Here is a 56,452-nt window from a genome sequence, read left to right on the forward strand (position 1 = left end):
CTTCTGCCGATGGCGGCCAAGGCTGCCCCCGCGCCATCGGCAGAAGCGGCGGAATCCGTCACCAATGTGCAGACGGCGGGCGTGGACGAAGGCGGCATCGTCAAGCTGCATGGCAAGCACCTGGTGATGCTCCGGCGTGGCAAGCTGTTCACCGTGCAGGTGGGAGGCAATGCCTTGCAGCCAGTGTCCTCGCTCGACGCGTTCGCGCCGGGCAGCGATCCTTCCGGCAGCTGGTATGACGAAATGCTGATCGATGGCGACACGGTCGTGGTGATCGGCTACAGCTACAGCCGTGGCGGCACGGAGATCGGCCTGTTCGACGTCAATGGGGACGGCAAGCTGGCCTACCGTTCCACCTATCACTTGCGCTCCAACGATTATTACTCGTCGCGCAATTACGCGAGCCGCCTGGTCGGCGGCAAGCTGGTGTTCTATTCGCCCCTGTCGCTGAACTTGCGCCGGGGCGACCCGTTCGGCGGCTTCCCCGCGCTGCGCCGCTGGCGCCCTGACGTCGTGCCGTCCGACTTCAAGCGCATCGCCCCGGCCACGCGCATCTACCGTACCGATGAAGAACCTGAAACGGGCTTCGGCCTGACCCTGCATACGGTCACCGTGTGCGACCTGGCGCAGCGCGACATGCGCTGCGAAGCGACGGCCGTGATGGGGCCGCAGGGCCGCGTATTTTATGTGTCGGGCGAATCCGTTTTCGTGTGGACGACGCGGCGCGGCAGTGACTCGCGTGTGTTCCGCATTCCCCTCGACGGCAGCGCGCCCAGCGCCCTGAAGGTGGCCGGTGCGCCCGTCGACCAGTTCTCGTTCCTGGAAAGTAGCGATGGCCACCTGAACGTGCTGCTGCGCGCCGAGGGCCAGGGCGACGCCATGTGGGATGGCGCGCGTGGCCGTGGCGACATGGCCCTGCTGCGCGTGCCATTGGCGTCGTTTTCCGATGGCCGCGACAGCGCGCCCGCCAGCAGCTACAAGGCGCTGCCCGGTGGTGGCGGCTACGGCTTGCAGAACCGCTATGTGGGGTCCTATCTGTTGTACGGCAATCCGGGCAATCCGGGACGCCGCAAGGCGGACCAGGCCTGGCCGCGCCAGCCCCTGTACGCCGTGCGCTGGGCCGATGCGGGCAGCGTGCAAGCCTTGTCCCTGCCGCATGGCGTCGAGCGCATCGAGGCGCTGGGCAATGACGCCGTGGTGATCGGCGCGCAGGGCAGGGATCTGCACTTCAGCACCATCGGCCTGGGGGCGCAGGCGGCGATTGCCACGCGCTACATCCGCGCCGACGCGGCGCAGGGCGAGTCGCGCAGCCACGGCTTTTTCTACAAGCCGCAAGCAGCCGGTGAGGGCGTGATCGGCTTGCCCATCCTGGGCGCGGATGAGCGGCCTGGCCTTAACAAGTCATCCGCCTCCGTGCTCTACTTGCGCAACAGCGGTTTGACATTGACGGAACTGGGTGCGCTGGCCGCGCGGCCGGGCCAGGCGCCGGACGACGGCTGCCGCGCGTCCTGCGTGGACTGGTATGGCAATGCGCGGCCCCTGTTCCTGCAGGGCCGGGTCTTCGCTTTGCTCGGCTATGAATTGGTGGAAGGGGCACTCAAGGAAGGACAGATCCGTGAAGTGCGCCGCATCAGCTATGCGCCCATTGCGTCCCCTGTTCGCTGACGGCGCAGGGAAATTGCCGCTGCCGCGTAGTTCGGCTACACTGGTCCGCATGCCCGACACCCTGATGACCGCGACGGATGAAGACCTGATGCTGCGCTACAGCGCCGGCGACCTGCCGTCGTTTCGCGAACTGTACCGACGCCACAGCCAGGGCCTGTACCGCTTCGTGGCCTGGCGTTCGCCGCGTCGCGCGTGGGTGGACGAGATCGTGCAGGATGCGTGGGCCAGCCTGCATGCGGCGCGCGCCGGCTACCAGCCGCAGGCGGCGTTCCGCACCTATCTGTACCAGATCGCGCGCAACCGCCTGATCGACCTGCTGCGCCAGCGGGAAGGACAGGAAATCGACGCTGCGGGCGAACTGGCGGACGAGGGCGCATCGCCGCCGCAATCGCTGGAGCAGAAACAGCAGCATGCGCTGCTGCATGCGGCCATCGCCGCGTTGCCGGCCGAGCAGAAGGAAACGCTGGTGCTGCAGCAGTTCAGCGGCATGAGCATTCTCGAGATTGCCGTCGTGACGGGGGCGGAAGCGGAAACCGTCAAGAGCCGGCTGCGCTACGCCATGCAGAAATTGCGCGCGGGCTTGGACAGCGCCGCTGGCGCGGGAGGACAGGCATGAATACGCACGATCAAGATAACGACAAACCGAACGACGCACCGATTGACGAGGAGTTGAACGCGCTGCTGGCCAGCCTGCCGCAGCCCGCGCCTTCCAGCGCGCTCGATGCGGCTATCCTGGCGGACGCGGAAAAAGCCTTGCAGCAGTCGGCAGCCGCGAACGACAGCGCCGATGGCGTGCTGCGCACCTTGCCCGCCAAAAAGTCACCGGACTACCTGCAGCGCTGGCGCGTTCCGCTGGGACTGGCCGCAGCCGTGCTGCTGACCGTGAACCTGATCGGCGTGGACTGGTTCGGCTCGAAGCCGGCGCAATTTCCTGTGGTGGGGGAGCCGGTCACGCAGGAGGTGATGTCCGCGCCTGCCACCGCACCTGTTGCCGCACCGGCCGCTGCGCCCGCGCCACCGCCGCCGCCGCGCGCCATGGCCAAAATGGCAGCCAAGCCAGCGCCGCCGCCCCCACCGGCGCCGCCAGCACCGCCGCCCCCACCGGCGCCTGCCACGGCGATGAGCCAGGCGATGGAGCAGCAAGCGGCCATGCAGGCCGAGTCCAGTATGCAGCGCCAGGCGCCCGTGCCCGTCGCGGCCCGCGCCGCGCCGATGCCGCCGCCCGCAAAACTCGACGCTGGCGTGTGGCTGGTGAAGATCGACGCCCTCTTGAAGGCGGGCGAAGGCGCGCTGGCGCAGGAAGAGTGGACGGCGTTCCGGCAGGCCTATCCCGACTATCCGGTGGCCGACGAGCTGCGGCAGCGGCTGGAAAAGCAGAAGCAATAGCGAGTTGATGCGCTGCCTTAACCCGCAGGCAAAGAGCTGGGGTCAGACCCGGCGGGTCTGACCCCGGAATTGAAGGCTCGATCTGCTGGGCTACACGATCCCCTTCCTGCGTTCCCACACGGCGCTGCCGACGAAAATGGCGGCGCATACCCACATCACGGCCGGCAGGGCGTTCACGCCCACCGATTGCATCAGGACGCCCGTCAGCAGGGGGCCGCCGCCACTTGTCACGCCCCAGGTGGCGTTGACGATGGCGCTGGCGCTGGTCAGCGACAGGCCCGTAAACCGTTCGCCGCAGGCCACCAGCGCCAGCATGTAGATGCCGCCCGCCGCCGCGCCCAGCAACAGCAGCAAGGTCCACCACAGCCACGGCGTGCCGACGGCAAACGGCAGCAGCGGCAGCAGCAGGCAGACGGCCACGCCGCAGCCCGCGTGGACTTTGGCGCGGCCGTAGCGGTCGGCCATCCATCCCAGCGCGAATTGCAGGCCCGTGTCGCCCACCAGCACCACGGTGGCCGACAGCAGGGCCAGGTCGGTGCCGATGCCGTGCTCCATCGCGTACAGCGGCAGCAGGCTCAATGCCAGGGTATCGAACAGGGCGAAGAAGGCGGCGCCCAGCACGATCATCGGCATGCGCGGCAGGATCAGGGTCCACTTCACGCCATGTTCTTCCGGCTCCCTTTCCGGGCCGCTGTTCGAGATCAGCATCAGGCCCGGCACGGCCAGCAAGAACAGCAGACCGCAGGCGGCGAAGCTCCAGGAAATCTTGTCGTTGAAGAGCGCCACGAGGGCCGGGCCGATCAGCTGGAAAAACGTAAAACTGGTGGTGTACATGGCCACCACGCGACCCCGGGAATTGTCGGGCGCCAGCCGGTTCACCCACGCTTCGCCGATGGTAAACAGCACGCCCATGGCCCCGCCGAACAGGAAGCGCAGCACGCTCCACGCCAGCAAGTGGTCGGTACACTGCATGGCGACCGTCACCAGCGAGGCCACCCAGACGGCGCCCAGCATGGTGGCGCGCGCGCCGAAACGTCCTACCCAGGCCGAGACGAATGGCGAGGCGGCCAGGATGCCCAGGGCGCTGACGGCCGTGATCATGCCGATGATGTCCGTGCCCACGCCGCGCTGGTGCAGGGTCAATGCGGTGAGCGGCATGGTGGCACCCAGGCCCAGGCCCACCACGCCGATGCTGACGACGAGGGCGAAGAAGTCGCGCCATGGCATGTGCTTCATGGCCGCCCCCTCGGGGTGGAAAAGGTGTTCGGGAAGGCTGGAATACGGTGTGGATGCATGGGAAAGTGAGGGACTTTGCCTGCGGCGCTGGTGTTTGGCGCCGGACGGGCATATGATGATTTTACTAAGTGCAATATTGCAAAGCCGTAGTGTAGGCGATGTGTGCCATCGCTGGCCATGCCCATCGGTGTGGCCGCTGCCTGCGGCTCTGCTGTACAGTGAAGCGAGCGGCAGCGCTGTCATGGCGTTGTCATTGGATCGTCACGCCAGCGAGGTAGCTCTATGCGCCGTCCCATCGTTCTCGTTCCCGCCTGCCAGCGCCAGCTTGGCAGCCACGCCTGGCACATGGCGCAGGACAAATACCTGCACGCCGTGCTGCACGGCGCAGGCTGCATGCCGCTGCTCTTGCCCGCCCTGGGCGCGGACGCGGACCTGGAAGCGGCGCTGCACATCGCCGATGGCGTCATGCTGACCGGTTCCGCTTCGAACGTCGATGCGCGCCTGTATGGCGAAGACATCCTGCATCCCGACCTGCCGCAAGACCCCGCGCGCGACGCCACCACCTTGCCCCTGATCCGCGCCGCGCTGGCGCGCCAGCTGCCCTTGCTCGCCATTTGCCGCGGCTTCCAGGAAGTCAATGTGGCCCTGGGCGGTAGCCTGCACCAGGCCGTGCATGCGGTGCCGGGCATGCAGGACCACCGCGAGAACGTGCTCGATCCTTTGGAGCGCCAGTACGGGCCCGCGCACCGCATCAAGCTGATGCCCGACGGCCTGCTGTCACGCCTCTTGGGTGGCGAGAGCGAAATGATGGTCAATTCCCTGCATGGCCAGGGCGTGGCGCGGCTGGCCGATGGCTTGCTGGTGGAAGCCCTGGCCGACGATGGCCTGGTGGAAGCGTATAGCGTGGCCAAGGCCGCCGGTTTCACGCTGGCCGTGCAATGGCACCCCGAGTGGCAGGTGGAAGACAACCCGCAGTCGATGCGCCTGTTTGGCGCCTTCGGCCAGGCATGCCGCGATTACCAGGAACAGCAGCACCGAAAGAAAGAATGACCGGCGCGCCGCACGCGTAGCACGCGGCGTTTGATCAAGACCAGCGAGAGGGAAACATGGCAATACGCGAAAATTTCACTTATACGGACATGGATTTGTGGCTCAATGAAAAGCGCGTCACGGAAATCGAATGCCTGGTCCCCGACTTGACGGGCGTGGCGCGGGGGAAGATCCTGCCGCGCGGGAAATTCACCCAGGAGCGCGGCATGCGCATCCCGGAAGCGGTACTGGGCATGACGGTGACGGGCAATTACCCGGTCGACGATGGCGGCTACGACCGCGCCATTTCCAGCACCGACCGCGACATGATTTTGAAGGCCGATCCCACCACCATCACCATGGTGCCGTGGGCCACGGACCCCACCGCGCAAGTCATCCACGACTGCTATTTTGCCGACGGCGCGCTGGTCGATTTCGCCCCACGCTCCGTGCTGCGGCGCGTGCTGAAACTGTATGCGGACAAGGGCTGGAAACCTGTCGTGGCGCCCGAGCTGGAGTTCTACCTGACGGCGAAAAACACGGACCCGGACTTGCCATTGAAACCGCCCATCGGGCGCAGCGGCCGGGCCGAGACGAGCCGCCAGGTGTACAGCATCGATGCCGTCAACGAGTTCGATCCCCTGTTCGAGGATATCTACGATTACTGCGAACTGATGAACCTTGACGTCGACACCCTGATCCACGAAATCGGCGCGGGGCAGATGGAAATCAACTTCCTGCACGGCGATCCTCTGGGCCTGGCAGACAAGGTCTTCTTCTTCAAGCGCACCCTGCGCGAAGCGGCCCTGAAACACGATATGTATGCCACCTTCATGGCCAAGCCCATGGCGGGCGAGCCGGGGTCCGCCATGCACGTGCATCAGAGCGTCGTCGACGCGAAGACGGGCCTGAATATCTTCAGCAATGAGGACGGCTCGGCCGCGCCCATTTTCAAGCATTACATCGCGGGCTTGCAGCGCTACATGCCGTCGGCCATGGCTATCGTCGCGCCCTATGTGAATTCCTACCGCCGCATCGTGCGCCACACGGCCGCGCCGATCAACATCCAGTGGGGCCTGGACAACCGCACGGTGGGCTTCCGCGTGCCCGAATCGGGCGTGCAGGACCGCCGCGTGGAAAACCGCATCATCGGCGCCGATGCGAATCCCTACCTGGCCCTGGCCGTCACTTTGGCCTGCGGCTACCTGGGCATGACGGAGCAGCTGGAAGCGACGCCGATGATGGTGGGCAGCGCCTACGACATGAAGTTCGAATTGCCGCAAGGCTTGCCCGAGGCTCTGCAACTGCTGCGCGCGGAAGACAAGCTGCGCACGGTGCTGGGCGAGCGCTTCATCGACGTGTATGCGGCCATCAAGGACCTCGAGCACCAGGAGTTCATGACCGTCATCAGCCCGTGGGAGCGCGAACATCTTCTGCTCCACGTTTAAGAAAGGATCTCAATGAGCACATCCAATAATCCGCTGGCGCCAAGCGCCGCCCTGGTTGCCTCCGTGGCGCAGAAAAACGCGGCGCCGCAGGTGTACGACACGGCCGCCATCCAGCAGATGGACGCGGCCCACTACCTGCATCCGTTCACCGATTTCCAGGACCTGGCGTCGAAAGGCGCGCGTGTGATGGTGCGCGGCGACGGCGTCTACCTGTGGGATAGCCAGGGCAAGAAGATCGTCGATGGCATGTCGGGCTTGTGGTGCGTGAACGTGGGCTATGGCCGCACGTCGATCTCGCAAGCCGTGTACAAACAGATGGAGACGCTGCCCTTCTATAACAGTTTCTTTGGCACGACGAACGTGCCGGCCGCGCAGCTGGCGGCCAAGCTGGCGCAGATATCGCCGCCGCAGTTCCAGCACGTGTTCTTCACCAGTTCCGGTTCCGAAGGCAACGACACGAATTTGCGCATGGTGCGCCGCTACTGGGACATCCTCGGCCACAAGGAACGCCACACCATCATCAGCCGCCACAACGCGTATCACGGCAGCACGGTGGCGGGAGCGTCGCTGGGCGGCATGGATGGCATGCATGCGCAGGGCGGCATGCCGATACCGGGCATCGCGCATATCGGCCAGCCCAATTATCTGGAGTCGGGCCACGGCTTGAGCCCGGAAGCGTTCGGCCTGAAGGCGGCCGGCTGGCTGGAAGACAAAATCCTGGAAATCGGCGCCGACAAGGTGGCCGCCTTCATCGGCGAGCCGGTGCAGGGCGCGGGCGGCGTGATCATTCCGCCCTCGACCTACTGGCCCGAAATCCAGCGCATCTGCGACAAGTACGGCATCTTGCTGATCGCCGATGAAGTCATCTGCGGCTTCGGCCGCCTGGGGCGCTGGTTCGGCTCCGAACTGTTCGGCATCAAGCCCGACCTGATCACGTTTGCCAAGGGCGTCACCTCGGGCTATGTGCCGCTGGGCGGCGTGCTGGTGGGAGACCGTGTCGCCAAGGTGCTGATCGAGCAGGGTGGCGAATTCACCCACGGCTTTACGTATTCGGGCCACCCCGTCGCCTGCGCGGCGGCGCTGGAAAACATCCGCATCATCGAGGAAGAGCAGCTGGTGGCCAAGGTGGCCGAGGATACGGGACCGTACCTGCAGCAGTGCTTCGCCAGCCTGGGCGAACACCCGCTGGTCGGCTATGCGGACAGCTGTGGCCTGGTCGCGGGCCTGAACCTGGTGCGCAAGAAGGGCGCCACCGTGCACGAGAACGAGCTGTTCGACGAGAGCCAGGGCGTGGGCATGATCTGCCGCGGCCACATGTTCGACAACGGCGTCATCATGCGCGCCGTGGGCGAACGCATGATCGTCGCCCCGCCGCTGGTCATGACGCGCGCGCAGATCGATGAAATGGTGGGCCTGATACGGCTGTGTCTGGACAAGACGTATGCGGATGTGAAAGCGAAGGGCTGGGTTTAAGCGTTCGCTGGACAGCAGCCGAATGCTGGGGTCTGACCCGCCGGGTCTGACCCCGGATTTCTGCTGAATGTGCCACAGAAATCACAATTTTCGCAGCACATACGGGTGAGTTCCGCTAAACTTCCATCCTGGCCGCTCTTTGTAGCGGCCAGTTTTTCATTTGACACCCCCTTACCCAGAAGCCATCCACACATGACGATAGCAACACCAGCCGCGTCGGCCAGCGACGCCCCAGCGCCTTTCTTGCTGATTGATCAACTAGTCAAGGAATTCGATGGCGTGCGCGCCGTCAATGATATTTCCGTGACGATCAACAAGGGCGAGATTTTCGCTCTGCTTGGCAGTTCAGGTTGCGGCAAGTCGACCCTGCTGCGCATGCTGGCCGGTTTCGAGACGCCGACGTCGGGGCGCATTGCCCTGGCGGGCGACAGCATCGTCGATGTGCCGCCGCACCAGCGCCCCATCAACATGATGTTCCAGTCGTACGCGCTGTTCCCGCATTTGTCCGTGTGGGACAACATCGCCTTCGGCCTGCGCCGCGACGGTTTGCCGAAAGCGGAAGTGGCGGCGCGGGTCGAGCAGATGCTGGCGCTGGTGCAGCTGGGCCAATACGCGAAGCGCAAGCCGCATCAGCTGTCGGGCGGGCAGCAGCAGCGCGTTGCGCTGGCGCGCAGCCTGGCCAAGCGGCCGCAATTGCTGCTGCTCGACGAGCCGCTGGGTGCACTCGACAAGAAACTGCGCGAGCGCACGCAGATGGAGCTGGTCAACATCATCGAGCAAGTGGGCGTCACCTGCGTGATGGTCACGCACGACCAGGACGAGGCCATGAGCATGGCCACGCGCATCGCCGTCATGAGCGAAGGGCGCATCCTGCAGGTGGGCGCTCCCGGCGAAATCTACGAGACGCCGAATTGCCGTTTCGTGGCCGATTTCATCGGCAGCGTCAACCTGTTCGACGGCCGCATCACACAGGATGAACCCGATCACGTGGTGATCGCCACGCCCGATGGCGAGCACTATGTTTCGCACGGCATCACGGGCAACCTGGGCATGGATGTCTCGGTGGCCGTGCGCCCCGAAAAAATCGGCATCCAGATCGCGCCACCCACCCTGGAAGAGCGCGCGTCACCAAAGGAACACGGCTACAACTGCGCTCAGGGCGTGATCGTCGCCATGGCGTATTTTGGCAATGAAACCAGCTACCACGTGCGCCTCGACAGCGGCACCGTGGTGAAGGTGTCGCGCACCAACGCGGCCCGCCACGACGCCGTGCGCCTCGAGCGCGAACAGCGCGTATGGGTGTGGTGGGATGGCGCCGACATCGTCGTGCTGACCAGCTGAGGCCATCATGACGTCCCTCCTGCAATCGCTGCGTAGCCTGGTCACCCTGCGTTGGGTCACAGGGCGTAACGCCGTCATCGCCGTGCCTTCGCTGTTCTTGGCGGCCGCCTTCCTCGTGCCCTTCCTGATCGTGCTGCGCATCAGCCTGTCCGACATGGACACGGCGGGCAGCCCATTCGGCGGCTTGCTGTCGTACGTCGACGGCATCGTTGTGCTGAAGGTGAAAATCGCCAACTACCTGTTCATCGCCGCCGATGAACTGTATCTGCTCACCTACCTCAGCTCCATCAAATACGCGGCGATTACCACGGCCATTTGCCTCTTCATCGGCTACCCGTTCGCCTACTTCATGGCGCGCGCCAAACCGTCGATCCGCCCCGTGCTGATGATGCTGGTGATGCTGCCGTTCTGGACCTCGTTCCTGCTGCGCGTGTATGCGTGGAAGGGCATCCTGGCCAACCACGGCTTGCTCAACGATCTCTTGATCGCGCTGGGCGTCGTGAGCGAACCGCTGCACATGATGAATACCTCGTTCTCGCTGGTCGTCGGCATGGTGTACGCCTATCTGCCCTTCATGATCCTGCCCTTGTACGCCAACCTGGTGAAAATGGACATGCGCTACCTGGAAGCGGCGGCCGACCTGGGCGCCACGCCCTTGCAGGCGTTCTGGCGCATCACCGTGCCCCTGTCGAAGTCGGGCATCATCGCCGGCGCCATGCTGGTGTTCATTCCGTCCGTGGGCGAATACGTGATTCCCGAGCTGCTGGGCGGCCCGGAAACCCTGATGATCGGCCGCGTGCTGTGGGATGAATATTTCACCAATAACGACTGGGCCATGGCGTCGTCGGTGACGGTGCTGGTGGTCTTGCTGATCCTCGTGCCTATGGCCATTTTTAACAAATACAAGACGGAGCAGGACGCGGAGGAGCGCACATGAACGGACGTACTTTCCTGCAGCGCTGGTTCGGCCGCGGCTGGCTCTCGCTCGGCTATCTGTTCCTTTACCTGCCCATCATCGTGCTGATCGTCTTTTCGTTCAACAGCTCGCGCCAGGACATGGTGTGGAGCGGCTTTTCGCTGCGCTGGTACAGCGAGTTGATGAGCGATACGGAAATCATTTCGGGCTTCGGTTTGTCACTGAAGATCGCTTTCATGTCGGCTACATCATCCGTCATCCTCGGCACGTTTGCCGCCTTTGCCTTGACGAGCTACCAGTGCTTCCGTGGCCGTACCTTGTTCTCGTCCATGGTCAGCGCGCCCTTGGTGATGCCGGAAGTGATCATCGGCCTGTCCCTGCTGCTGATGCTCGTGTCCATGCAAAAGGTCTTCGGTTTTCCCGAACGGGGCGTGCTGACCATCTGGCTCGGCCACACCCTGCTGGGCATGGCGTATGCGGCCGTGGTGGTGCAATCGCGCCTGCAGGAGATGAGTAAATCGCTGGCCGAAGCGGCCATGGACCTGGGCTGCCGCGCGCTCCAGGTGTTCTTCCTCGTGACCCTGCCGAACATCACGCAAGCGCTGGCGTCGGCCTGGCTGCTGACGTTTACCTTGTCGCTCGACGACGTGGTGCTCTCGGCTTTCCTGTCCGGCCCCGGTTCGACGACGATGCCGCTGGTGATCTTCTCGCGCGCGCGCCTGGGGCTCGATCCGCGCGTGAACGCCATCGCTGCGCTGACGATCCTCGTCGTGACGCTCGCCGTGATCGCGTACGCCGTGATGCTGGCGCGCGCCGACCGCAGACGCCGCAAGCAACTGTCCGCGGCGTATTTGGAAGACTAAGTAGGTCGTGGGAAATTATTGTGAAGTTATGACGAACAGAACCGGATGCTCTGCAAGGCGCCCGCTGCGACGCAGTGCGAGCACTGCTAGCAGCGGGCAACGCCGCAGAGCGCCGGGTATGGAAGTCAGAAATAACAATAATCTATTACGCCCTACTTAGGAGTAAGCTGGCGTTTTCACCTTGCAGGAGACGACCATGACGGAAAACACCAGCTGGCATGCGCGGGCCGCAGCGCTCACGATCGATGGCCGCGCCTTCATCAACGGCGAGCGTGCCTGGGCCACATCCGGCCAGACTTTCGACAATCTGTCGCCCATCGACGGGCGCTTGCTGGGGCAGGTGGCCCGCTGCGATGGTGCGGATGTGGATGCGGCTGTGCAGGCCGCGCGCGCCGCTTTTGACGACCGTCGCTGGGCAGGCAAGTCGCCCGCGCAGCGCAAGCGCGTGTTGATCAAGTTCGCCGACCTGGTGCAGAAATACGGTCCCGAGCTGGCCCTGCTGGAAACCCTGGACATGGGCAAACCGATCAAGTACAGCCAGAGCGTGGACGTGGGCGCCACAGCCAACTGCCTGCGCTGGTATGGCGAGGCGATCGATAAAGTCTACGATGAAATCGCACCGACCCCCGCCAACAGCCTGGCTTTGATCACGCGCGAACCGGTAGGCGTCGTTGCCGCCATCGTGCCGTGGAACTATCCGATGATCATGGCCGCCTGGAAGATCGCGCCCGCCCTCGCGGCCGGCAACAGCGTGATCCTGAAACCGTCCGAAAAATCGCCGCTGACGGCCTTGCGCCTGGCCGACATCGCGCTGGAAGCGGGCGTGCCGGCGGGCGTCTTCAACGTGCTGCCCGGTTATGGCAACGAGGCCGGCGCCGCGCTGGCGCTGCACATGGACGTCGATTGCATCGGCTTTACGGGTTCCACGCGCACGGGGAAATTGATAGTGCAGATGGCGGGCCAGTCGAACCTGAAACGGGCATGGACGGAACTGGGCGGCAAGTCCGCCAACATCGTCTGCGCCGATTGCCCTGACCTGGACAAGGCCGTGGCGGCCGCCGTCGGTTCCATCTTCTTCAACCAGGGCGAAAGCTGCAACGCGCCCTCGCGCCTGTTCGTGGAAGAATCGATCAGGGAAGAATTTATCGCCAAGGCGCAGGCCATGCTGCCCCGCTTCCAGCCGGGCGATCCGCTTGACGAAGCCACCGTCATGGGCGCGATTGTCGACGCCACGCAGATGAAGACCGTGATGGGCTACATCGCGTCCGGCAAGCAGGAGGGTGCGCAGCTGCTGGGCGGCGGCGACGCCGTGCGCGCGGAGACGGGCGGCTACTATGTGCAGCCGACCATCTTCGGCGTGGATACGAGCATGACGATCGCGCGCGAAGAAATCTTCGGCCCTGTCCTTTCCGTGCTGGGCTTTACGGATATCGCCGAAGCCATCAAACAGGCCAATGCCACGCCGTACGGCTTGCAGGCGGCCGTGTGGACGTCCGACATCACCAAGGCCATCCAGACGGCGCGCGCCCTGCGTGCGGGCACCGTGCACGTCAACCAGTACGACGGCGACGACATCACCGTGCCGTTCGGCGGCTACAAACAGTCGGGCAACGGGCGTGACAAGTCATTGCACGCGCTGGACAAGTACACGGAATTGAAGACGACCTGGATACAGGTGGGATAATTTTTAAAATAGAACTTAAAAGGACTAATTTATGGTGTTAATGGCTTAAAATAGTTCTTTTAGGATCTATTAAAATTTTCATGGCGATGTATTTTTTAAAAATTTGGATCGTATAAGTGCTAATTTAAGGATAAACTGAACACAATTAGCTACTATAAGATCCAATTGGAGCCGTCATGCACTGCCATTTTCAAATTTTTCATGATGATGCGTGGCACGATTGCGCATCGCTGACTTTGCTTGATCCTGCAGGCGGCAATCCACGCACCGGTACCCTGTTCGAGTATGACCTCGATTATGCCTTCTTCAAGCTTGAGAGTGGACCTGTCTCGCTGCGGTTCCCCGTCACGGCAGAAATGCAGAAGCTGGCGCAATGGCCAGCTTTTATCTTTGACCTGATTCCCCAGGGAAGCGGCCGGACATATCTGCTTGGGCAGCTTCAACTGGCCGATGGTCCGGCTGCCGATTTTCCGCTTGCGTGTGCCGGTGCATTCAATCCAGTCGGGCGCGTGCGCATCGCCGAGGCCGTGCAGTACTACGCACACCATATGAATCGCCACGACAAGGGCAAGCCGCAGACCGGCTTTTCACTGGAGGAGATTATAGGTCGCGGCGATGCCTTCAATGAGCGCATGCTGATGCATAGCATGTTGGCCGCTGGCAGTCTGGGGGTACAAGGAGCGGCACCGAAATATCTGCTGACCACGGACCATGCTGGTTTCTGGCATGCCGATGGCGCTCTGGCGGACAAGTATGCGGCTGCACATTTCATCGTCAAGCGTCCGCGCGGAAAGACCGCCAGCGACGCCAAGGTATTGAGAAATGAAGCCGCATACATGACTGTGGCGCGCGCGATGGGCTTGCGCACCGAAGGCCAACTGCGCTACCAGGACGATACCTTGTTCATTCCCCGTTTTGACCGCCGCATCCGCGATGGAAAAGTGCTGCGACTGCATCAGGAAAGCGCCGCTTCGCTGGCAGGTATCGTTGGCTTTGAAGCCACGCCCAGCCAGTTTGTATTATTGCAGGCGCTGCGCGCCGTCGTCAGTGACAAGACTGCGGAAACCATTGAATTTCTCAAACGCGATATCTTGAACCTAGCCATGCGCAATACCGATAATCACGCACGCAATACGGCGGTACAGCAAGTGGGTGCCGAGGTGCGCCTCACGCCGCTGTTCGATTTTGCGCCGATGTACCTGGACCCGGATGGCATACCACGCGCGGCGCGCTGGTATCACCCGGATACCAAAAACGAGCTGCATGACTGGACGACGATACTGGCTACGATCGGCATGCCGGACGTCGAGCGCCAGCAGGTTCGCCTCGCGCTATACGGATTTGCCCAGCAACTGGCTGCGCTGGAACAGCATATGCAGGAGGCAGGCGTGGATGATGACATCATTGCTTTCCTTCGGCCACATATCGCCGGGCAGCTCGAACAGCTCAAGACATTGGGGGAGCACTGACATGGCGCGTACCAAAAAGACCGTTGACAAGGAGGAGCTGCGGCAGCGCAGGGCGGTGCTTTACGAAGCCATTGAAGCAGGAGCCATCACGCTACAGCACGCCGTCAAGGAAATGCGCGCTATCTCGCGCATGACGCAGGCAGAGTTTGCGACGCACCGGGGCGTGAGCACGAAGGTCATCAAGGAAATCGAGAGCGGCAAGGGCAATCCGACCATCCAGACGCTGAATCGCATCGGACAGTTTTTTGGACTGGAGGTGGCGTTTGTACGGACAGAAACGCTGCGCGAAAAAAAAATCGCCCCGGCAAGTACCGGGGCGATATCGCCTCAATAGGCTAAGTAATCCTCAGGAAATTATTGTGAAATTATGACGAACATAGCCGGATGCTATGCAAGGCGTCCGCCGCGACGCAGTGCGAGCACTGCGAGCGGTGGGCAACGCCGCAGCGTGCCGGTTATGGAGGTCAGAAATCACAATAATTTATGGGGGGTACTTGGATCAGAAGCAGTGTTCCAGCGCCGGGAAGCTGCCATCCTTGACGGCTTTGACATAGCCGGTGACGGCGTCGTCGATGCTGGCCGCGCCTTCCATGAAGTTGCGCACGAAGCGCGCCTTGCGGCCTGGGAACACGCCCAGCATGTCGTGCATGACGAGGACTTGGCCCGAGCAGTCGGGACCTGCGCCGATGCCGATCGTCGGTATCGTCAGCATGTCCGTCACTTCCTTGCCCAGCTGCGTCGGCATCGCTTCCATCAGCACGATGGCGGCGCCCGCATTTTGCAGCGCCAGCGCATCGTTCTTCAGTTCGGCCGCGCTTTCCGTGCTCTTGCCCTGTACTTTATAGCCGCCCAGCTGGTGCACGGATTGCGGCGTCAGGCCGATGTGGGCGCAGATGGGGATGCCGCGCTCGGTGAGGAAACGCACGGTCTCGGCCAGCCAGGCGCCGCCTTCGATCTTGATCATGTGCGCGCCAGCCTGCATCAGGATGACGGCGTTCGCATAGGCTGTTTCAGGCGTGCCGTACGCGCCGAACGGCAGGTCGGACATGATCATGGCCGACTTGCTGCCGCGCGCGACGGACGCCGTGTGGTAGGCCAGTTCGGCCACGGTGACGGGCAGGGTGGAATTGTGGCCGTTGCAGACCATGCCGAGCGAATCGCCGATCAGCAGGATCTCCACGCCGCAGCGGTCCATCAGGGACGCGAAGCTGGCGTCATAGCAGGTCAGCATGGTGATCTTTTCGCCGGCGGCGCGCAGCGTGGCCAGGGTGTGGATGGTCACGGCCTTGTTGGCGACAGGCTTGGCTGGCGCCGGCACCGGTGTGGCGGCCTTGTCTTTTGCGGCCAGATCTGTTCCTTGCAAATAAGCGGACATAGGTATTCTCTAGAGTGAAAGGGGGTGATGCGATTGCGACGCCGCTAGTGTAGTACTTTATGCGGCGTGCTGCAGGGGCGGCATTGTAGTGTATGTCCGGCGCCTTGGCTCAGAGCTGGCTGATGGCCTGGTCGGCCACCGTGGCCAGGTAGTCCTGCGCCGGCCCGAGTCCGGGCACGACGATGGCGGGCGCAAGTTCCAGCAGCGGCACCAGCACGAAGGCGCGCTCGGTGAGGCGCGGATGGGGCACCGTCAGGGTGGCGCTGGCGATCCGTTCATCGCCGTACAGCAGCAAGTCCAGGTCCAGGGTGCGCGGGGCGTTGCGATAGGGCCGCTCGCGCCCGTGCGCCGCCTCGATGGCGTGCAGCGCCAGCAGCAGTTCCTCTGCCGGCAGGGTGGTTGTGATGCGCGCCACGGCGTTGATGTAGTCGTCGCCGCTCGAATCGATGGGCGCCGTGCGGTAGCTGGCCGAGGCGTCAACGAGGGATGCGCCAGGCAGGCGCGCCAGGCGCGCGATCGCATCCTGCACATTCGCACGCGCATCGCCCAGGTTGGCCCCGATGCCGATGTAGGCGGTGACCGTCATTATTCGCCGCTGGTGCTGCCGGTGGTCGAGCCGCCGCCCGTGCCGGTCTTGCTGCGCGTGCTGCGGCGTGGCGGGCGCTTCTTCTTGACGGCGCCCGGTGCGGCATTGGCGCTGACGAGCAGCGCTTCGCGCGTTTCCTCGTCGCCTTCATAAAAGGCCGTCCACCATTCGCCGATGTCCATGTCGATCTCGCCCGAGGCGCAGCGCAGCAGCAGGAAGTCGTAGCCGGCGCGGAAGCGCAGGTGTTCGAGCAGCTTGTACGGCGCCTTGCCGACGCGGCGCTCGAAGCGCGGCTGCATCGACCAGATGTCGCGCATGTCGGAACCGATCTTGCGCTGCAAGGCCAGTTTTTCCGTTTGCGAGTCGAGCACATCGTCGGCCGCCAGGTGCAGCGCGGGGATCGTCGATTCGCCGGCGGCGCGGTAGGCCGTCCATTTTTCCAGCACCTGGTGCCACAGCAGCGAGGCGAACAAAAAGCCTGGCGAGACGGTCTTGCCGGCGGCGATGCGCTGGTCCGTCGCGTCCAGCGCCAGAGTGACGAATTTCGCGCCCAGCGGCTGCTCCAGCACCACGTCGAGCAGCGGCAGCAGGCCGTGATGCAAGCCTTCCTTGCGCAGCTGCTGCAGGCAAGCCAGCGCGTGACCGCTCATCAGGAGTTTGAGCATTTCGTCGAACACGCGCGGCGCGGGCACATTGTTGATCAGCGGCGCCATGACGGGAATCGGCGCGGCCGTGTGCGGCTCGATGGTGAATTTCAGCTTGGCGGCGAAGCGCACGACGCGCAGCATGCGCACGGGATCTTCGCGATAGCGTTCTTCCGGTTTGCCGATCATGCGCAAGGTCTTGGCGCGGATGTCTTCCACTCCGCCGTGGTAGTCGAGTACTTCCTGCGTGGCCGGGTTGTAATACATGGCGTTGATCGTGAAGTCGCGGCGCAGCGCGTCTTCGTGCTGCAAGCCGAAGGTGTTGTCGCGCAGGACGCGGCCATGTTCATCCTTGGGCGCAGAGTCGGCGCCGGCGCCGCGGAAGGTCGTCACTTCCAGCAAATCCTGGCCGAACATCACGTGCACGATCTGGAAGCGCTTGCCGATGATGAAGGCGCGGCGGAACAAACGCTTGACCTGTTCCGGCGTGGCGTTGGTGGCGATGTCGAAGTCTTTCGGTTTCACGCCCAGCAGCAGGTCGCGCACGGCGCCGCCGACGACAAAGGCCTCGAAGCCCGCCTCCTGCAGGCTGCTGGTGACGCGGATGGCATTCGACGACACCAGTTTCGGGTCGATTCCGTGTTGCGCAGGACCGAGCACGATGGGTGCAGTGGTGTCGCGCGCTGCCTCTTTTTTAACGCCGAGGATCTTGCGGATGAATTTTTTAATCATTGAATAAGTGGAGTGATGGCCAGCCGTGGAGGGATGCGTGTGCGCTCAAAGCGGTGTTGGGGTTGGTCGCGACAGGGTGGGTCACGACCGACAGCAGGGGAATGTCGTTGTGCGAATCGCTGTAGAAATAGCTGCGCTCGAACTGCCCCAGTTCCTTGCCCATCTTTTCCAGCCAGGCGTGGGTGTGGGTCAGCTTGCCCGCGCCCAGGGTCGGCGTGCCGACCAGCTTGCCCGTGACGTTGCCTGCGTCGTCATATTCGGGCATGGCCGCCAGCAGGTGCTCGACGCCAAGCGCGTCGGCGATGGGTTTGGTGATGAAATGGTTGGTGGCCGTGACGATGGCCAGCAGGTCGCCCGCGTCCTGGTGCTGTTTCAGCAGGGCCACGACTTCCGGACGGATGGCCGGCATGACCACTTCGGCCATGAATTGCCGGTGCAGCGCTTCCAGGCGCTCGCGCGGGAATTGCGCCAGTGTGCCGAGCGAGAATTCCAGGTATTCCACCGGATCGAGCGTGCCGGCCTGGTATTGCGCGAAAAATTCGTCGTTGCGGCGGGTGAATTCGGCGGCGTCCACGGCACCGATGCGTACCAGGAATTCGCCCCACTCGTGATCCGAGTCGATGGGCAGCAGGGTGTGGTCGAGGTCAAACAGGGCCAGATTCATCATTCTTTCGCTTCCGCCTGCAGCAACTCGCGCAACAATGGCAAGGTGATCGGGCGTTGGGTTTCAAGGGAGTAGAGGTCGAGAGAGTCCAGCATCGTCGACAGCGAACGCATGTCGCGCCGGAAATGGGACAGCAGATAGGGTAACACGCCGGGCGACAAGGTCAAGCCGCGGGTGGTGGCCGCCTGGGTCAGGGCGGCGATTTTTTCATCGTCGGTCAAGCCGTGGATTTGATAGATCAGGCCCCAGCCCATGCGCGTGCGCAAGTCTTCGCGCACGGGCAGCACGGCGGGCGGCACGGCGCCGCTGCAGACCATGAATGCCTTGTTGGCGCGGATTTCATTGAACAGGGCAAAAGCATCGATCTGCGCCAGCGGCGACAGCTTTTCGCAGTCGTCGAGCAGGTACAGGTCGACGTCAGGCGAATACACGAATTCGGACTCGATCGAGAATGGCGAAATGTAGCGCGCGCGCTCGGTGCTGGCCAGGGCCTTGAGCAGGTGGCTCTTGCCGGCGGCCAGTTCGCCCCACAGGTAGGCAAAATGTTCGCGCGACGTGCGCGCGGCGAACTGGCGCATCAGCTGCGCCACTTCGGCATTCTGTCCCACCTCGAAGGTATCGAGGCTGTGCGCCTGGTCTGTGCCTAAATCGAGCACCAGTTGTTTCATGGCGTACGCCTTGTCCTGTTTTTCATTACTGCATGTGCATCGTGGTATTGCTAGGTTGATATGATATCCGCTTTTACTAGGTATTATAGAAGCTGCTGGAGAGGTAGTGGCGTCTTAGATGCTTAAAAGCGACCATCAGGACGGCAGAAGCGGGTAAAGCAAGCAAAACGCCGACGAAACCGAACAATTGTCCGAAAGCCAGCAAGGCAAAGATCACGGCCAGCGGATTTAAACCGATGCGCTCGCCCACCAGACGCGGCGTGAGGAAAAAGCCTTCGATGACCTGGCCGCAGCCGTAGATGACGGCCACGGCGATGACGCCGCTCCAGTCTGCAAACTGCAGCAGGGCGGCGATCAGCGCCAGCATCAGGCCCAGTCCGAAGCCCAGGTAGGGGATGAACACCAGCAAGCCCGTGATGATGCCCACAGGCAATGCCACTTCAAAACCGGCGATGGCCAGCGCCACCGAGTAATACGTGGCCAGCACCAGCATGACGAGCAACTGGCCGCGCAGGTATTGCGCCAGCAGGGTATCGACTTCCTGCGCCATGCCCACCGTGCGGCCGACCCAGCGGCGCGGCACGGCGGCGGCGATGCGCGCCAGCATCGGATGCCAGTCCAGCAACAAATAAAACAGCACCACGGGAATCAGCACGACGGTGGCCAGCCAGCCCAGCACGGCCGTGCCGCCGATACGGGCCGAGGCGAGCACCGTGCTCCAGATTTCATCGCCGCTGGTGGCCATCTGCTGGCTCAGCATGCGCTTGATGCCCGTGCCGTCCAGGCGCACGCGGATGCCGAGGTCGCGCAGTTTCGGCGCCAGGAACTCGTTCGCCTTGCTGAGGAATTGCGGGATTTGCGCCTGCAGCAGCGGGATTTCCTTCTGCAACACGGGCACGACGATCAGCACCAGCGCCGTGATGGCGAGGAAAAACAACACTACGACGACCAGCACGGCCAGCGGACGGGGCACGTAAAAGCGCTTGTAATGGAGGCGCTGCAAGCGGTCGACGCCGGGATTGAGCACGTAAGCGAGGATGGCGGCGGCCAGGAAGGGCGTCAGGATGGGGCCGAGGCTGACGAGCAGCAGCAAAAATGCCAGCCAGACCGCGATCCAAAATGCTGTTTGCTTCTGTTCGGCGGTGATGGCGAATGGCATGTAGTTTGTACTGTTGCGTTAAAAAAAGGCAGTTAATTACGAAATAGCGGGGCAGTTTGATAAAATAGCGACTTGATCGACCGAATTCACCCGCTGGCGCCCTGCCGCACGATGTTGAAAAACATGCTTGCGCGCGCGTGCTGGCGGGTATCCGCCTTCTATTTTACCGCCTCCGCTGCCACCACACCATGAACCAGACTTCTAATGTTTCCCTTTCCTACCGTGACGCTGGCGTCGATATCGACGCAGGCGACGCTTTAGTCGAAGCAATCAAGCCGTTTGCCAAGCGCACCCTGCGCGAAGGCGTGATGGGCGGCCTGGGCGGTTTTGGCGCCATGTTTGAAATCAGCAAGAAGTACAAGGAACCGGTGCTGGTCTCGGGTACCGACGGCGTCGGCACTAAATTGCGCCTGGCGTTCGAACTGAACCGCCATGACACGGTCGGCATCGACCTGGTCGCCATGAGCGTCAACGACATCCTGGTGCAAGGCGCCGAGCCGCTGTTCTTCCTCGACTACTTCGCTTGCGGCAAGCTGGACGTGGCCATTGCCACCGACGTCATCAAGGGCATCGCCCAGGGTTGCGAACAAGCCGGTTGCGCGCTGATCGGCGGCGAAACGGCGGAAATGCCGAGCATGTACCCGGCCGGCGAATACGATCTGGCAGGTTTTGCCGTCGGCGCCGTGGAAAAATCGAAAATCATCGACGGCACCAAGATCGCCCCGGGCGACGTGGTGCTGGGCCTGGCCTCGTCGGGCGTGCACTCGAACGGTTACTCGCTGGTGCGCAAGATCATCGAAGTGGCGAAACCTGACCTGGAAGGCGACTTCCACGGCCGCAAGCTGGCCGACGTGCTGATGCAGCCGACGCGCATCTACGTCAAGCCGCTGCTGGCGCTGATGGATGCCATGGAAGTCAAGGGCATGGTGCACATCACCGGTGGCGGCCTGGTGGAAAACATCCCGCGCGTGCTGCAGCCTGGCCTGGTGGCCGAGCTGGACTCGAAGGCATGGACCATGCCGCCGCTGTTCACGTGGCTGCAACAGCACGGCGGCGTGGCTGACGCCGAAATGCACCGCGTCTTCAACTGCGGCATCGGCATGACCGTCATCGTCTCGCAAGAGAATGCGGACGCCGCCATCGCCCAGCTGCAAGCGGCCGGCGAAACCGTGTCGCGCATCGGCACGATCCGCGCGCGTAACGGCGACGAGCACCAGACTATCGTCATCTAAGCTGTAGCTTGAATGGAAAAGGCAGGCACTCGCGAGAGGCCTGCTTTTTTTACGTCCGGATGTCTACCGCGCGTGCGCCGTCTTCATGCGGCCATCCGGCTGCGAGCCTCCTTTTCCGATCATGGCCACGCTGACGGCCGAGACGAGCGAGGCGAACAGGATGTAGCCGACGATGTGCCACGGCTCGCCATTGCCCGTCTTGAGCAGGTAGGTGGCGATGATGGGCGTCAGGCCGCTGGCGAAGATGCCCGAGAATTGGTAGACGAAGGAGATGCCCGTGTAGCGTACCTTGGCGTCGAACAGGTCGCAGAACAGGGCCGCTTCCGGGCCGTACACGGCCGAATACAGCACGCCCAGCGGGATGATCACGGAACACCACAGCAGCAGCGGATTGTCGGCGTGGTTGAGCATGATCCAGAAGGCGGGAATCGACGACACGCCCGTGATCAACGAGCCCCAGAAAAACACCTTGGTGCGGCCGATGCGGTCCGACAGCCTGCCGAAGAACGGAATGCAGAAGCACATCACGACGGCCGACGCCATCACGCCCATCAGCGCTTCCGTGCGGTCGATCTTGATGGTGTTGGTCAGGTAGGTGATGGAAAACACGCCAAAGATATTGAAGAACACGCCGTCGATATAGCGCGCGCCCATACCCTTCAAGACATTGCCCGGATAGCGTTTCAGCAGGTCGAAGAATGGAATCTGCGTCTCCGCGTTCTTCTCCTTGACGGCCTGGAATTCGGGCGTTTCCATCACGTTCAGGCGTATCCACATGCCGATGAAGACGAGGGCCGCCGACAGGATGAAGGCGACGCGCCAGCCCCAGGACAGGAATTGCGTATCCGTCAAGGTATACGACAGGATCGCCACCACGCCCGAAGCGAGGCACAGGCCGATGGCCAGGCCGATCTGCGGCAGGCTGGCATAGAAGCCGCGCTCCTTTGGGGGCGCATATTCATACGCCATCAGCACGGCGCCGCCCCATTCGCCACCGAGGCCGATACCCTGCAGCACGCGCAGGAACAGCAGCAGGCCAGGGGCCCAGTAGCCGATGTGGTCGTAGGTCGGCAGCACGCCGATCAGGAAAGTGGAGATCCCCATGATCATCAGGGTCATCACCAGCATGCTCTTGCGGCCGATCTTGTCGCCGAAGTGGCCGAAGATCACGCCGCCGATGGGGCGCGACAGAAAACCTACGGCAAAGGTGCCGTAGGCCAGCATGGTCGAGACGAGCGGATCGCCGCCCGGGAAATACAGCTTGCTGAACACGATGCCGGCCACGACGCCGTATAAAAAGAAGTCATACCATTCGATGGTGGCGCCGATCACGCTGGCCATCACGACTTTCCGTAGCTCTTTGGCCTTTTTCGGATTGCTCGTATTGTTATCCATAATATCTAGTCTCCTATCGATATCGATTATGTGTTTTTTTCTGATGCCTGGCTGATTGCCAAGTCATTGAGGGGCGGGCCACTCTGCCCGCCGCTGGCATCCTCCTTTGGGAACGGAATGGGGTAGAGTCAGGCCGCCTTGGGCAGGCGCACGGCGTCCGCCAAAATCATGTCGGCCGCTTTTTCGGCGATCATGATGGTGGGCGCGTTCGTATTGCCCGAGACGATTTCCGGCATGATCGACGCGTCGACCACGCGCAGGTTCTGCATGCCGTGCACGCGCAGACGCTCGTCGACGACGGCCATGGCGTCATGCCCCATCTTGCAGGTGCCGCTCGGGTGGTAGATCGACTGGCTGAAGCGCCGCGCCGCGTCCAGCAGTTCCTCATCGTTCTGGAACTGCGGGCCGGGCACGAACTCGGAAATGATGTGCGGCGCCAGCGACGGGGCGGCAGCGATTTTTCGGGCCACGCGCAGGGCGGCAACCGCCGTCTGCTGGTCGCGCGGGTCGGACAGATAATTCGGGTAGATGCCAGGATAAGCGAGTGGATCGGCGGACTTGATCGACACGTGGCCGCGGCTGTGCGGGCGCAGCTGGCACACGGACGACGTGAACGCGGAAAACGGATGCGCGCCTTCGCCCGGCTTGTCGGCGCTCAGCGGCTGCATGTGGAACTGGATGTCGGGCCGTTCCACGTCGGGCGACGACTTGGTAAACACTGTCACCTGGCTGGCCGCCAGGGTCAACGGTCCCGAGCGGGAAAACACATATTGCATGCCCACCCACAGCTTGCCCCACAGGCTGTTGACTTCATCGTTCAGGGTTTTCAGCCGCGTCTTGAAGACGAGGCGGATTTGCAGATGGTCTTGCAGGTTCTGTCCCACGCCGGGCAAGTCGTGCACGAGCGGCACGCCCACTTCATCGAGCAGGGCGCGCGGGCCCACGCCCGAGCATTGCAGGATTTGCGGCGAACCGATGGCGCCCGCGCAGAGTATCACTTCGCCGCTGGCATGCGCCTGGCGCAGCTGGCCATCCTGCCGGAATTCGATGCCGACGGCACGCTTGCCATCGAACAGTACGCGCGTGATTTGCGCGCGCACTTCCACGCGCAGGTTGGCGCGCTTGCGGGCGGGCCGAAGGAAGGCTTTCGCCGTACTCCAGCGCAAGCCCTTGCTGGCTGTCTGCTGGAAATAGCCGACACCTTCCTGCGTGGCGCCGTTGTAATCGGCATTGAAGGGGATGCCGCTTTCCGTGGCGCCCGCAATAAAATGCTCGGCGATGGGGCGGCGCAGCCGCAGGTCCGACACTTTCAATGGACCGCCCACGCCATGGTAATCGCTGGCGCCGCGTTCCTGGTCCTCCGATTTCTTGAAATAGGGCAGCACCTCGGCATAGCTCCAGCCTGCATTGCCGAGTTCGGCCCAGCGGTCGTAGTCTTCCTTCTGGCCCCGCACGTACAGCAAGCCGTTGAGCGAGCTGGAACCGCCCAGCACCTTGCCGCGCGGCCATTGCAGCTGGCGCCCCGCGATGCCGGCGTCCGCTTCCGTGCGGTAGCACCAGTCGAGCTTGGGATCGTGCATGGTCTTGAAATAGCCGACCGGCACGTGTATCCAGGGATTGTTGTCCTTGCCGCCCGCTTCCAGCAGCAATACCTGATTGTTGCTGTCGTGCGACAGGCGGTTGGCCAGCACGCAGCCGGCGGAACCGGCGCCGACAACGATGTAATCGTAGTGTATTTGCAACATTGTTCTTGTCTCCTGCGTTGCGGTATCGCACCGCCTCAGCGGGCGTTTTTTGCGATACACTGGTCTTTATTGGTTATTTTTGGAACTTCTGGTTCCATTTATAAAAGACGTGCGGCACCGGGACAAGCGGAAACAGCCGCATACGCGAGAGGTGAAACAGAACATGCATGATGCGTTTCAAAAACGGCCGGGCGAGGCCGAAGAAGGTGGCCAAGTGGAGACCGGCACAACGGCGAGCCATGGCGACGAGGCGCGGGGATTGCGCGTGCTGCGTTTGATCGAGCACCTGGCCAGCGCCAGCCAGCCCTTGACCCTGTCGCAGCTGGCCGCGCGCATGCAAGTGCCCAAGGCCAGCATGATGCGCTTGCTCGATACCTTGGAGCAGCATGGCTATGTGCTGCGCACGCCCGTGGGGCGCGGCTATGTGCCCGGTGCCGCCTCGACCAACCTGGCGCTGGCGACCCTGCGCAACAATGCCCTGATCCGCGTCAGTCGCAGCATCCTGGGCAGCCTGGTGGCCATCACGGGCGAGACGTGCAACCTGGCCATTCCCGAAGGCAATGCGATCGTCTACGTGGACCGCGTGGAAACGCAGGAACCGCTGCGCCTGCATCTGGTGCTGGGCAGCCGGGCGCCCATGCATTGCACGGCCAGCGGAAAGTTATTCCTTGCGCACATGAGTTTGCTGGAGCGGCGCGAGCTGCTGGCCATGCTGACCTTGGAAGCGCGCACGCCGAAAAGCATTACCGACCCCGTGTTGCTCGAGCGCGAGATCGTGCGCATCGCCAGGCTGGGCATCGGCATCGACGACGAGGAATTCGTGCACGGCATGGTGGCCGTGGCCGTGCCCATCTGCGCGGCCGACGGGCGCATCGTGGCGGCTGTCGCCTGCCACGCGCCCGTGGCACGCAAATCCGTGGAGCAATTGATGCAGCACGTGCCGCAGCTCAAGGAGGCGGCCGTGAAACTACGGCCGCTGTTGCTGGCGGAAAACAGCTAGGGTTTGAGCACCTTCGCCACTTTCGCCGCGCGCAGGCGGAACGCATCGGGCATGCCTGAACCCAGCAGCGGACGCAAGTACAGGCGGAAAGCATCGGTGACGTCCGTGCCGCTGGCGCTGATGAACTCGTCTTCCATGGTGCGCGTCTTGCCTGCCACTTCTGTCAGGGGCAGCAACTCGTAATCCACGGAATAAAAGCCCGTGCGCTTGATGGCCACCGAACCGTCGCGGTCGCCCCACATGGCGAATTGCACCGCTTTTTCGCCCACTTCGCGGGCTTCGCGCTGGTCGACGTCGGAAACGCAGCCGATGAAGGAGCGCTGAAGATAGCCGAAGGTGTCGCCGCGCACGCGTTTGATGCCGAGCTTGGCCTTGATTTCGTCGCACAGCAGGTCGGCCAGCGCGCCCGTGCCCGACAATTGCACATTGCCGTGCGCATCGCGTTCGACTTCTTTCGCCAACAGGCTGGCGATCGGTTCGCCCGAGGCGTCGTGGATGCCTTCCGAGACAGCGATCACGCAGCGGCCATATTTTTCATACGTCGCCTTCACGTCGGCAAGAAACTGTTCCAGCACGAAGACGCGCTCGGGCAGGTAGATCAGGTGCGGGCCATCGTCGGGGAACTTCTTGCCCAGCGCCGAGGCAGCCGTCAAGAAGCCCGCGTGGCGGCCCATCACCACGCCCACGTACACGCCGGGCAAGGCCGCGTTGTCGAGGTTGGCGCCGGCGAACGCTTGCGCGACGAAGCGCGCGGCCGAGGGAAAGCCCGGTGTATGGTCGCTGCCCACCAGGTCGTTGTCGATGGTTTTCGGGATGTGGATGCAGCGCAGCGGATAGCCGGCCTTGTGGGCTTCTTCGCTGACGATGCGCACGGTGTCGGACGAGTCGTTGCCGCCGATATAAAAGAAATGTTCGATCTCGTGCGCGCGCAGCACTTCGAAGATTTGCTGGCAGTAGGCGATGTCTGGCTTGTCGCGCGTGGAGCCGAGGGCCGAGGACGGCGTGGCGGCCACCAGTTCCAGGTTGTGGCTGGTTTCCTGCGTCAGATCGACGAATTCTTCATTGACGATGCCGCGCACGCCGTGCAGCGCGCCATACACGCGCGTGACATGCTGAAAGCGCCGTGATTCGAGCACCACGCCCACCAGCGACTGGTTGATGACGGCGGTGGGACCGCCTCCCTGGGCGACAAGAATTTTTCCAGACGGCATAGGATTTCCTCGTAAATGGAACGGCCCTCCAGCCTACTCCTTTTTTGCCGGGGCGCTGTCTTTTCCGATAGTCCTGTCGAGGAATTTCTCCACCCGGCCCCAGAAGTCGATGCGGTTCTTCGGCAATGTCCATCCATGGCCTTCCTCGTCGTAGACCACCCATTCGACATCGCGGTTGTGCTGTTTGACGGCCGCGTAAAACTGCTTGCCGTGATACAGCGGCACCCGCTGATCGGCGGCGCCGTACGCCAGCAGCAGGGGCTGGGTGATGCGCGCCGCCTGGGCGATGGGCGAGGTGGACTGGAACTGGGCCGCGTTGGCCGTCCGGTCGCCAATCAGCTCGGGCATGCCGTACTGTTTCCAGTCATCGCCGAGGTCGGATTTGAAACTCCAGTGGCCGCTATACAGCAGGTTGATGTCGGTCACGCCCACCCAGTCGATGGCGCAGCGGAACAGGTCGGGATCGTTGACCAGGCCCATCAAAGCGGCATAACCGCCATAGCTGGCGCCGGCGATGCAGATGCGGCGCGGATCGGCGATTCCTTCGGCGATGGCCCAGCGCGCGCCATCGGCGAGATCGTCCTGCATCTTCAAGCCCCATTGTTTCCAGCCGGCGCGAAAATGCTTGGCGCCAAAGCCTGTGCTGCCGCGAAATTCCGGTTGCAGCACGGCATAGCCACGCGAGGCAAGAAATTGCACTTCGGCATTCCATTGCCAGGAGCTGCCGCGCACATACGGGCCGCCATGCACGAGCACGACCAGCGGCAGCTGCTTGCCGGAAGTCGTGGCGGGCACGGTGAGCCAGGCGGGAATGGACAGGCCATCGCGCGCCTTGTAGCGCACCAGCTGCTGCTCGCTCATCTGCGCCGGCTTGATGAGCGGCTGCGCTTCGCCGATGATGCTCAGCTTGCCCGTGTCGCTGTTGAACAGCGAGAATTTGCCCGGCTGCCGGTCGGAATACGAGGTCACCAGCATGAAGGGTGTGGCGGGGCGGGCCGCCAGCGAGACCAGGTTGATGGTCGCTGGCAGCAGGGCGTCGATACGTGCCTGGGGCGCCGTCATGGCCGGGTCGAACCAGCGCGTGGCGCGCGCATCGCTCAGGTGGCGCACGCCCAGCAGCTTGCCTTGCCCGACGATCAGATTGCCGCTGAAGTCATAGCCGTCGAGCGAGATGATGGGCGTGGGCACGATGCGGCTGCTGGCCAGGTCGTAGGCATGCACGGACAGCGTATCGCTGCCCATGCGGGCGCTCACGTACAGGGTGCCGTCCGTGCCGAAGGAGAGCGGGGTGAAGGCGTCGGGGCCGCCGAGGTAGGCGTCGAACTGCGCCAGCGTGCGCCAGGCGCCGCTGGCCGGATCAAGGTACTGCACGCTTTCGATATTGCGCTCCCGGGTCACGGCCAGGCGCGGTTCGCCATGCTGGTCGAGCAGCCAGCGGCGCACCTTGCCTGGCGGCTTGACGGCCGTGCTGCGGCCCGTGAGCGTATCGAGCTGCCGCAAGCCTTCGTAGTCGACTTCGCCCGTCGAGGCGTACACGGTGCTGCGCACATACACGGCCTGGGTATCCTGCGCACCGCGCTGGCCCGTCAGGTAGGTATGCCAGGGCAGCAGTTTATAGATCGAGGTGGAGGCATCGGGCATGGCGCTGCGGGCGGCCAGCTGGCGAAAGTTGCCGCCGTCGCGGTTGACGGCAAACAGGCCCGGCCCGAAACGCATGTCGCCGGGCGCCGTCTGGCGGTCGCGCGTGTTCAGGATCAGGCGCTCGTTGTTGACCCATTCGACGTCACCCACGTCGACATCGCTGAATTGCGCCACGACCTTGATGCTGTTATCGAGCAGGTTGACGATGGCCAGCCGTTCGCGATTGTTCGCGCCGCTCACCTTCACGGCCAGATGGCGCGCATCGGGCGACAACTGGGGGCCGCTGAATTCGGGATTGGCGAAGAAGGCCGACAGTGGTGGCGGCGCGATGGCCGTGTGCGCCTGTGCGGAAAGGGCGAACAGGCTGGCGCAGGCGGCCAGGATATGTAGCAGACGCAAGAAAGCCTGGGGCATGGTGTGTTGTAACCTGGAATAAAAAATTGACCTATGGACGCTCACTCCGGCGCCCGGATATGCTCAACCAGCCCCGTGCTGCGGCGTCCCGGCGCCGGCGTCAGCCAGCTGACGAGGATGGCGGCGGCCAGGCCGGCCGGCACGCCGAAGATGCCGGCCGAGATGGGCGCGATGTGGAACCATTGACCGCTGGCATTGCCGCCCAGCATGGTGCTCGTGTGCAGCATGTAATACAGGCATACGCCAAAGCCCGTCAGCATGCCGGCCAGTGCGCCCTGGAAGTTGGCGCGTTGCCAGAAGACGCCCAGCACCAGCGGCGGGAACAGGGTCGAGGCGGCCAGGGAAAAGGCTACGCCCACCAGCGACAAAATGTCCGCCGGCTTTTGCGAGGCCGCATAGGCGGCGATGAAGGCCACGGCCAGCAGCAGCAATTTTGAAATCGTCACGCGCTTTTGCGTCGAAGCCGTGGGATCGACCACCTTGTAATAGACGTCGTGCGACAGGGCGTTCGAGATGGCCAGCAGCAAGCCATCGGCCGTCGACAGGGCGGCGGCCAGGCCGCCTGCCGCCACCAGGCCGGAAATCACGTAGGGCAGGCCGGCGATCTCGGGCGTGGCCAGCACCAGCACGTCGGCGTCGATGGAAATTTCCGCCAGTTGCACGATGCCGTCGCGGTTGACGTCGACGATGCTGATCAGGGGACTGAGCTTGTCCACATTGGCCCAGTACGACACCCAGGTGGGCAGGTTCGCGTATTGCGTGCCCACGAGCGCCGAGTAAATATCGTACTTGACCAGCACGGCCAGCGCGGGAATCGTGAGATAGATCAACAAGATGAAGAACAGGGTCCAGAACACGGAGACGCGCGTTTCGTGCACGGAAGGCGTGGTGTACGATCGCATGAGGATATGCGGCAGGGCGGCCGTGCCCAGCATCATGCAAAACACGAGGGCCAGGAAATTGTTGCGCTTGATGTCGGATTGCTCGCGGTCCGCGGCGGGAAACGGCTGCGCGTGCGGAATGATCGGCTCGGCGCGTTTCTGGTTCTGCGCCTGCGCTGCCTGCCACAGCACGCGTGCCTCGTCCGGACTTTTCGGATAGGCGATCAGGTAGCGCTCCGCGTTGCGGATGTCGAACAGCGAGGTATTGCGCTGGCGCAAACTATCGAGCTGGCGCTGGGCCGCCAGGCGGCCTTGTTCCCAGGAACCGGGCAAGCCGTCGATGCGCGCCTGGTAGCTTTGCGCGCGCTGGCGGAAGATGGCGCGCACTTCGTTTTCTTTCGGGTCCGTTTCCAGCACGTGTTCGCGCGCACTCAGTTGCGTCAGCACCTTGCCGTAGGCGATCTGCGGCACGGGATTGTCCGCATGCTTGACCGACAGCCACATGGCGGGAATCAGAAAGGCGACGAGGATGATGATGTACTGCGCCACCTGCGTCCAGGTGATGGCGCGCATGCCGCCCAGAAAGGAGCAGACGAGAATGCTGGCCAGGCCCAGGAAGATGCCGACGGAAAAATCCACGCCCGTGAAGCGCGAGGCGATCAGGCCGACGGCGTAGATCTGCGCCACCACATAGGTAAACGACACGATGATGGTGGCGGCCACGGCCACCACGCGCACGCTGGCGCCCCGCTTGTCGGTGCCGCTGCCGTAGCGGGCGGCGAGGAAATCGGGAATCGTGTACTGGCTGAACTTGCGCAGGTAGGGTGCGATCAGGAGCGCCACCAGGCAATAGCCGCCCGTCCAGCCCATGATGAAGGCCAGGCCGTCGAAGCCGTTCAGGTACAGGCCGCCGGCCAGGCTGATGAAGCTGGCGGCCGAGATCCAGTCGGCGGCCGTGGCCATGCCGTTGAACATGGCTGGCACCCGGCGCCCCGCCACATAGTATTCGGTGACGTTCGAGGTGCGGCTGATGACGCCGATGGTGGCGTACAGGGTGATGGTGACGAGCATGAACAGGTAGCCGATCCACGCGCGCGGCATGCCTTCCTGTTCCAGCACGGACAAGGCAAGCAGGAAAGCGGCGAAACCGGCCGTAAACAGCAGGTAGTAGCGGCTCAGCCGCGCAAAGAAACTGCGCTGGCCGCTCATGCTTGCTCCTCGGTATGGAAATCCCGGTCGAGGCGCCGCATGCGCCAGGCATAGAAGGCGATGATGGCCAGGTACACGAGCGAGGCGCCCTGGGCCGCCATATAGAAGGGCAGCGGCCAGCCGAACAGGTTCAGGTGCAGCAGCTCGCGCGCATAGAACACGGTCAGGAAGCCCGTCAGCAGCCACACCAGCAGCAGGATGGCCGTCAGGCGCCGCGTCTTGCGCCAGTGGATGTCGCGGCGCGCCTGCAGCTCGGGGCTGGGCGCGTGCGATGGCCGCGCCGGGGCAACGGGTGGGCTCGGCTTATCCATACGTGATGTCATCCTCTTCTGGCGCGTCCGGCAACAGCAGGGCGATGCTCAGGCGCAGCAGGGTGCCCGGCAGCTTCGGCGACTGCGCGCGCGGATTGTTAAAAATATCGACTTCGGCGCCATGCTGCTGCGCAATTTCTCGCACGATGGCCAGGCCCAGGCCGCTACCGTCGACATTGCTGCCGAGAATGCGGTAAAAGCGTTCGAACACGTGGGCCCGCTCGGCCGGCGCAATGCCGGGACCCGTATCTTCCACTTCCAGGATGGCCAGTTCCAGGGTGCTGCGCACGCGCACCGTGACGCTGCCGCCCGACGGCGTGTAGCGCAGGGCGTTGTCGATCAGGTTGCTCAGCAGCTCGCGCAGCATCATGGCATTGCCGGAAATCATGATCGAATACGCGGGCTGCTCGAAGCCCAGGTCGATATGCTGGGCAAACGAAGCTTGAACCCAGTCCTGCACCACGCCGCGCGCCAGTTCGCTCAGCTCGATCGGCTCGAACGCCGTGCCCGCCTGCGGCTGGTTTTCCGCGCGCGCCAGGGCCAGCAACTGGTTGACGAGGCGCGTGGCCGCTTCCGAACTTTTCGCCAGTTGCAGCAGCGAGCGGTGGATCTCGTCGTGATCGGTCTGGCGCAGGGCCAGTTCCGACTGCATGCGCATGCCGGCCAGCGGCGTTTTCATCTGGTGCGCGGCATCGGCGATGAAGCGTTTCTGCATGTCGATCGACAGCGATAGCCGCGCCAGCATCTCGTTGAGCGAACCGACCAGCGGCGTGATTTCCTCGGGTACCTGGCCCGATTCGATCGGCGATAAATCGTCGGGTGGCCGGGCGCGTATGCGCTCCTGCAATTGCGCCAGCGGCGACAGGCCGCGCGCCAGGGCAAACCAGACGAGAGCCAGGATCACGGGCAGGATGATGAACTGCGGCAAAATCACGCCCTTGATGATTTCATTGGCCAGCTGGGCGCGTTTCTCCAGGGTTTCGGCAACTTGTACCAGCGCGCGGTGCGGCTCATCGTCGTTGTCGGCAGGAATGTCGAGATAGCTGAACGCCACGCGCACGGGCGTGCCGTGGATGGTGTCGTTGCGAAATAGCACCATGCCGCTGCGGTATTTGTCGGGATCCTGCGGCGGCGGCAAATCGCGGTCGCCGGCCAGGTATTCGCCGCGCGGACCCACCACCAGGTAATATAGGGTGTCGACATCGTCGCCGCGCAGCAAGTCGCGGCCATTATTATTGCTGCTGTTCTTGTCCGGCGCGCGGCGCAACATGGCGCCATCGGCCTGCTTGACTTGCTGCGTGAGCACGGTCACGCTGTCTTCCAGCGCATGGTCGAACGGCTGATTGGCGATGCCCTTGGCCACCAGATAGGTGATGGCGATGCTCATCGGCCACAGCAGCAGCAGGGGCGCCAGCATCCAGTCGAGGATTTCGCCGAACAGCGAGTGCTCGATCGTGTCATCCTGCTCCGTGGTGGGCGGCTCGAACCAGTCGTCGTCGTCCGGCTCGTCCGCTGGCGCCTCGCGCGCCTTCACTTGCTGGCGGGTCCGCTGGCCGGGCTTGCCGACTCGCCCGCTTCAGCGTTCAGGCGCGCCGCTTCCGAATATTTTTCCAGGCAATAGCCGAGGCCGCGCACGGTGGCGATGCGCACGCCGCCTACTTCGATCTTCTTGCGCAGGCGGTGCACATACACTTCGATGGCGTTGTTCGACACTTCCTCGCCCCATTCGCACAGGTGGTCGACCAGCTGCTCTTTCGAGACGAGGCGGCCGGTGCGACCCAGCAGGATTTCCAGCAAGCCCAGTTCGCGCGCCGACAGGTCGAGCATCTGGTCGTTGATGTAGGCGCTGCGCCCCACCTGGTCGTAGCTGAGGGGGCCGTGCTTGATGATGGTGGCGCCGCCGCCGGCGCCGCGGCGCGTCAGGGCGCGCACTCTTGCCTCGAGTTCCGACAAGGCGAACGGCTTGGCCATATAATCATCGGCACCGAGGTCGAGGCCATTCACGCGTTGTTCGATGGAATCGGCGGCCGTCAGGATCAGCACAGGCAGCAGCGAAGCGCGTGCGCGCAGGCGGCGCAGCACTTCCAGGCCGGACATTTTCGGCAGGCCCAGGTCGAGGATCAGCAAGTCGAATTCCTGGGTGGACAGGGCCGTATCGGCCTCTTGCCCCGTCTTGACGTAGTCGATCGCATAACCGGACTGGCGCAGCGAGCGGGTCAGGCCATCGGCCAGCACGCTGTCATCTTCGGCAAGTAAAATACGCATGGTGCACTTCCTATGCTTTGCGGCGGTAGAAGCTTGTATTGTGTTTCATTTTCCGCAAGGTGGCGAATTTTTGTGAAAATCCACGCTTGTATTGATCTGTTTCAAAACAAATCCACGTTCCGCTTGCATTGATCACTGTTTTTTTATACAGTACTGTCTGTGTAAAGAATTTAACCCACTGGCGCTATCGCAGGCTGCACGGTTCACGTAGATGCGTCACGTGAATCCGCAACTGTAGAACGGCTGAAAGAACATATGGACGATAAAAAAGCTGTAGTACCCGCATCGGAAAAAGCCAAGGCGCTCGCCGCCGCACTGGCGCAGATCGAGAAGCAGTTTGGCAAAGGTTCGGTCATGCGCATGGATGCCAGCGCACCGATCGAAGAAGTGCAAGTCGTGTCGACCGGTTCGCTCGGCCTCGATATCGCGCTGGGCGTGGGCGGCTTGCCGCGCGGCCGCGTGGTGGAAATCTACGGTCCGGAATCGTCGGGTAAAACCACCTTGACCCTGCAAACCATCGCCGAAATGCAAAAACTGGGCGGCACGTGCGCCTTTATCGATGCCGAGCACGCGCTCGACGTCGGCTACGCGCAAAAGCTGGGCGTGAACCTGCACGAATTGCTGATCTCGCAACCGGACACGGGCGAGCAGGCGCTGGAAATCTGCGACGCCCTCGTCCGTTCGGGCAGTGTCGACCTCGTCGTCATCGACTCCGTGGCCGCACTGACGCCACGCGCCGAGATCGAAGGCGACATGGGTGATTCCCTGCCAGGCCTGCAAGCGCGTCTGATGTCGCAAGCCCTGCGCAAGCTGACCGGTTCCATCAACCGCACCAATACCCTGGTCATCTTCATCAACCAGATCCGCATGAAGATCGGCGTGATGTTCGGCAGCCCGGAAACAACCACGGGCGGCAATGCGCTGAAATTCTACGCCTCCGTGCGTCTGGACATCCGCCGCACCGGTTCGATCAAGTCCGGCGATGAAGTGATCGGCAACGAAACCAAGGTCAAGGTCGTCAAGAACAAGATCGCGCCACCGTTCAAGGAAGCGCACTTCGACATCCTGTACGGCGCAGGTACTTCGCGCGAAGGCGAAATCCTGGACCTGGGCTCGGATGCCAAGATCGTGGAAAAATCCGGTTCGTGGTACAGCTACAACGGCGAACGCATCGGCCAGGGCAAGGACAACGCCCGCGCCTTCCTGCAAGAGCGTCCGGCGCTGGCCCGCGAAATCGAAAACAAGGTCCGCGCTTCGCTGGGCGTGCGCGAACTGCCGCCGCTGGCTGCTGAAAAGCCGGAAAAAGCGGACAAAGCCGCCGACAAGGCTGCCAAGGCTGCGGAAGCCAAGCCAGAGTAGGTCGGATTAGCGCGGCAAAGCCGCGCGTAATCTGACAACACCACAGACGTCAACAATGTTGTCGGATTACGGCCCAAGGGGCCTAATCCGACCTACGCATGGCTTGCCGCAAGGTAGGACCATGATCGCCGTCCCGCGCTGTTGCGCCGGGCGGCGATTGTGTTTGGGTGATGTGATTGTGGAATGAAAGACAAGGTGGGTGTATGGCCGCAGTACAACTAAGCCTGAAGGGCAGGGCGCTACGCTTTTTGTCGATGCGTGAACACAGCCGCATGGAATTGCGGCGCAAGCTGCAGCGCCATGCGCAAGAGGGCGATGACGTGGAAGCCTTGCTTGACAGCCTAGAGCAAGCGAACTGGCTGTCGCAGGAGCGCTTTTCCGAGTCGCTGATCCACCGCCGCTCGGCCCGCTTCGGCAATAGCCGCATCATGGCCGAGCTGCAAAGCCATGGCATCGGCGGCGAGGCGCTGCAGGAACTCAAGGCGGGCCTGGCCGAAGGGGAAGTTGCGCGCGCCTGCGAAGTCTGGCGCCGCAAGTTTGGCGAAGTGGCGCAGGACGCGGAGCAGCGCAACAAGCAGATGCGCTTCCTGATGCAGCGCGGCTTTTCCCAGCGCGCCGTGCAAGCGGCCTTGAAGGGGCTGGATCCCGACGAGGAATGAGGCTGGTCATGGCGCGCCGGCCGGCCTCCGTCGTGCCCCATGAACTGCGCTTTCAAACGCCGTCTGTTTCCAGTATGGCGACGCCGCGCGATAAGGTATTCTGGCGCTCGAACGCTGTGCGATGCGCGCAGCACCACTGACCGTGACAGGATCGAGATGAGCAACTGGAATGCCGGCTATATGGCCGAAATCGCCTATACCTATGGCTATTACGAAGAATTGAATCCTCTGCGCCTGCGGCTGCCCCTGCTGGCTGCCGGGCTTGCCTTGCCGGCCAGCGGCACGGCTTGCGAGCTGGGCTTTGGCCAGGGCATCAGCGCCAACATCCATGCGGCGGCGTCTTCCACGCGCTGGCATGGCAATGATTTCAATCCGTCCCAGGCCGCCTTTGCGCAGGAGCTGGCCAGCGTGGCCGGCGCCGGCGCACAGTTCACGGACGAATCGTTCGCGCAGTTTTGCTGCCGTGACGACTTGCCCGATTTCGACTTTATCTGCCTGCACGGGATCTGGAGCTGGGTCTCGGCAGAAAATCGCGCCTTGATCGTCGATTTCCTGCAGCGCAAGCTGAAAGTGGGTGGCGTCGCCTATATCAGCTATAACACGCAGCCGGGCTGGAGTGCCATGATGCCGATGCGCGACTTGCTGGCCGAGCATAGCCGCGTCATGAGCGCGCCCGGCGTGGGCGTGCTGGCACGAGTCGACGGCGCCATCGATTTTGTCGACAGGATGATCGCCGTGCAACCGCGCTATCTGGAGGCCAATCCCCTGCTGGCGGACCGTTTCGAGAAGCTGAAAGCGCTGGACCGCAACTATATTGCACACGAATATTTCAATGCGGATTGGCAGCCGATGGCCTTTTCCAGCGTTGCGGCCATGCTGGGCGAGGCCAAGCTGGAGTTCGCCTCGTCCGCCAACTATACCGCTCTGGTCGACATGCTGAACCTGACGGCCGAACACCAGCAATTCCTGGCCGGGATACCCGATCCCGTCTTCCGCGAGACGACGCGCGCCTTTCTCGTCAACGAGCAATTCCGCAAGGATTACTGGGTCAAGGGCGCGCGCAGGCTGACGCCGTTGGCCCAGGTCAGCGCCGTGCGGGCCGTGCGCGTGATGCTGGCCGTGCCCCGCGACGAAGTGGTGTTGAGCGTGCATGGGGTGCTGGGCGACGCCGATATGGACGAGCGCGTGTATGCGCCCGTGCTCGACGCCATGGCCGACCATCGCGTGTACACGATAGGCGAACTGGAGCTGCAACTGGCGGGTAGCGAAGCCGGCCTGGCCGCCTTGCTGCAGATCATATTGGTGCTGGTCAGCAAGGGCAGCGTGCTTGCCGTCCAGGACGAGGCCGACATCGCCGTGGCGCGGCCGCGGACGGCGCGGCTGAATGCGCACTTGCTGGAGCAGGCGCTGGCAAGAACCGACTTGCACAGCCTCGCCAGCCCCCTGACGGGCGGCGGCGTGGTTGTATCGCATTTACAACAACTGTTCCTGTGGGCAAAACAGCAAGGTTGTCCAACGCCGCAAGAATGGGTGCGCGCGACGTGGCCGGTACTGCTGCGCCTGGAGCAACTGCTGACGAAGGACGGGCAGCCCTTGTTGACGGAAGAGGAAAACCTGGCCGAACTGCTGGCGCGCGCGGAATATTTTTCCGCGCGCACCTTGCCCGTTTTACGCGCACTGGGTGTGGCTGACTGAAGCGCGGTGCCGGCCAGTGCGCCGGTGCCGCAGGCATGCTTTCAAGTTATCTGCATTGTGAATAATTGTCATTGATTTTGCGATTTTCGTTAATGATTTGCGGCAGACGGCACGACCAATAAAAAATTATGTTGCGGCGCAACTAGCGCCCTGTGTGCTACACTTTTAGGGTTTTTGCGGCGCCGCAGGTGCGGTTGCTGTTCGTAGAAGCTGCGAACAGAGTGCTTTAGGCACATGGCTGCTTACTAATTATGGCCGCGCAAGCGGCATCGGTCTTATGCCCCTGTCAACTCCCGTATCCCGGCGCGCCCTACGGCACTCCCGCGTTATCGACGTCCAAGCGTATATGCGCGACGACGGCCTGTGGGATATTGACGCCCATATCACCGACATCAAAAGCTATGACGCGACCCTGGCCTCCGGCCCCCGTCCCGCCGGCGCCCCTCTGCATGACCTCCACTTACGTATTACCGTCGATCGCGAACTGACCATTGTCGAGGCCGAAGCTGCCTCCGATGCCGTGCCCTATCCCGGTTTTTGCGATACCATCGGCCCCGCTTACAGGGCGCTGATCGGTTTGAATTTATTGAAGAATTTCCGCCGCGACTTGAAACAGCGCCTGGCGGGAATCGCTGGCTGTACCCATTTGACCGAACTGGCGCAAGTCTTGCCGACTGCGACGGTTCAGGCATTTGCCGGCGATGTCTGGTCGACCCGTGACGGTGAGAATGCTGACTTGTCGCATGAAAAGCCGTTTCAACTCGACAAATGCCACGCCCTGCGCACCGATGGCGGGGCGGTGGCACAGTATTACCCGCGCTGGGTAGCCAAAGCGTGACCCCGGCGCTCTGTTTTTCCTGTTTTTTTTGCACCACTAACCGTATTTTTACAAATCAGTATCAGAAGGGAAGCCAGCATGAAAATCCATGAGTATCAAGCCAAAGAAATCCTCCGGCAGCACGGAGTGACGGTACCACGCGGTATTCCGTGCATGTCCGTCGAAGAAGCCGTCAAGGCTGCGGAAACCCTGGGCGGCCCGGTATGGGTTGTCAAGGCGCAGATCCACGCAGGTGGCCGCGGCAAGGGCGGCGGCGTGAAAGTGGCAAAATCGATCGAACAGGTCAAGGAATACGCTGACCAGATCATGGGCATGCAGCTGATCACGCACCAGACCAGCGCCGAAGGCCAGAAAGTCAACCGCCTGCTGGTGGAAGAAGGCGCCGACATCAAACAAGAACTGTACGTTTCGCTGGTCACCGACCGCGTCACCCAGAAAATCGTCCTGATGGCTTCGTCCGAAGGCGGTATGGACATCGAAGAAGTGGCAGAGAGCCACCCTGAGAAGATCCACCACGTCACCATCGATCCAGGCACCGGCCTGACCGATGCCCAGGCAGACGACATCGCCGCCAAGATCGGCGTGCCTGCCGGCTCCATCGCCGACGCCCGCGTCAACCTGCAAGGCCTGTACAAAGCGTACTGGGAAACCGATTGCTCGCTGGCCGAGATCAACCCGCTGATCGTCACCGGCAGCGGCAAAGTCATCGCCCTGGACGCCAAGTTCAACTTTGACCCGAACGCCCTGTTCCGTCATCCGGAAATCGTCGCCCTGCGCGATCTGGACGAAGAAGATCCAGCTGAAATCGAAGCGTCGAAATTCGACCTGGCCTACATTTCGCTCGACGGCAACATCGGTTGCCTGGTGAACGGCGCCGGTCTGGCCATGGCCACCATGGACACCATCAAGCTGTTCGGCGGCGAGCCAGCCAACTTCCTGGACGTCGGCGGCGGCGCCACGGCAGAAAAAGTCACCGAAGCGTTCAAGATCATGCTGAAAAACCCAGGCCTGAAAGCCATCCTGGTGAACATTTTCGGCGGCATCATGCGTTGCGACGTGATCGCTGAAGGCGTGATCGCCGCAGTGAAAGCCGTCTCGCTGAACGTACCGCTGGTCGTGCGCATGAAGGGCACCAACGAAGACCTGGGCAAAAAGATGCTGGCCGATTCCGGTCTGCCTATCATCGCAGCCGACACCATGGAAGATGCAGCCAAGAGCGTCGTTGCCGCTGCTGCCGGTCAAGCTTAATTAAGGAATCAACATGTCCATTCTGATCAATAAAGATACCAAAGTCGTTACCCAAGGGATCACCGGCAAGACCGGCCAGTTCCACACCCGCGGTTGCCGCGACTACGCGAACGGCAAAGCTGCCTTCGTGGCAGGCGTGAACCCGAAGAAAGCCGGCGAAGATTTCGAAGGCATTCCTATTTTCGCTAACGTTACCGAAGCGAAAAAAGAAACCGGCGCCAACGTTTCCGTGATCTACGTACCGCCAGCAGGCGCGGCAGCGGCGATCTGGGAAGCTGTCGAAGCCGAAATGGATCTGGCCATTTGCATCACCGAAGGCATTCCTGTCCGCGACATGATGGCCCTGAAAGACCGCATGGCTAAAGCCAACAGCAAAACCTTGCTGCTGGGCCCTAACTGCCCAGGCCTGATCACGCCAGATGAAATCAAGATCGGCATCATGCCAGGTCACATCCACAAGAAGGGCCGTATCGGCGTGGTGTCCCGTTCGGGCACCCTGACCTATGAAGCAGTGGGTCAATTGACCGCACTGGGTCTGGGCCAATCGTCGGCAGTCGGCATCGGCGGCGACCCGATCAACGGTCTGAAGCACATCGACATCATGAAGATGTTCAATGACGATCCAGATACCGACGCGGTCATCATGATCGGCGAAATCGGTGGCCCGGACGAAGCCAACGCGGCTTATTGGATCAAAGACAACATGAAAAAACCGGTCGTTGGCTTCATCGCTGGCGTAACCGCTCCTCCAGGCAAGCGCATGGGCCACGCCGGCGCGCTGATCTCGGGCGGTGCCGATACGGCACAAGCCAAGCTGGAAATCATGGAAGCTTGCGGCATCACCGTGACCAAAAACCCGTCGGAAATGGCGCGTCTGCTGAAAGCCATGCTGTAATTTTCAGCCTGGTTCATGCAGTACAAAAAAGGAGCTTCGGCTCCTTTTTTTTGTCCGCAAGACAGGCCAATTCCCGGCCTGGGCGGACGGCGCTGGTCCGAACCCGCCCAAATGCGTCGCTTTTCTTTCCAGGCGTACCGCCGCTGCCCGGGCGCGCCGCTGGCATGGTGCTTGCACCATGCACGGCACGAGCAACGCACAATGGGAGGATACGATGCGCGCGCAAAGCGGTTTTACCCTGATAGAACTGATGATCGTGGTGGCCATCGCCGGCATCCTGGCGGCCGTGGCCATTCCCCAGTACGGCGACTATACGATGCGGGCCAAGGTCAGCAATGTGCTGGCGGCCGCTGCGCCGCTGAAGACTGCCGTGGCCCTGTGCGTGCAGGAAAATGGCGGCGAGGCGGCCGCCTGCAGCACGCCGACCCCGGCCGTGCCCAGCGCCATCCCCGTGTTCAGTGCCACGCGCGAAGTGGCCAGCGGAAAGGTCGACAAGGGCAATATCGAGCTGACCCTGGCGGCCGACCTGGGCACCGGTATCGGTGGACAAACCGTGACGATGACCATGAAGCCGGGCACCAGCAGCCTGACCTGGTTCAATAGCACCACCGTGACGAATCCGGCAGCGAAGGAAGCGATTACCAAAAGCAACATTCCCGACGTGACATCGACGCTGTAGGTGGCGCTTGCCAGTTGGGTATCAGACGATTTTTTGCCGGTCCGCGATCAGCGCTTCATACGTGAGGTTTTGCAGCAGGGTGTAGTGGGTCGGTTCCAGGTCGATGAATTGCACGCCGTACGTATGAATTTCAGCTACCCCGGTGGCGTGGCCATTCGACGGCTTGCCCACGCTCACGTTCTGGATGCGGGCGCGCGTGTTGACGCGCATCTGATGCTTGTTCGGCTGCACCAGCAGGGTAAAGCTCAGCGCCACGCCTTCGTCATCGGGCGTAAGCATGCTGGGCGCCTCGATCAGCGCGCCCGAGACGCTGAGGTTGACGATGAACACGGGCACGGCCGCCACGTCGCGGTAGCTCAGCTGCGCCGGAATGTCCACCTTGACGCGCATGGCCGTGCGCAGGCTGGTGCCCTGGATGGCATCGGGAAAGCTCAGATGGACATAGTTGAGCGGGCGGCCGAAGATGCGCAGCACGCTGCAGAAAAACGAACAGACGGTGACACCGGAAAACACGCGGATGGTCAGCTTGTCACCCTCGTTGAGCATGATGGATGCGCCGTTTTCCATGGGAATCTTGACGATCAGGTACTCGTCTTTCACATAGCCGATCACGGTCGAGAAATGCTGGATGGGTTTGATGGTACGGTGCGTGATGAACTGGATGCGTCCCCCCACCTGCAGATTCATGGCCTCGAAGTCGAAGTCCTGGAGCTTGGTTTCCGCGGCGGGTCTGTTGCTTGTCATGCGATGCTCATGTGGATATGGACGACTCGCAGTATGCATGATTTCTTGATGAAAAAGCATTTATATCAATGAAATTCACTTTTACATCGAAAGCGCCATGGGCACATGCCGGTGCGTGGTGCAGGCTTTACAATGTGATCAATATTGACGAATGTAAATCTTATGCCGCGCAGCTACTTCTGGACCATGTTGTTCCTGATCTTGCATCAAATCGACGCTGCCTATTGGAAAGAGTGGGAGATGTTTCATCTGCCGGGCGGCGTGCAGGGTTTTCTCGTGTTTAACCTGGCGGCGATTACCGTGGTGCTGGCCGGTTACCGGCACGTGCTGCTGGCCACCGCGCGAGCGCCCCTGTATGCTTGTGTCTGCGCCGCGCTGGGCGTGGGAACGTTCCTGATCCACGCCGGCTTTGCGCTGGCAGGGCTGGAGCAATTCCACTTGCCCCTGTCCATGGCCATCATCGTACTGTGCCTGGCCAGTGCCGTCTCGCTGCTGCGCGACTTGCGCCGCGTCCAGGGCCATCTTGCGCGCCAGGCAAAATAATTACACCTCGGCGTGCCAATCGCCCGACTTGCCGCCATGCTTTTCCAGCACGCGCACATTCGTCATGACCATGCCCCGGTCGACGGCCTTACACATGTCGTAGATCGTCAACAAGCCGATCTGCACGGAAGTGAGCGCTTCCATTTCCACGCCCGTCTTGCCCGTCGTATCGACCTGGGCGCGGCAGTGCACGCTGTTGGCCGCTTCATCCACTTCAAAATCGACGGTGACGCGCGTGAGGGCCAGCGGGTGGCACAGGGGAATCAGGTCGCTCGTGCGCTTGGCGCCCATGATGGCGGCGATGCGGGCGATGCCCAGCACGTCACCTTTCTTGGCGTTGCCGGAAATGATCAATGCCAGGGTGGCCGGCTGCATGCGGATGGTGCCGGCGGCCACGGCGCTGCGCCGCGTGTCTTCCTTGCTGCCCACGTCGACCATATGGGCCTGGCCCGTGGCGTCGAAATGGGTCAGTTCCCCGGCGGGGGCTTGCTTGTCTGCTGTTGTCATGGCGTCAAAATAGGTAAGAAAAGGGAAGCGCGGCACGCCCTGTCACGACCTCATGCCACTGGCATGACGCGTGGGAATGGGCGCCGCTAACAAGGTATGATAGCACCCGTGAATTCAAAAACTCCCCTTCCGATCATCGTTGAAAACGCCGCAGCGGCATGGCTGCGCGGCTCCCGGCGCGCGTCGGTGCTGGCTGCCTTGTGGCTGGCGGCGCCCTGTGCGCTGGCGCAAACCTATACGTCCGCGCCAGCGGTGCCGGCCGCCAGCGTGGCGGCCAAGCCGGGAAGCGGCTGGACGCCGCTGGCCGTGCCGCCGGCGCCGAACCTGCCGAACTTGGGCGACACGTCGCGCGAAGACCTGTCGCCGGCGATGGAGCGCAAGATCGGCGAGGAAATCATGCGCGGCATCCGCGGTGACCGCGACTATCTCGACGACGCGCCTCTGCTCGAATACCTGAATACCTTCGGCAACGCGCTCGTGGCGGCACGCCCCAGCGTGCGCGGTGAAACGAATTACGACTATTTCTTCTTTGCCGTACGCGATCCCCAGTTGAACGCGTTTGCCTTGCCCGGCGGCTTCATCGGCGTGCACTCGGCCCTGGTGCTGGCGGCGCAAACGGAGGCGGAACTGGCGTCCGTGCTGTCGCACGAGATCGGCCACGTGGCGCAGCGCCATATCGCGCGCATGCTGGGCCAGCAGCGCCAGGACGCCCTGATGCCGCTGGCGGCCATGCTGCTGGCAGCGCTCGCTTCGCGTGCAGGCGGCGATGTGGCCATGGGCGTGTTTGCCGCCGGCCAGGGCCTGGCCATCCAGCGCCAGCTCAATTTCGGCCGCGACGCCGAACGCGAGGCGGACCGCATCGGTTTCCAGATCATGGGCGAAGCCGGTTTCGACACCACCGGCATGGTGGCCTTCTTTGGCCGCATGCAGGCGGCCAGCCGCTCGTACAGCGACTTGATGCCCGCCTATCTGCAGACCCATCCGCTGACGACGGAGCGCATCGCCGACATCCAGGCGCGCATCCGCGAGCAGCCGTACAAGCAGCGTGCGGACAGCCTGAGTTTCCATCTGGCCCGTGCGCGCGCCCGCGTGCTGCAGGATGAAAGCGTGCAAGGCCTGTTGAACGCCAAGGCCGTCTTCAAGACGCAGCTGGAGCAGCAAAGCCGCTTCCAAGTGACGGCCGCCCATTACGGTTTGTCCTTTGTCGCTGTCAAGCAGGGCAAGCCGGCGGAGGCGCAAAAGGAACTCGATGCCGCCAATGCGGCCCTGCACCAGCCGGTCGGGCCGAATGTATTTACCTCGGGCGGCACGCAGGCGCCCAATTCCTTGCTGACGGCGATGGGGCTGGAAGTGCTGTTGATGCCGGCGCAAAAGAAGGAAGTGGCGCAGCAAGCCCTGAAGGCGGCGGACGCTGCGCGCCAGCAATTTCCCCTCTCGCGCGGTATTGCCCATCAGTATGCGGAAGCGCTGATGGCTGCGGGCAAGCTGGAGCAATCAACCGTGTATCTGCGCGAGCAGGTGCAGCTATACAAGGAAGAGCCGGAACTCTACGACTTGCTGGCGAAAGCCTATGCGGACCAGGGCAAGATGACCTTGCAGCACATGGCGCTGGCTGAATCCTACGTGCTGCAGGGCGCCACCATGGCCGCGCTGGACCAGCTGACGATCGCCCGCAAATCGACGGACGCAACTTTTTATGACCAGGCCGTGATCGATGCGCGCGAGCGTGAACTGCAGGAAAAGCGCCGCGAGCAGATCAAGGACCAGAAGGGCTAGTTTTTATCGGCTTGCGGCGCCCGCTGGAAGCCGAAGGTCTGCGGCACGGAGTCATAGCCCAGCGGCTGCACGGCGATCTCCTTGCTGTCATGCAATAACATCAAATTGCCTTGAGCATGCTCCAGCCAGGCTAGCAGGGTCTCGTCGCTCAAGACCAGCCCATCAACGCGCAGCGACGCCAGCACTTGCGCCATGTCGCGGTCGTCGACCTGCGCCACGATATCGGCGTGGAGCAAGATCAGCGCGCCGTTGTCGCACAGGTAAACCTGCTCGATTCTCGCTAGTGGCACACCCGTCTGCAAGACAAAACCGTGTTGCGGATCGCTGCGGGCGATGTACGGCGTCGCTTCCAGATTCACATACACGCGCTGCGGGCCATTCTGGAAAAACCAGCAACCGCGTTCATCCTGGGCGTAATTGCGGTTGATAAAGTTTAACAGGGCCGCATGGGCAATTTTGTCGCCGGGCAGTTGCTGCTGCTGCGCCTGCTGGTCGCGCATGCGCCAGTGGCCGCGCGCGTCCAGGCCCAGCCAGCCGTAGCAGTGGGGTACGTTCGGCCATTTGGCCAGGGCTTGCTTGACGAGTTCATCCATGTGTAGCGTTTTCCGTGTGAGTGCGCGCACCGCCAGCGTGCCAGCTTTGCCGTGCGGACGGCGCCATGTTGCCGTTTTCAAAGAAGGAGAGCAGCCGTTGCGGCAGCCAATGCAAGCTTCCCGGCATCTTGCCAGAGGCAAAGCCGACGTGGCCGCCGTGGCGCGGATACTCGAGCGTGACGTTCGGCGCGGCGCTGCGCGGCAAGAAGCGCCCGGGCAGGAAAGGATCGTTTTGCGCATTCAGCACCAGGGTCGGCACGGTAATGTCCTGCAAGACGTGTTTGGCGCTGGCGCGGTGCCAGTAATCGTCGGCGTCGCGGTAGCCGTGCAGGGGTGCCGTGACGACATTATCGAAGGCGTGCAGATCGCGCGCGGCCAGCATGGCGTCGCGCGCGAACAAGCCGGGAAACTGCTCGAGCTTGGCCAGGCATTTCGGTTTCAGGGTGTTCAGGAACATGCGCGTGTAGAGCCGGTTGGCGCCCGAAGACAGGGCCTTGCCCCCTTGCGCCAGGTCCAGCGGGGCGGACACGGCCGCTGCCGCATCGATGAAATCGGCCTGGTGCTGCGATTGGCCCAGCCAGCACAGCAGGGCGTTGCCGCCCAGCGAGACGCCGGCCGCATACAACTTTCCCGTGGCGCGCGGGCGCAGGCGCTGCACGATCCAGTCCACTTCCTGCGCATCACCCGAATGGTAAAAACGGGGCGCCAGGTTCGCCTCGCCCGAGCAGCCGCGAAAATGCGGCACGGCGCCGGACCAGCCGCGCGCGGCCACCTCGGCCATCAGTGAGCGCGCGTAATGGCTGTTCGACGAGCCTTCCAGGCCGTGGAACAGCACGACGAAGGGCTGGCCTGGCTGGCCATCGACCAGGTCGACGTCGACGAAATCGCCATCGGGCGCTTGCCAGCGTTCGCGGCGGAAGGCCACGGCTGGCTTGGCGAGGCATACGGCCGGATAAATCGTTTGCGCGTGGCCGCCAGGCAGCCACAGCGGGGCGGTGTAGGAAAGAGACAAAGCCATCAGTGCAGGATCTGCGTCCCCGCGGCGTCGGCCGGTGCGCCACCGGGGGCGATGGAAGCGTGGTGCAGCACGATGCGCCAGCCGCGCGGCGTTTTGACATACACATTCGTGGCCAGCAGATGCGCCGGGCCGCCTTCTTCCTGGGTCACGCCTTCGATCACCGTGTGCACCGAACTCATCAGATTGTGCGTTTCATGCAGCTGCGCCGGCACGATGTGCAGGCCGCCGCCGGCCAGAATGGTTTCCCACGAGGCGCGGATGGCGGCATGGCCGATCAGGCGCGCGCCACCCGGGTGGATGCAGACGATCTCTTCATCGTCGGCCCATAGCGCCATCAGCGCTTCGAGGTCGGCGCGGTGCAAGGCATCGTAGAACGCCGCTTCGACTTCGGCGGCGCTGCCATTGAGTTCTTTCAGACGTTTCATGACGACTCCGGGCTGATCGCTATAACTTGATGCAAATAAAAACGGCGCGCTGGGGGCGCGCCGCTGGGCAGTTTAATGATGGCCGGCGCTGGCGCCTTCCTTCAGCGTGTAGGCCGTGCCGCAGTACGGGCACTTGGCGACGCCGTCCTTGTTGAATTCCAGGAACACGCGCGGATGCGACGACCACAGCGGCATGGCCGGGTTAGGGCAGTGGGCTGGCAAGTCTTTACTGTCGAGTTCGACCGCTGGCTGGGTGGTTTTTGTCATCTTGTCATGCTCCGTGAGGCTGTATGGAAGGAAGTCGGCTGCTGCCAAAAGCACGATTTTAACGGATTCAGGCAGACAGCAAAAATCATGGCTAAAATGTCGGCTTGATCATCTTCGGCTGCGGCGCGGTTTTTCGCGACAATATGGCTGCCGTAGCGCCACCCTGACTGGATTTGCCTTGCCGGTATCACCGTTGCGGAGCCGTTCTCCGCGCACCATTGTTGTGCAGTTACCACACTACCTCGGCCGGAGCGCCGCATGAACGCCGTCCCGGCCGCCAAGGACGAGGCCCTGCTGAAAGACGCCTGGCGCGCCGGCCTGAACCTGGGTGCGCCCACCCTGCTGGGCATTGCCGCCTGGGGCATGGTGGTGGGTGTGGCCATGGTGAAAAGCGGCTTGACTGTCGCGCAGGCGGGGGCCATGACCCTGTTTGTCTTTGCCGGCTCGGCCCAGCTCGCGTCCTTGCCCCTGCTGGCCGCGCAGGCGCCCGTGTGGGTGATCTTTGCCACGGCCCTCGTCGTCAATTTGCGTTTTGTTATCTTTTCCGTGCTGCTGGCCCCCCATTTTTCCCATCTGCCGTGGCGCCAGCGCTTTGCGCTCGGCTATGTGGCTGGCGACATCACGGTGGGCCTGTTCCTGCAGCGCTACCCCCATGAAACGCCGGACCCGGCCAAGCTGCCTTTCCTGAAAGGCTTGATCTACCCCAACTGGCTGGCCTGGCAAATCGGTTCCTTCATCGGCATCGTGCTGGGCGCCGTCGTGCCGGCCGAATGGGGGCTCGGTTTCGCGGGCACCCTGGCGATCCTGTGCGTGACGGTGCCGCTGATCCTCAGCCGCGCCGCCCTGTGCGGCGTGCTGGTGGCGGGCGCGGTGGCCGTGCTGGCCTTCAGCCTGCCGTATAAGCTGGGCTTGCTGGTGGCCGTCGTGGTGGGTATGGTCAGCGCCATGGCTGTGGAAGAATTGACAGAAAAATGGACAAAACGCCATGATTGACGGCATCGACTGGGGCAGGGCCGACGTGTGGATCGCCATCGCCGTGCTGGTGGTGGCAACGGCCGCCACGCGCAGCACCTTCTGGCTGATCGGCCATCACATCACCATCCCGCGCCGCGTGGGCGAGATGCTGCGCTATGCGCCGGCCTGCGCGCTGGCGGCCATCATCGCGCCCGACCTGCTGATGGAAGGGCAGCAAGTGCACTTCGAATTATCGAATTTGAAACTCTTGTCGGGTATTGCCGCCACGCTCTTTTTCGTGATTCGCCGCAATATGCTGCAAACCATCGTCTTCGGCATGCTGGTTTTCACGGGCTTGCGACTGTTGCATGTTTTTCAGTAAAGCAGGACAAATCGGCGATTTGGTCTGGTCCTTGCGGTAAAATAGCGCACTTCCTTCCACTCGTCATCTGGATCGCCATGTCAGCTGTTCTCAACTTCATCCGTCTGCAAGATTTGATCGCCCAAAATGCACTGCAAGGCAAGCGCGTGTTTATCCGCGCCGACCTGAACGTCCCGCAAGATGACAGTGGCAAGATCACCGAAGATACGCGCATCCGCGCCTCGGTGCCGGCCATTCGCGCCGCCCTTGACGCTGGCGCTGCCGTCATGGTGACGTCGCACCTGGGCCGTCCGACGGAAGGCGAGTTCAAGCCAGCCGACAGCCTGGCGCCCGTGGCCGCCCGCCTGTCCGAGCTGCTGGGCCAGGAAGTTGCACTGAAACAAAACTGGATCGATGGCGCCGGCCTGGAAAATCTGGCCGCCGGCCAAGTGGTCTTGCTGGAAAACGTGCGCGTCAACAAGGGCGAAAAGAAAAACAGCGATGAGCTGGCGCAAAAAATGGCCAAATTGTGCGATATCTACGTCAATGACGCGTTCGGCACGGCCCACCGCGCCGAAGCGTCCACGCACGGCATCGCCAAGTTCGCGCCCGTCGCCTGCGCCGGCCCGCTGCTGGCCGCCGAACTCGATGCGCTGGGCAAAGCGCTGCACGCACCAGCCCGTCCATTGCTGGCCATCGTTGCCGGTTCGAAAGTATCGAGCAAGCTGACCATTTTGAAAGCCCTGTCCGACAAGGTCGATAACCTGATCGTCGGCGGCGGCATCGCCAATACCTTCATGAAGGCCGTCGGCTTGAACGTCGGCAAGTCGCTGGTGGAAGCGGAGCTCGTTGAAGAGGCAAAAGCCATCATCGAGATCATGGCCAAGCGCGGCGCGCAAGTGCCGATTCCCGTCGACGTCGTGTGCGCCAAGGAATTCTCGCCAACGGCAGCCGCTACCGTCAAGGACGTGGCCGACGTGGCGGACGACGACATGATCCTCGATATCGGCCCGAAAACGGCCGCCCTGCTGGCGCAGCAGATCGGCGCCGCCGGCACCATCGTGTGGAACGGCCCCGTTGGCGTATTCGAATTCGACCAGTTCGGCAATGGCACCAAGACCCTGGCCCTGGCTATTGCCGACTCGAAAGCTTTCTCGATTGCCGGCGGTGGCGACACCCTGGCGGCGATTGCCAAATACGATATTACCGATAAAATCAGCTATATCTCGACCGGTGGCGGCGCTTTCCTGGAGTTCCTGGAAGGCAAAACGCTCCCAGCAGTTGAGATCCTGATGCAACGCGCAGGCTGATCCGGCCTGACTGCAGTGCCACCAAGCGCAGCCTGACCGCTGCGCTTTTACCTTGCCGGGCGGCTCAGCCGCCAGGTCTTGCTCACCTTCGCTCGCGCACAAGGACTCCTATGCCACGCGGTACAAAAATCGTAGCAACAATCGGCCCCGCTTCCACTGACTTCGATATCCTGGTCAAAATGATACGTGCGGGCGTCGACGTGGTGCGCTTGAATTTTTCCCACGGCAAGGCGCAAGACCATATCGACCGTGCGGCGCTGGTGCGCCTGGCGGCCGCCGAGTGCGGCCGCGAAGTGGCCATCATGGCCGACATGCAAGGACCGAAGATTCGCGTCGGCAAGTTTGAAAACACACGCATCCAGCTCGAAGCGGGCGAGCGCTTCATCCTCGACGCCAAGTGGGGCGAGAACGGTGAACTGGGCAACCAGGAAAGAGTCGGCCTCGACTACAAGGCCTTGCCGCGCGACTTGCACAAGGGCGACGTCTTGCTGCTGAACGACGGCCTCATCGTGCTGATCGTCGAGCGCATCCACGGCAGCGAAATCCACACGACCGTCAAGATTGGCGGCGAGCTGTCGAACAACAAGGGCATCAACCGCCAGGGCGGCGGCCTGTCGGCCCCGGCGCTGACGGCCAAGGATATGGAAGACATCAAGACGGCCATGAGTTTCCAGGCCGACTATCTGGCTATTTCCTTCCCGAAATGCGCGACCGACATGGAAATGGCGCGCCAGCTGGCCAATATCGCCGGCGAACCGTACCACCACAAGCCGATGATGATCGCCAAGATCGAGCGGGCCGAAGCCATTCCTGCGCTGCAAGAGATTCTCGACGCTTCCGACGGCATCATGGTGGCGCGTGGCGACCTGGCGGTCGAGGTGGGCAATGCGGCCGTGCCGGCCTTGCAAAAGCGCATGATCAAGATGGCGCGCGCATCGAACAAGCTGGCGATCACGGCCACGCAGATGATGGAATCGATGATCGTCAACGCCGTGCCGACCCGTGCGGAAGTGTCCGACGTGGCGAATGCCGTGCTCGACGGCACGGATGCCGTCATGACGTCGGCCGAGACGGCCTCGGGCAAGTACCCGATCGAGACGGTGGAAATGATGGCCGCCATCTGCGTGGAAGCGGAACAGTCCGAATACAACAAGCTCGATGCCGATTTCCTCAACGTCACGTTTACCCGCATCGACCAGTCGATCGCGTACGGCGCGCTGTTTACGGCCCACCATTTGCGCGTCAAAGCCATCGTGGCGCTGACGGAATCCGGTTCCACCGCCTTGTGGATGAGCCGCCACAGCATCGACACGCCAATCTACGCGTTGACTCCTAGTGTGACGACTTTGCGCAAAGCCGCGCTGTATCGCAATGTTCGGGCGTATCATCTGATGCAGAACGCCCCCAGCGCGCAAGTGCTGAAGCAGGCGGAAGAGCTGCTGGTGGCGCAAGGCATCGTCCGCAAGGGCGACATGATCGTCGTCACCTGGGGCGAGCCGATGGGCCAGGTGGGCGGCACGAATGCCTTGAAAATTGTGAAGGTCGGAGAATTCGACTAAGGTCCAAGAATTCAGGCGCCGCCGCGGTCATTGACCGCGAAGCGCCGCAACGGTTTCTATTGTTATCTGGAGTATTACCATGTCTCTCGTATCCATGCGTCAACTGCTGGACCATGCCGCCGAAAACGGTTATGGCATTCCTGCTTTCAACGTCAACAACCTGGAGCAAGTGCAAGCCATCATGGCCGCCGCCGATGCGCTCAACAGCCCGGTGATCATGCAAGCGTCCGCTGGCGCGCGCAAGTACGCCGGTGAAGCCTTCCTGCGCCACCTGATCGACGCCGCCGTCGAAGCGTATCCGCACATCCCCGTCGTCATGCACCAGGATCACGGCCAGTCGCCGGCCGTCTGCATGGCCGCCATCCGCTCGGGTTTTACTTCCGTGATGATGGACGGTTCGCTGGAAGCGGACGGCAAGTCGGTCGCTTCCTACGAATACAACGTGGAAGTATCGCGTGAAGTCGTAAAATTCTCGCACGCCATCGGCGTGACGGTGGAAGCGGAACTGGGCGTGCTCGGTTCGCTGGAAACCATGAAGGGCGACAAGGAAGACGGCCACGGTGCCGACGGCACCATGACCCGCGAGCAACTGCTGACGGACGTAGCACAAGCGGCCGACTTCGTGCAGCGCACCCAGTGCGACGCCCTGGCGATCGCCATCGGCACCTCGCACGGCGCCTACAAATTCACGCGCAAGCCGACGGGCGACATCCTGGCCATCGACCGCATCAAGGAAATCCACGCGCGCATCCCGAACACCCACCTGGTGATGCACGGTTCCTCATCGGTGCCGCAGGAATTGCTGGCCATCATCCGCGAATTCGGCGGCGACATGAAGGAAACCTACGGCGTGCCAGTCGAGGAAATCCAGGAAGGCATCCGTCACGGCGTGCGCAAGATCAACATCGACACCGATATCCGCCTGGCGATGACGGCTGCGATCCGCAAATACCTGTTCGAGAACCCGTCGAAATTCGATCCGCGCGACTACCTGAAGCCAGCCCGTCTTGCTGCAGAGCAAATCGTACGCGCCCGCATGCAGGCATTCGGCTGCGAAGGCCAGGCGTCGAAAATCAAGGCCATGCCACTGGAAAAAATGGCCGAGCGCTACAAGGCCGGCGAGCTGTCGCAAATTGTGAAGTAAAATTCTGTCTGGAACGGGCCGGAAGCAATGCTCCGTGCCCGATTTTCTCGACCGGCAGGCACCCCTTGCCTGCCGGTTTCGTTTCATCCAACTATTCCCCCGCTATGAACAGCCTCTATCAGACTTCCATCCACTCCCTGCCATTGCTGGGCCACGGCAAGGTCCGCGACAATTACGCCGTTGGCGACGACAAGATCCTGATCGTCACTACGGACCGCCTGTCGGCCTTCGATGTCGTCATGAACGAGCCTATCCCCGGCAAGGGCAAGGTTCTCAACCAGATGAGCGATTTCTGGTTCGAGAAACTGGGCCATATCGTGCCGAACCACCTGACCGGCGTGGCGCCGGAATCCGTGGTCGCGCCCGAGGAAGTGGAGCAAGTCAAGGGCCGCGCCGTCGTGGCCAAGCGCTTGAAGCCGATCATGGTCGAGGCAGTCGTGCGCGGCTACATCATCGGTTCGGGCTGGAAAGATTACCAGGACACGGGCAGCATCTGCGGCATCAAGCTGCCGGCGGGCCTGCAACAGGCGGAAAAACTGCCGGAGCCGATCTTCACCCCGGCGGCCAAGGCCGAGCTGGGCGAGCATGATGAAAACATCAGCTTTGCTGAAATGGAAGAGCGCATCGGCGCGGAACTGGCCGCCAAGATGCGCGACGTCGCCATTCAACTCTACAAGACGGCCGCCGAATACGCTGCCACGCGCGGCATCATCATCGCCGACACCAAGTTCGAATTCGGCCTGGACGACAATGGCGTCATGCATTTGATGGATGAAGTGCTGACGGCCGACTCGTCGCGCTTCTGGCCCGCCGATTCGTATCAGCCTGGCATTTCGCCACCGTCGTTCGACAAGCAATTCGTGCGCGACTACCTGGAAACGCTGACCTGGGGCAAGACCGCACCGGCGCCAGCGCTGCCGGCCGACGTCATCGAAAAAACCCAGGCCAAGTACTTCGAAGCCATCGAACGCCTGACGGGCGAGAAGCTGAAGGCCTGAGATGACTGAGCAAAACAAGCCGCTGGTCGGCGTCATCATGGGCTCGTCTTCGGATTGGGACGTGATGCAGAACGCGGTCGCCATGCTGAAACAGTTTGGCGTGCCGTACGAAGCGCAAGTCATTTCCGCGCACCGCATGCCCGACGAGATGTATGCGTACGCGAAAAGCGCGCGCGCGCGCGGTTTGCGCGCCATCATCGCCGGCGCCGGCGGCGCGGCCCACCTGCCTGGCATGGTGGCGGCGATGACCATCGTGCCCGTGCTGGGTGTGCCCGTGCCATCGAAATACTTGCGCGGCGAAGATTCCATGCTGTCCATCCTGCAAATGCCCAAGGGCGTGCCGGTGGCCACGTTCGCCATCGGTGAAGCGGGCGCGGCGAATGCGGCGCTGACGGCGGTAGCGATGCTTGCTGCCAATGACGACGCCCTGGCCGAGCGCCTGGAAGCCTTCCGTGCCACGCAAACGGCCGCCGCCAAGGCCATGGTCTTGCCTGATTAATGTGTTTGAAAAATAATGAATAGTAAATCGACTTCCCCATTGCTGCCCGCCGCCAATCCACCGGCGTGGCTGGGCGTGATGGGTGGCGGCCAGCTCGGCCGCATGTTTGCCCAGGCCGCCCAGAGCATGGGCTATCAGGTGGCCGTACTGGAACCATCGGACGCCTGCCCTGCGGGACAGGTGGCGCAGCGCCTCATCAATGCCGGCTACAGCGATGTGGCCGGTCTCGACGCCCTGGCGGCGCAATGCCTGGCCGTCACCACGGAATTCGAGAACGTGCCGGCCGACAGCCTGTCGCGCCTGGCCGAACGCGTGTTCGTGGCGCCGAACGCCCATGGCGTATCGGTGGCGCAGGACCGCATCGCGGAAAAGCGTTTCTTTGTCGACTGTGCGGCCAAGTCGGGCGTGCTGCCGGCGCCGCACATGGTGATCGCCACGCAAGACGATATCGACGCCATCGGCGACGACTTGTTGCCGGGTATCTTGAAAACCGTGCGCATGGGCTATGACGGCAAGGGCCAGTTCCGCGTGCGCACGCGCGACGAGGTGCGTGCCGCCTTTGCGGAAATGGGACAAGTAACTTGCCTGTTGGAAAAGATGCTGCCGCTGGCGTATGAAGTGTCCGTGCTGACGGCGCGCGGCGTGGATGGCGAATCGGTCGTGTATCCGATCGCCGAGAATGTGCACCGCGACGGCGTCTTGTTTACCACCACCGTGCCGGGCCCGAACGTGTCCGACGATTGCGCCGCCAAGGCGCAGCGCGCGGCGCAAGCCATGGTGGCCGAACTCGGTTACGTCGGCGTGCTGTGCATCGAATTTTTCGTGCTGGAAGACGGCAGCCTGGTGGTCAATGAAATGGCGCCGCGCCCGCATAACAGCGGCCACTACACGATGGATGCCTGCGTTACGAGCCAGTTCGCGCAGCAGGTGCGGGCCATGGCGCGCTTGCCGCTGGGCGACGTGCGCCAGCATTCGCCGGCCGTGATGCTCAACATCCTCGGCGACGCCTGGTTTGCTGGCGACAGCGACGTGGTCACTGAACCGGCATGGGACCAGGTGCTGGCGCTGCCGGGCGCCTGTCTGCACCTGTACGGCAAGGACGATCCGCGCCGTGGCCGCAAGATGGGCCATTTGACCTTCATCGCCGCCACGTTGCCGCAGGCGCAGCAGCGCTTGCGCGACGCTTGCCTGATCCTGGGAATCGCGCCGTGAGCGTGCCCGCACAAGACCTGGCAGCGGCCGCTGCCGTGCTGGAAGCGGGCGGCCTCGTCGCCTTCCCGACAGAAACCGTGTATGGCCTGGGAGCCGATGCGGAAAACCCGGCCGCCGTGGCGCGCATCTACGAAGCCAAGGGCCGTCCATCGGACCACCCGGTGATCGTGCACGTGGCGCCTGGTGCCGACCTGGCGCACTGGTCCGACGATATCCCGCCGGAAGCGCAGCAACTGGTAGCTGCTTTCTGGCCCGGTCCGCTGACCCTGATCGTCAAGCGCGCCGCGCATATCCCCGACGCTGTGTCCGGCGGCCAGGATACGGTGGGTTTGCGCTGCCCGTCGCACCCGGTGGCTATCGAATTGCTACGCACTTTCAAGGGCGGCAAGGGCGGCCTGGCCGCGCCGTCGGCAAACAAATTCGGCAACGTCAGCCCCACCACGGCGCAGCACGTGCGCGATGAATTCGCGGCGGAACTCGACAGCGGCTTGCTGGGTGCGGTGCTCGACGGCGGGCAGAGCGACGTGGGCATCGAGTCGACCATCGTCGACCTGTCGCGCCTGGCCACACATGGTCCCGTGTTGTTGCGTCCCGGCCATATCAGCAGCGAGCAGATCGCCGCCGTCATCGGCCGCGCACCGGCTGTTGCCGATGCAGCCGCGCCGCGTGCCTCGGGTACCCTGGAATCGCATTACGCGCCACATACGCCTGTTGCGATGCAGCACAGCGATGACGTGAGCGCCACCTTGAACCGCCTGCTCAACGACGGGCGCCGCGTGGCCCTGATCCATTACTCGGATCTGCCGCCGGCCAGCGCCAGCGTGCGCCTGGCCGCCAAGCCGGAAAACTACGCACATGCGCTGTATGCCTCGCTGCGCACGATGGACCAGGTCGGCGCCGAACTGATACTCGTCGAAGCGCCTCCGACCGGCCCTGAGTGGCTGGGCATCAATGACCGTTTGCGGCGTGCCGCGTTCGGCTCAAGTGGTATCTTGCAGCAATTCCTCTCCGTCTGAAAAAAGCCCCGCAAGGGGCTTTTTATTGATGCAGCGCAATAGCAATGCTTGCCACGAAACATAGTAAATCCTCCATAATTCAGCAGATCGGCCGCTCGTGACAGGGCGCTGGCGATGTTGTTATTTCGTTGATTTTTAAAACATATTTTCTATACAAGCCTGAGGAACGATGGCATATTAGTTGGGTAGCGAATAGCACGCCCGTTCGTTTAGAAACCAGAAAAAAGACCGAGGAGACAAAATGCATCAAACAAAATTCGCGCTGGCCGTGCTGGCTGCGGCTGTCCTGGCAGGTTGCGGCGGCGCCAGTGGCGGTGATCAAGCCTTGAAAGTCAAATACACGGCGCAGGTGTCGTTTGGCGACAGCCTGTCCGATGTCGGCTCGTATGCCGTGGGTACGGTGCAGGCCAAAGGTGGCGGCAAGTTCACCATCAATGGCGACAATACCAAGATCAATCCTGAACTGACGGGCAAGAACTGGACCGAGCACCTGGCCGCGCAATTCGGCCTG

General features: G+C 62.7%; 54 protein-coding genes (1 of these 54 cut by a window edge). 33 read left to right on the forward strand and 21 right to left on the reverse strand.

The features are described 5' to 3' along the window. The 3 genes from JAB6_RS00880 to JAB6_RS29205 form a co-directional block, all read left to right on the forward strand. Positions 1–1,665: beta-propeller domain-containing protein (locus JAB6_RS00880; protein ID WP_070301451.1), on the forward strand; the 1,665-nt coding region annotated here is incomplete at its 5' end. Positions 1,666–1,729: 64 nt separating this feature from the next. Continuing rightward, entirely contained in the window at positions 1,730–2,281 is a 552-nt protein-coding gene (locus tag JAB6_RS00885; protein ID WP_254671406.1) for a sigma-70 family RNA polymerase sigma factor, read from the forward strand. Beyond that, a complete protein-coding gene (locus tag JAB6_RS29205) occupies positions 2,278–3,051 on the forward strand; it encodes a hypothetical protein (RefSeq protein ID WP_070301038.1) in 774 nt (257 codons plus the stop codon). The genes JAB6_RS00885 and JAB6_RS29205 overlap by 4 nt, the downstream gene beginning before the upstream one ends. 90 nt (positions 3,052–3,141) lie before the next feature. Here JAB6_RS29205 and JAB6_RS00895 read toward each other — a convergent pair whose 3' ends face one another. Next, positions 3,142–4,287 carry an MFS transporter gene (locus tag JAB6_RS00895; protein ID WP_070301039.1) on the reverse strand — a complete coding sequence of 382 codons (1,146 nt, stop codon included), beginning with the start codon at positions 4,285–4,287 and terminating at the stop codon, positions 3,142–3,144. Between the two features lie 282 nt (positions 4,288–4,569). Here JAB6_RS00895 and JAB6_RS00900 point away from each other — a divergent pair, with 282 nt between their 5' ends. The 9 genes from JAB6_RS00900 to JAB6_RS00940 all read left to right on the forward strand — a co-directional run bounded on the left by JAB6_RS00900 (position 4,570) and on the right by JAB6_RS00940 (position 14,844). Continuing rightward, positions 4,570–5,337: a gamma-glutamyl-gamma-aminobutyrate hydrolase family protein gene (locus JAB6_RS00900; RefSeq protein WP_070301040.1), complete on the forward strand. Its 768-nt coding sequence runs from the start codon at positions 4,570–4,572 to the stop codon at positions 5,335–5,337. 56 nt (positions 5,338–5,393) lie between these two features. Then, on the forward strand, positions 5,394–6,764 hold the full coding sequence (locus JAB6_RS00905) for a glutamine synthetase family protein (protein ID WP_035822563.1): 1,371 nt from the start codon (positions 5,394–5,396) through the stop codon (positions 6,762–6,764). Positions 6,765–6,776: 12 nt separating this feature from the next. After that, positions 6,777–8,237 (forward strand): aspartate aminotransferase family protein, encoded by a 1,461-nt coding sequence (locus JAB6_RS00910; RefSeq protein WP_070301041.1) that lies wholly within the window; start codon positions 6,777–6,779, stop codon positions 8,235–8,237. Positions 8,238–8,429: 192 nt separating this feature from the next. After that, complete coding sequence (potA, locus tag JAB6_RS00915; RefSeq protein ID WP_070301042.1) at positions 8,430–9,578, forward strand: ABC transporter ATP-binding protein; 1,149 nt, start codon at positions 8,430–8,432, stop codon at positions 9,576–9,578. Positions 9,579–9,585: 7 nt separating this feature from the next. Further along, on the forward strand, positions 9,586–10,515 hold the full coding sequence (locus JAB6_RS00920) for an ABC transporter permease subunit (RefSeq protein ID WP_070301043.1): 930 nt from the start codon (positions 9,586–9,588) through the stop codon (positions 10,513–10,515). Further along, positions 10,512–11,357 (forward strand): ABC transporter permease, encoded by an 846-nt coding sequence (locus JAB6_RS00925; protein WP_070301044.1) that lies wholly within the window; start codon positions 10,512–10,514, stop codon positions 11,355–11,357. Before JAB6_RS00920 ends, JAB6_RS00925 begins: the two co-directional genes overlap by 4 nt. A 196-nt stretch (positions 11,358–11,553) precedes the next feature. After that, positions 11,554–13,041, forward strand: a complete 1,488-nt coding sequence (locus JAB6_RS00930) for an aldehyde dehydrogenase (protein WP_070301045.1) — start codon at positions 11,554–11,556, stop codon at positions 13,039–13,041. A gap of 176 nt (positions 13,042–13,217) precedes the next feature. Then, positions 13,218–14,510 (forward strand): type II toxin-antitoxin system HipA family toxin, encoded by a 1,293-nt coding sequence (locus tag JAB6_RS00935; RefSeq protein WP_254671407.1) that lies wholly within the window; start codon positions 13,218–13,220, stop codon positions 14,508–14,510. Position 14,511: 1 nt separating this feature from the next. Further along, entirely contained in the window at positions 14,512–14,844 is a 333-nt protein-coding gene (locus JAB6_RS00940; protein WP_070301047.1) for a helix-turn-helix transcriptional regulator, read from the forward strand. 165 nt (positions 14,845–15,009) lie between these two features. Here JAB6_RS00940 and panB read toward each other — a convergent pair whose 3' ends face one another. The 6 genes from panB to JAB6_RS00970 all read right to left on the reverse strand — a co-directional run bounded on the left by panB (position 15,010) and on the right by JAB6_RS00970 (position 20,338). Further along, positions 15,010–15,885, reverse strand: a complete 876-nt coding sequence (panB, locus tag JAB6_RS00945) for a 3-methyl-2-oxobutanoate hydroxymethyltransferase (RefSeq protein WP_175444471.1) — start codon at positions 15,883–15,885, stop codon at positions 15,010–15,012. A gap of 109 nt (positions 15,886–15,994) precedes the next feature. Next, complete coding sequence (gene folK / locus JAB6_RS00950; RefSeq protein WP_070301048.1) at positions 15,995–16,471, reverse strand: 2-amino-4-hydroxy-6-hydroxymethyldihydropteridine diphosphokinase; 477 nt, start codon at positions 16,469–16,471, stop codon at positions 15,995–15,997. Then, complete coding sequence (gene pcnB, locus JAB6_RS00955) at positions 16,471–17,847, reverse strand: polynucleotide adenylyltransferase PcnB (protein WP_058048420.1); 1,377 nt, start codon at positions 17,845–17,847, stop codon at positions 16,471–16,473. Before pcnB ends, folK begins: the two co-directional genes overlap by 1 nt. After that, positions 17,840–18,511 (reverse strand): HAD family phosphatase, encoded by a 672-nt coding sequence (locus JAB6_RS00960; protein ID WP_035828308.1) that lies wholly within the window; start codon positions 18,509–18,511, stop codon positions 17,840–17,842. The genes pcnB and JAB6_RS00960 overlap by 8 nt, the downstream gene beginning before the upstream one ends. Next, positions 18,511–19,179, reverse strand: a complete 669-nt coding sequence (gene hda / locus JAB6_RS00965) for a DnaA regulatory inactivator Hda (protein ID WP_058048421.1) — start codon at positions 19,177–19,179, stop codon at positions 18,511–18,513. Before hda ends, JAB6_RS00960 begins: the two co-directional genes overlap by 1 nt. 76 nt (positions 19,180–19,255) lie before the next feature. Next, entirely contained in the window at positions 19,256–20,338 is a 1,083-nt protein-coding gene (locus JAB6_RS00970) for an AI-2E family transporter (RefSeq protein WP_070301049.1), read from the reverse strand. A 188-nt stretch (positions 20,339–20,526) separates the two neighbouring features. Between JAB6_RS00970 and purM the strand changes: the two genes are divergently transcribed. Further along, a complete protein-coding gene (gene purM / locus JAB6_RS00975) occupies positions 20,527–21,570 on the forward strand; it encodes a phosphoribosylformylglycinamidine cyclo-ligase (protein WP_034746051.1) in 1,044 nt (347 codons plus the stop codon). Between the two features lie 63 nt (positions 21,571–21,633). Here the strand turns inward: purM and JAB6_RS00980 are convergent, their stop codons facing one another. Continuing rightward, positions 21,634–22,965: an MFS transporter gene (locus JAB6_RS00980; protein ID WP_070301050.1), complete on the reverse strand. Its 1,332-nt coding sequence runs from the start codon at positions 22,963–22,965 to the stop codon at positions 21,634–21,636. A gap of 128 nt (positions 22,966–23,093) precedes the next feature. Beyond that, the gene (locus JAB6_RS00985; RefSeq protein ID WP_254671408.1) at positions 23,094–24,710 is read right to left on the reverse strand and encodes a GMC family oxidoreductase; all 1,617 of its coding nucleotides are present in this window, start codon (positions 24,708–24,710) and stop codon (positions 23,094–23,096) included. Positions 24,711–24,924: 214 nt separating this feature from the next. Between JAB6_RS00985 and JAB6_RS00990 the strand changes: the two genes are divergently transcribed. Continuing rightward, positions 24,925–25,710, forward strand: coding sequence for an IclR family transcriptional regulator (locus JAB6_RS00990; RefSeq protein ID WP_070301454.1), 786 nt, complete (start codon positions 24,925–24,927; stop codon positions 25,708–25,710). Here the strand turns inward: JAB6_RS00990 and JAB6_RS00995 are convergent. Genes JAB6_RS00995 through JAB6_RS01020 form a run of 6 tightly spaced genes read right to left on the reverse strand, consistent with a single transcriptional unit; the run spans position 25,707 to position 33,642 of the window. Next, on the reverse strand, positions 25,707–26,921 hold the full coding sequence (locus JAB6_RS00995; protein WP_070301051.1) for a 6-phosphofructokinase: 1,215 nt from the start codon (positions 26,919–26,921) through the stop codon (positions 25,707–25,709). The two genes, JAB6_RS00990 and JAB6_RS00995, sit on opposite strands and share 4 nt — an antisense overlap. Positions 26,922–26,954: 33 nt before the next feature. Continuing rightward, on the reverse strand, positions 26,955–28,976 hold the full coding sequence (locus JAB6_RS01000; RefSeq protein ID WP_070301052.1) for a S9 family peptidase: 2,022 nt from the start codon (positions 28,974–28,976) through the stop codon (positions 26,955–26,957). 41 nt (positions 28,977–29,017) lie between these two features. Beyond that, complete coding sequence (locus tag JAB6_RS01005) at positions 29,018–31,066, reverse strand: sodium:solute symporter family protein (protein WP_070301053.1); 2,049 nt, start codon at positions 31,064–31,066, stop codon at positions 29,018–29,020. Beyond that, on the reverse strand, positions 31,063–31,377 hold the full coding sequence (locus JAB6_RS01010; protein WP_070301054.1) for a DUF4212 domain-containing protein: 315 nt from the start codon (positions 31,375–31,377) through the stop codon (positions 31,063–31,065). The genes JAB6_RS01005 and JAB6_RS01010 overlap by 4 nt, the downstream gene beginning before the upstream one ends. Then, a complete protein-coding gene (locus JAB6_RS01015) occupies positions 31,370–32,911 on the reverse strand; it encodes a sensor histidine kinase (protein WP_070301055.1) in 1,542 nt (513 codons plus the stop codon). Before JAB6_RS01015 ends, JAB6_RS01010 begins: the two co-directional genes overlap by 8 nt. Further along, on the reverse strand, positions 32,908–33,642 hold the full coding sequence (locus JAB6_RS01020; protein WP_034746066.1) for a response regulator transcription factor: 735 nt from the start codon (positions 33,640–33,642) through the stop codon (positions 32,908–32,910). The genes JAB6_RS01015 and JAB6_RS01020 overlap by 4 nt, the downstream gene beginning before the upstream one ends. A 255-nt stretch (positions 33,643–33,897) precedes the next feature. Here JAB6_RS01020 and recA point away from each other — a divergent pair, with 255 nt between their 5' ends. From recA to JAB6_RS01055, 7 genes are all read left to right on the forward strand, one after another. Continuing rightward, positions 33,898–35,001, forward strand: coding sequence for a recombinase RecA (gene recA, locus JAB6_RS01025; protein ID WP_034746069.1), 1,104 nt, complete (start codon positions 33,898–33,900; stop codon positions 34,999–35,001). A gap of 203 nt (positions 35,002–35,204) precedes the next feature. Then, positions 35,205–35,660: a recombination regulator RecX gene (gene recX, locus JAB6_RS01030; RefSeq protein WP_034746072.1), complete on the forward strand. Its 456-nt coding sequence runs from the start codon at positions 35,205–35,207 to the stop codon at positions 35,658–35,660. 156 nt (positions 35,661–35,816) lie between these two features. Continuing rightward, positions 35,817–37,355, forward strand: a complete 1,539-nt coding sequence (locus tag JAB6_RS01035; protein WP_070301056.1) for a class I SAM-dependent methyltransferase — start codon at positions 35,817–35,819, stop codon at positions 37,353–37,355. Between the two features lie 277 nt (positions 37,356–37,632). Then, positions 37,633–38,193, forward strand: a complete 561-nt coding sequence (locus JAB6_RS01040) for a DUF2889 domain-containing protein (RefSeq protein ID WP_034746078.1) — start codon at positions 37,633–37,635, stop codon at positions 38,191–38,193. Positions 38,194–38,271: 78 nt separating this feature from the next. Continuing rightward, positions 38,272–39,441: an ADP-forming succinate--CoA ligase subunit beta gene (gene sucC, locus JAB6_RS01045; RefSeq protein ID WP_034746081.1), complete on the forward strand. Its 1,170-nt coding sequence runs from the start codon at positions 38,272–38,274 to the stop codon at positions 39,439–39,441. 13 nt (positions 39,442–39,454) lie between these two features. After that, positions 39,455–40,336, forward strand: a complete 882-nt coding sequence (gene sucD / locus JAB6_RS01050) for a succinate--CoA ligase subunit alpha (RefSeq protein ID WP_034746085.1) — start codon at positions 39,455–39,457, stop codon at positions 40,334–40,336. Positions 40,337–40,550: 214 nt separating this feature from the next. Beyond that, positions 40,551–41,015: a pilin gene (locus JAB6_RS01055; RefSeq protein WP_083292517.1), complete on the forward strand. Its 465-nt coding sequence runs from the start codon at positions 40,551–40,553 to the stop codon at positions 41,013–41,015. 21 nt (positions 41,016–41,036) lie between these two features. Here the strand turns inward: JAB6_RS01055 and JAB6_RS01060 are convergent, their stop codons facing one another. Beyond that, positions 41,037–41,759, reverse strand: coding sequence for a flagellar brake protein (locus tag JAB6_RS01060; RefSeq protein WP_070301058.1), 723 nt, complete (start codon positions 41,757–41,759; stop codon positions 41,037–41,039). Positions 41,760–41,921: 162 nt separating this feature from the next. On the opposite strand from JAB6_RS01060, the gene JAB6_RS01065 reads away from it, so the two are divergent. After that, on the forward strand, positions 41,922–42,302 hold the full coding sequence (locus JAB6_RS01065; protein WP_070301059.1) for a DUF6713 family protein: 381 nt from the start codon (positions 41,922–41,924) through the stop codon (positions 42,300–42,302). On the opposite strand, the gene moaC is transcribed toward JAB6_RS01065, so the two are convergent. Then, on the reverse strand, positions 42,303–42,809 hold the full coding sequence (gene moaC / locus JAB6_RS01070) for a cyclic pyranopterin monophosphate synthase MoaC (protein ID WP_034746095.1): 507 nt from the start codon (positions 42,807–42,809) through the stop codon (positions 42,303–42,305). A 186-nt stretch (positions 42,810–42,995) separates the two neighbouring features. Between moaC and JAB6_RS01075 the strand changes: the two genes are divergently transcribed. Then, positions 42,996–44,585: a M48 family metalloprotease gene (locus JAB6_RS01075; RefSeq protein WP_034747711.1), complete on the forward strand. Its 1,590-nt coding sequence runs from the start codon at positions 42,996–42,998 to the stop codon at positions 44,583–44,585. Here the strand turns inward: JAB6_RS01075 and JAB6_RS01080 are convergent. The 4 genes from JAB6_RS01080 to JAB6_RS01095 form a co-directional block, all read right to left on the reverse strand. Continuing rightward, positions 44,582–45,178 carry a DUF2946 family protein gene (locus JAB6_RS01080; RefSeq protein ID WP_070301060.1) on the reverse strand — a complete coding sequence of 199 codons (597 nt, stop codon included), beginning with the start codon at positions 45,176–45,178 and terminating at the stop codon, positions 44,582–44,584. The two genes, JAB6_RS01075 and JAB6_RS01080, sit on opposite strands and share 4 nt — an antisense overlap. Continuing rightward, complete coding sequence (locus JAB6_RS01085; protein WP_070301061.1) at positions 45,171–46,196, reverse strand: YheT family hydrolase; 1,026 nt, start codon at positions 46,194–46,196, stop codon at positions 45,171–45,173. The genes JAB6_RS01080 and JAB6_RS01085 overlap by 8 nt, the downstream gene beginning before the upstream one ends. Then, positions 46,196–46,621, reverse strand: a complete 426-nt coding sequence (locus JAB6_RS01090; protein ID WP_034746103.1) for a nuclear transport factor 2 family protein — start codon at positions 46,619–46,621, stop codon at positions 46,196–46,198. Before JAB6_RS01090 ends, JAB6_RS01085 begins: the two co-directional genes overlap by 1 nt. 72 nt (positions 46,622–46,693) lie before the next feature. Further along, complete coding sequence (locus JAB6_RS01095) at positions 46,694–46,888, reverse strand: zinc-finger domain-containing protein (RefSeq protein WP_034746106.1); 195 nt, start codon at positions 46,886–46,888, stop codon at positions 46,694–46,696. Between the two features lie 258 nt (positions 46,889–47,146). On the opposite strand from JAB6_RS01095, the gene JAB6_RS01100 reads away from it, so the two are divergent. The 10 genes from JAB6_RS01100 to JAB6_RS01145 form a co-directional block, all read left to right on the forward strand. Then, positions 47,147–47,881, forward strand: a complete 735-nt coding sequence (locus JAB6_RS01100; RefSeq protein WP_070301062.1) for an AzlC family ABC transporter permease — start codon at positions 47,147–47,149, stop codon at positions 47,879–47,881. Then, complete coding sequence (locus JAB6_RS01105; RefSeq protein WP_070301063.1) at positions 47,874–48,224, forward strand: AzlD domain-containing protein; 351 nt, start codon at positions 47,874–47,876, stop codon at positions 48,222–48,224. The genes JAB6_RS01100 and JAB6_RS01105 overlap by 8 nt, the downstream gene beginning before the upstream one ends. Positions 48,225–48,301: 77 nt before the next feature. Next, the gene (locus JAB6_RS01110) at positions 48,302–49,513 is read left to right on the forward strand and encodes a phosphoglycerate kinase (RefSeq protein ID WP_070301064.1); all 1,212 of its coding nucleotides are present in this window, start codon (positions 48,302–48,304) and stop codon (positions 49,511–49,513) included. Positions 49,514–49,623: 110 nt separating this feature from the next. Next, positions 49,624–51,072: a pyruvate kinase gene (gene pyk, locus JAB6_RS01115; RefSeq protein ID WP_046684386.1), complete on the forward strand. Its 1,449-nt coding sequence runs from the start codon at positions 49,624–49,626 to the stop codon at positions 51,070–51,072. A 79-nt stretch (positions 51,073–51,151) separates the two neighbouring features. Beyond that, positions 51,152–52,216, forward strand: coding sequence for a class II fructose-bisphosphate aldolase (gene fba, locus JAB6_RS01120; RefSeq protein ID WP_034746119.1), 1,065 nt, complete (start codon positions 51,152–51,154; stop codon positions 52,214–52,216). 104 nt (positions 52,217–52,320) lie between these two features. Next, positions 52,321–53,214: a phosphoribosylaminoimidazolesuccinocarboxamide synthase gene (locus tag JAB6_RS01125; protein ID WP_034746123.1), complete on the forward strand. Its 894-nt coding sequence runs from the start codon at positions 52,321–52,323 to the stop codon at positions 53,212–53,214. Between the two features lies 1 nt (position 53,215). Then, positions 53,216–53,713: a 5-(carboxyamino)imidazole ribonucleotide mutase gene (gene purE / locus JAB6_RS01130; protein WP_034746126.1), complete on the forward strand. Its 498-nt coding sequence runs from the start codon at positions 53,216–53,218 to the stop codon at positions 53,711–53,713. A 15-nt stretch (positions 53,714–53,728) separates the two neighbouring features. Continuing rightward, the gene (locus JAB6_RS01135; RefSeq protein ID WP_070301065.1) at positions 53,729–54,925 is read left to right on the forward strand and encodes a 5-(carboxyamino)imidazole ribonucleotide synthase; all 1,197 of its coding nucleotides are present in this window, start codon (positions 53,729–53,731) and stop codon (positions 54,923–54,925) included. Beyond that, a complete protein-coding gene (locus JAB6_RS01140; RefSeq protein ID WP_070301066.1) occupies positions 54,922–55,941 on the forward strand; it encodes an L-threonylcarbamoyladenylate synthase in 1,020 nt (339 codons plus the stop codon). Before JAB6_RS01135 ends, JAB6_RS01140 begins: the two co-directional genes overlap by 4 nt. A gap of 241 nt (positions 55,942–56,182) precedes the next feature. Continuing rightward, on the forward strand, positions 56,183–56,452 hold the start of the coding sequence (locus tag JAB6_RS01145) for an SGNH/GDSL hydrolase family protein (protein ID WP_070301067.1). 1,116 nt of this gene lie beyond the right edge of the window; the window shows 270 of its 1,386 coding nt (coding positions 1–270); the start codon lies at positions 56,183–56,185; the stop codon falls past the right edge of the window.

The organism is Janthinobacterium sp. HH104, assembly GCF_001758715.1.
Lineage (GTDB): Bacteria > Pseudomonadota > Gammaproteobacteria > Burkholderiales > Burkholderiaceae_D > Janthinobacterium > Janthinobacterium aestuarii.

Bases quoted from the DNA above. Each gene is read 5' to 3' on its own strand.
- JAB6_RS00905 (WP_035822563.1), top strand. From the start codon at position 5,394: ATGGCAATACGCGAAAATTTCACTTATACGGACATGGATTTGTGGCTC.
- JAB6_RS00985 (WP_254671408.1), bottom strand. From the start codon at position 24,710: ATGTTGCAAATACACTACGATTACATCGTTGTCGGCGCCGGTTCCGCC.
- JAB6_RS00995 (WP_070301051.1), bottom strand. From the start codon at position 26,921: ATGCCGTCTGGAAAAATTCTTGTCGCCCAGGGAGGCGGTCCCACCGCC.
- JAB6_RS00900 (WP_070301040.1), top strand. From the start codon at position 4,570: ATGCGCCGTCCCATCGTTCTCGTTCCCGCCTGCCAGCGCCAGCTTGGC.
- JAB6_RS01000 (WP_070301052.1), bottom strand. From the start codon at position 28,976: ATGCCCCAGGCTTTCTTGCGTCTGCTACATATCCTGGCCGCCTGCGCC.
- JAB6_RS00930 (WP_070301045.1), top strand. From the start codon at position 11,554: ATGACGGAAAACACCAGCTGGCATGCGCGGGCCGCAGCGCTCACGATC.
- JAB6_RS01135 (WP_070301065.1), top strand. From the start codon at position 53,729: ATGAATAGTAAATCGACTTCCCCATTGCTGCCCGCCGCCAATCCACCG.
- JAB6_RS01040 (WP_034746078.1), top strand. From the start codon at position 37,633: ATGCCCCTGTCAACTCCCGTATCCCGGCGCGCCCTACGGCACTCCCGC.
- JAB6_RS00970 (WP_070301049.1), bottom strand. From the start codon at position 20,338: ATGCCATTCGCCATCACCGCCGAACAGAAGCAAACAGCATTTTGGATC.
- JAB6_RS01105 (WP_070301063.1), top strand. From the start codon at position 47,874: ATGATTGACGGCATCGACTGGGGCAGGGCCGACGTGTGGATCGCCATC.
- JAB6_RS00910 (WP_070301041.1), top strand. From the start codon at position 6,777: ATGAGCACATCCAATAATCCGCTGGCGCCAAGCGCCGCCCTGGTTGCC.
- JAB6_RS00960 (WP_035828308.1), bottom strand. From the start codon at position 18,511: ATGAATCTGGCCCTGTTTGACCTCGACCACACCCTGCTGCCCATCGAC.
- JAB6_RS01110 (WP_070301064.1), top strand. From the start codon at position 48,302: ATGTCAGCTGTTCTCAACTTCATCCGTCTGCAAGATTTGATCGCCCAA.
- JAB6_RS00940 (WP_070301047.1), top strand. From the start codon at position 14,512: ATGGCGCGTACCAAAAAGACCGTTGACAAGGAGGAGCTGCGGCAGCGC.
- JAB6_RS29205 (WP_070301038.1), top strand. From the start codon at position 2,278: ATGAATACGCACGATCAAGATAACGACAAACCGAACGACGCACCGATT.
- JAB6_RS01090 (WP_034746103.1), bottom strand. From the start codon at position 46,621: ATGAAACGTCTGAAAGAACTCAATGGCAGCGCCGCCGAAGTCGAAGCG.
- JAB6_RS01005 (WP_070301053.1), bottom strand. From the start codon at position 31,066: ATGAGCGGCCAGCGCAGTTTCTTTGCGCGGCTGAGCCGCTACTACCTG.
- JAB6_RS01055 (WP_083292517.1), top strand. From the start codon at position 40,551: ATGCGCGCGCAAAGCGGTTTTACCCTGATAGAACTGATGATCGTGGTG.
- recX (WP_034746072.1), top strand. From the start codon at position 35,205: ATGGCCGCAGTACAACTAAGCCTGAAGGGCAGGGCGCTACGCTTTTTG.
- recA (WP_034746069.1), top strand. From the start codon at position 33,898: ATGGACGATAAAAAAGCTGTAGTACCCGCATCGGAAAAAGCCAAGGCG.
- pyk (WP_046684386.1), top strand. From the start codon at position 49,624: ATGCCACGCGGTACAAAAATCGTAGCAACAATCGGCCCCGCTTCCACT.
- JAB6_RS01085 (WP_070301061.1), bottom strand. From the start codon at position 46,196: ATGGCTTTGTCTCTTTCCTACACCGCCCCGCTGTGGCTGCCTGGCGGC.
- sucC (WP_034746081.1), top strand. From the start codon at position 38,272: ATGAAAATCCATGAGTATCAAGCCAAAGAAATCCTCCGGCAGCACGGA.
- JAB6_RS00980 (WP_070301050.1), bottom strand. From the start codon at position 22,965: ATGGATAACAATACGAGCAATCCGAAAAAGGCCAAAGAGCTACGGAAA.
- JAB6_RS01095 (WP_034746106.1), bottom strand. From the start codon at position 46,888: ATGACAAAAACCACCCAGCCAGCGGTCGAACTCGACAGTAAAGACTTG.
- potA (WP_070301042.1), top strand. From the start codon at position 8,430: ATGACGATAGCAACACCAGCCGCGTCGGCCAGCGACGCCCCAGCGCCT.
- JAB6_RS01010 (WP_070301054.1), bottom strand. From the start codon at position 31,377: ATGGATAAGCCGAGCCCACCCGTTGCCCCGGCGCGGCCATCGCACGCG.
- JAB6_RS01065 (WP_070301059.1), top strand. From the start codon at position 41,922: ATGCCGCGCAGCTACTTCTGGACCATGTTGTTCCTGATCTTGCATCAA.
- moaC (WP_034746095.1), bottom strand. From the start codon at position 42,809: ATGACAACAGCAGACAAGCAAGCCCCCGCCGGGGAACTGACCCATTTC.
- purM (WP_034746051.1), top strand. From the start codon at position 20,527: ATGAACCAGACTTCTAATGTTTCCCTTTCCTACCGTGACGCTGGCGTC.
- JAB6_RS00925 (WP_070301044.1), top strand. From the start codon at position 10,512: ATGAACGGACGTACTTTCCTGCAGCGCTGGTTCGGCCGCGGCTGGCTC.
- JAB6_RS00895 (WP_070301039.1), bottom strand. From the start codon at position 4,287: ATGAAGCACATGCCATGGCGCGACTTCTTCGCCCTCGTCGTCAGCATC.
- JAB6_RS01060 (WP_070301058.1), bottom strand. From the start codon at position 41,759: ATGACAAGCAACAGACCCGCCGCGGAAACCAAGCTCCAGGACTTCGAC.
- panB (WP_175444471.1), bottom strand. From the start codon at position 15,885: ATGTCCGCTTATTTGCAAGGAACAGATCTGGCCGCAAAAGACAAGGCC.
- JAB6_RS00935 (WP_254671407.1), top strand. From the start codon at position 13,218: ATGCACTGCCATTTTCAAATTTTTCATGATGATGCGTGGCACGATTGC.
- fba (WP_034746119.1), top strand. From the start codon at position 51,152: ATGTCTCTCGTATCCATGCGTCAACTGCTGGACCATGCCGCCGAAAAC.
- folK (WP_070301048.1), bottom strand. From the start codon at position 16,471: ATGACGGTCACCGCCTACATCGGCATCGGGGCCAACCTGGGCGATGCG.
- hda (WP_058048421.1), bottom strand. From the start codon at position 19,179: ATGAAACAACTGGTGCTCGATTTAGGCACAGACCAGGCGCACAGCCTC.
- JAB6_RS00920 (WP_070301043.1), top strand. From the start codon at position 9,586: ATGACGTCCCTCCTGCAATCGCTGCGTAGCCTGGTCACCCTGCGTTGG.
- JAB6_RS01080 (WP_070301060.1), bottom strand. From the start codon at position 45,178: ATGGATGAACTCGTCAAGCAAGCCCTGGCCAAATGGCCGAACGTACCC.
- sucD (WP_034746085.1), top strand. From the start codon at position 39,455: ATGTCCATTCTGATCAATAAAGATACCAAAGTCGTTACCCAAGGGATC.
- JAB6_RS00885 (WP_254671406.1), top strand. From the start codon at position 1,730: ATGACCGCGACGGATGAAGACCTGATGCTGCGCTACAGCGCCGGCGAC.
- JAB6_RS01035 (WP_070301056.1), top strand. From the start codon at position 35,817: ATGAGCAACTGGAATGCCGGCTATATGGCCGAAATCGCCTATACCTAT.
- JAB6_RS01125 (WP_034746123.1), top strand. From the start codon at position 52,321: ATGAACAGCCTCTATCAGACTTCCATCCACTCCCTGCCATTGCTGGGC.
- purE (WP_034746126.1), top strand. From the start codon at position 53,216: ATGACTGAGCAAAACAAGCCGCTGGTCGGCGTCATCATGGGCTCGTCT.
- JAB6_RS01020 (WP_034746066.1), bottom strand. From the start codon at position 33,642: ATGCGTATTTTACTTGCCGAAGATGACAGCGTGCTGGCCGATGGCCTG.
- JAB6_RS01100 (WP_070301062.1), top strand. From the start codon at position 47,147: ATGAACGCCGTCCCGGCCGCCAAGGACGAGGCCCTGCTGAAAGACGCC.
- pcnB (WP_058048420.1), bottom strand. From the start codon at position 17,847: ATGATTAAAAAATTCATCCGCAAGATCCTCGGCGTTAAAAAAGAGGCA.